The 57,054-nt window shown below is 52.7% G+C and carries 58 protein-coding genes, 1 tRNA gene and 1 pseudogene (1 of these 60 only partly in view); 20 read left to right on the top strand and 40 right to left on the bottom strand.

Going from position 1 to position 57,054, the window contains the following annotated elements:
- On the top strand, positions 1–260 hold a 260-nt coding region (locus tag ICT70_RS13175; protein ID WP_191157398.1), incomplete at its 5' end, for an ATP-binding protein.
- Positions 261–558: 298 nt separating this feature from the next.
- Here ICT70_RS13175 and ICT70_RS13180 read toward each other — a convergent pair.
- From ICT70_RS13180 to ICT70_RS13205, 5 genes are all read right to left on the bottom strand, one after another.
- Positions 559–1,494, bottom strand: a complete 936-nt coding sequence (locus ICT70_RS13180; RefSeq protein WP_191157400.1) for a transposase — start codon at positions 1,492–1,494, stop codon at positions 559–561.
- A 133-nt stretch (positions 1,495–1,627) separates the two neighbouring features.
- Positions 1,628–1,828: a hypothetical protein gene (locus ICT70_RS13185; protein ID WP_191157402.1), complete on the bottom strand. Its 201-nt coding sequence runs from the start codon at positions 1,826–1,828 to the stop codon at positions 1,628–1,630.
- Between the two features lie 342 nt (positions 1,829–2,170).
- On the bottom strand, positions 2,171–2,539 hold the full coding sequence (locus ICT70_RS15200; protein WP_337906864.1) for a type IV pilin protein: 369 nt from the start codon (positions 2,537–2,539) through the stop codon (positions 2,171–2,173).
- A 691-nt stretch (positions 2,540–3,230) separates the two neighbouring features.
- The gene (locus ICT70_RS13195; protein WP_224747055.1) at positions 3,231–3,446 is read right to left on the bottom strand and encodes a type II toxin-antitoxin system HicB family antitoxin; all 216 of its coding nucleotides are present in this window, start codon (positions 3,444–3,446) and stop codon (positions 3,231–3,233) included.
- Positions 3,447–3,871: 425 nt separating this feature from the next.
- Positions 3,872–4,075 (bottom strand): addiction module protein, encoded by a 204-nt coding sequence (locus ICT70_RS13205; RefSeq protein WP_191157406.1) that lies wholly within the window; start codon positions 4,073–4,075, stop codon positions 3,872–3,874.
- Between the two features lie 623 nt (positions 4,076–4,698).
- On the opposite strand from ICT70_RS13205, the gene ICT70_RS15315 reads away from it, so the two are divergent.
- A complete protein-coding gene (locus ICT70_RS15315) occupies positions 4,699–4,950 on the top strand; it encodes a DUF4258 domain-containing protein (RefSeq protein WP_224747062.1) in 252 nt (83 codons plus the stop codon).
- Positions 4,947–5,147: a DUF2283 domain-containing protein gene (locus ICT70_RS13215; RefSeq protein WP_191157410.1), complete on the top strand. Its 201-nt coding sequence runs from the start codon at positions 4,947–4,949 to the stop codon at positions 5,145–5,147. The genes ICT70_RS15315 and ICT70_RS13215 overlap by 4 nt, the downstream gene beginning before the upstream one ends.
- 311 nt (positions 5,148–5,458) lie before the next feature.
- Here the strand turns inward: ICT70_RS13215 and ICT70_RS13220 are convergent, their stop codons facing one another.
- Positions 5,459–5,845, bottom strand: a complete 387-nt coding sequence (locus ICT70_RS13220) for a type II toxin-antitoxin system VapC family toxin (protein WP_191157412.1) — start codon at positions 5,843–5,845, stop codon at positions 5,459–5,461.
- A complete protein-coding gene (locus tag ICT70_RS13225) occupies positions 5,845–6,078 on the bottom strand; it encodes a type II toxin-antitoxin system Phd/YefM family antitoxin (RefSeq protein WP_224747056.1) in 234 nt (77 codons plus the stop codon). Before ICT70_RS13225 ends, ICT70_RS13220 begins: the two co-directional genes overlap by 1 nt.
- Before the next feature lie 258 nt (positions 6,079–6,336).
- Between ICT70_RS13225 and ICT70_RS13230 the strand changes: the two genes are divergently transcribed.
- Genes ICT70_RS13230 through ICT70_RS13250 form a run of 5 tightly spaced genes read left to right on the top strand, consistent with a single transcriptional unit; the run spans position 6,337 to position 10,810 of the window.
- Positions 6,337–6,903: a manganese efflux pump MntP gene (locus ICT70_RS13230; RefSeq protein ID WP_191157416.1), complete on the top strand. Its 567-nt coding sequence runs from the start codon at positions 6,337–6,339 to the stop codon at positions 6,901–6,903.
- A gap of 8 nt (positions 6,904–6,911) precedes the next feature.
- The gene (locus ICT70_RS13235) at positions 6,912–7,940 is read left to right on the top strand and encodes an agmatine deiminase family protein (RefSeq protein WP_337906865.1); all 1,029 of its coding nucleotides are present in this window, start codon (positions 6,912–6,914) and stop codon (positions 7,938–7,940) included.
- The gene (locus ICT70_RS13240) at positions 7,937–8,821 is read left to right on the top strand and encodes a carbon-nitrogen hydrolase (protein WP_191157420.1); all 885 of its coding nucleotides are present in this window, start codon (positions 7,937–7,939) and stop codon (positions 8,819–8,821) included. The genes ICT70_RS13235 and ICT70_RS13240 overlap by 4 nt, the downstream gene beginning before the upstream one ends.
- A gap of 43 nt (positions 8,822–8,864) precedes the next feature.
- Positions 8,865–10,031, top strand: a complete 1,167-nt coding sequence (locus ICT70_RS13245) for an ATP-grasp domain-containing protein (protein WP_191157422.1) — start codon at positions 8,865–8,867, stop codon at positions 10,029–10,031.
- Positions 10,028–10,810, top strand: a complete 783-nt coding sequence (locus ICT70_RS13250; RefSeq protein WP_191157424.1) for an alpha/beta hydrolase — start codon at positions 10,028–10,030, stop codon at positions 10,808–10,810. Before ICT70_RS13245 ends, ICT70_RS13250 begins: the two co-directional genes overlap by 4 nt.
- A gap of 117 nt (positions 10,811–10,927) precedes the next feature.
- Here ICT70_RS13250 and metK read toward each other — a convergent pair whose 3' ends face one another.
- From metK to ICT70_RS13380, 26 genes and pseudogenes are all read right to left on the bottom strand, one after another.
- A complete protein-coding gene (gene metK, locus ICT70_RS13255; protein WP_191157426.1) occupies positions 10,928–12,097 on the bottom strand; it encodes a methionine adenosyltransferase in 1,170 nt (389 codons plus the stop codon).
- 99 nt (positions 12,098–12,196) lie between these two features.
- Positions 12,197–13,978, bottom strand: coding sequence for a phosphoenolpyruvate--protein phosphotransferase (gene ptsP / locus ICT70_RS13260; RefSeq protein ID WP_191157428.1), 1,782 nt, complete (start codon positions 13,976–13,978; stop codon positions 12,197–12,199).
- The gene (locus tag ICT70_RS13265) at positions 13,959–14,225 is read right to left on the bottom strand and encodes an HPr family phosphocarrier protein (protein ID WP_191157430.1); all 267 of its coding nucleotides are present in this window, start codon (positions 14,223–14,225) and stop codon (positions 13,959–13,961) included. Before ICT70_RS13265 ends, ptsP begins: the two co-directional genes overlap by 20 nt.
- A gap of 13 nt (positions 14,226–14,238) precedes the next feature.
- The gene (locus tag ICT70_RS13270; RefSeq protein WP_191157432.1) at positions 14,239–15,012 is read right to left on the bottom strand and encodes a PTS system mannose/fructose/sorbose family transporter subunit IID; all 774 of its coding nucleotides are present in this window, start codon (positions 15,010–15,012) and stop codon (positions 14,239–14,241) included.
- Positions 15,009–15,704 (bottom strand): PTS sugar transporter subunit IIC, encoded by a 696-nt coding sequence (locus ICT70_RS13275; protein WP_191157434.1) that lies wholly within the window; start codon positions 15,702–15,704, stop codon positions 15,009–15,011. The genes ICT70_RS13270 and ICT70_RS13275 overlap by 4 nt, the downstream gene beginning before the upstream one ends.
- Entirely contained in the window at positions 15,704–16,198 is a 495-nt protein-coding gene (locus ICT70_RS13280) for a PTS sugar transporter subunit IIB (RefSeq protein ID WP_191157436.1), read from the bottom strand. The genes ICT70_RS13275 and ICT70_RS13280 overlap by 1 nt, the downstream gene beginning before the upstream one ends.
- Before the next feature lie 27 nt (positions 16,199–16,225).
- Positions 16,226–16,624: a PTS sugar transporter subunit IIA gene (locus ICT70_RS13285; protein ID WP_191157438.1), complete on the bottom strand. Its 399-nt coding sequence runs from the start codon at positions 16,622–16,624 to the stop codon at positions 16,226–16,228.
- A gap of 3 nt (positions 16,625–16,627) precedes the next feature.
- On the bottom strand, positions 16,628–17,488 hold the full coding sequence (gene rapZ / locus ICT70_RS13290) for an RNase adapter RapZ (RefSeq protein WP_191157440.1): 861 nt from the start codon (positions 17,486–17,488) through the stop codon (positions 16,628–16,630).
- Positions 17,485–18,459 (bottom strand): HPr(Ser) kinase/phosphatase, encoded by a 975-nt coding sequence (gene hprK / locus ICT70_RS13295; protein WP_191157442.1) that lies wholly within the window; start codon positions 18,457–18,459, stop codon positions 17,485–17,487. The genes rapZ and hprK overlap by 4 nt, the downstream gene beginning before the upstream one ends.
- Positions 18,460–18,538: 79 nt before the next feature.
- Positions 18,539–19,003, bottom strand: coding sequence for a PTS sugar transporter subunit IIA (locus ICT70_RS13300; RefSeq protein ID WP_224747058.1), 465 nt, complete (start codon positions 19,001–19,003; stop codon positions 18,539–18,541).
- A 75-nt stretch (positions 19,004–19,078) separates the two neighbouring features.
- Positions 19,079–19,627: a ribosome hibernation-promoting factor, HPF/YfiA family gene (gene hpf / locus ICT70_RS13305; RefSeq protein WP_191157445.1), complete on the bottom strand. Its 549-nt coding sequence runs from the start codon at positions 19,625–19,627 to the stop codon at positions 19,079–19,081.
- Between the two features lie 113 nt (positions 19,628–19,740).
- Complete coding sequence (rpoN, locus tag ICT70_RS13310) at positions 19,741–21,204, bottom strand: RNA polymerase factor sigma-54 (RefSeq protein WP_191157447.1); 1,464 nt, start codon at positions 21,202–21,204, stop codon at positions 19,741–19,743.
- 61 nt (positions 21,205–21,265) lie between these two features.
- Positions 21,266–21,991 carry an LPS export ABC transporter ATP-binding protein gene (gene lptB, locus ICT70_RS13315; RefSeq protein ID WP_191157449.1) on the bottom strand — a complete coding sequence of 242 codons (726 nt, stop codon included), beginning with the start codon at positions 21,989–21,991 and terminating at the stop codon, positions 21,266–21,268.
- On the bottom strand, positions 21,988–22,488 hold the full coding sequence (gene lptA, locus ICT70_RS13320) for a lipopolysaccharide transport periplasmic protein LptA (protein WP_191157451.1): 501 nt from the start codon (positions 22,486–22,488) through the stop codon (positions 21,988–21,990). The genes lptB and lptA overlap by 4 nt, the downstream gene beginning before the upstream one ends.
- Positions 22,478–23,056 carry an LPS export ABC transporter periplasmic protein LptC gene (gene lptC, locus ICT70_RS13325; RefSeq protein ID WP_191157453.1) on the bottom strand — a complete coding sequence of 193 codons (579 nt, stop codon included), beginning with the start codon at positions 23,054–23,056 and terminating at the stop codon, positions 22,478–22,480. The genes lptA and lptC overlap by 11 nt, the downstream gene beginning before the upstream one ends.
- Before the next feature lie 37 nt (positions 23,057–23,093).
- Positions 23,094–23,612 carry a KdsC family phosphatase gene (locus ICT70_RS13330; protein WP_191157454.1) on the bottom strand — a complete coding sequence of 173 codons (519 nt, stop codon included), beginning with the start codon at positions 23,610–23,612 and terminating at the stop codon, positions 23,094–23,096.
- Positions 23,613–23,623: 11 nt separating this feature from the next.
- The gene (locus ICT70_RS13335; protein ID WP_191157457.1) at positions 23,624–24,586 is read right to left on the bottom strand and encodes a KpsF/GutQ family sugar-phosphate isomerase; all 963 of its coding nucleotides are present in this window, start codon (positions 24,584–24,586) and stop codon (positions 23,624–23,626) included.
- Positions 24,587–25,429: a 3-deoxy-8-phosphooctulonate synthase gene (gene kdsA / locus ICT70_RS13340; RefSeq protein ID WP_191157510.1), complete on the bottom strand. Its 843-nt coding sequence runs from the start codon at positions 25,427–25,429 to the stop codon at positions 24,587–24,589.
- A gap of 1 nt (position 25,430) precedes the next feature.
- Entirely contained in the window at positions 25,431–27,032 is a 1,602-nt protein-coding gene (locus tag ICT70_RS13345) for a CTP synthase (protein ID WP_191157458.1), read from the bottom strand.
- A gap of 307 nt (positions 27,033–27,339) precedes the next feature.
- Positions 27,340–28,086: pseudogene (gene kdsB / locus ICT70_RS13350) on the bottom strand (3-deoxy-manno-octulosonate cytidylyltransferase); the annotation flags it as partial.
- A 27-nt stretch (positions 28,087–28,113) separates the two neighbouring features.
- On the bottom strand, positions 28,114–29,874 hold the full coding sequence (locus ICT70_RS13355; protein ID WP_224747061.1) for a Na/Pi cotransporter family protein: 1,761 nt from the start codon (positions 29,872–29,874) through the stop codon (positions 28,114–28,116).
- A 256-nt stretch (positions 29,875–30,130) separates the two neighbouring features.
- On the bottom strand, positions 30,131–31,651 hold the full coding sequence (gene lnt, locus ICT70_RS13360) for an apolipoprotein N-acyltransferase (protein WP_191157460.1): 1,521 nt from the start codon (positions 31,649–31,651) through the stop codon (positions 30,131–30,133).
- Entirely contained in the window at positions 31,638–32,549 is a 912-nt protein-coding gene (locus tag ICT70_RS13365; protein WP_337906862.1) for a hemolysin family protein, read from the bottom strand. The genes lnt and ICT70_RS13365 overlap by 14 nt, the downstream gene beginning before the upstream one ends.
- A 10-nt stretch (positions 32,550–32,559) precedes the next feature.
- Positions 32,560–32,982 (bottom strand): rRNA maturation RNase YbeY, encoded by a 423-nt coding sequence (ybeY, locus tag ICT70_RS13370; protein ID WP_337906863.1) that lies wholly within the window; start codon positions 32,980–32,982, stop codon positions 32,560–32,562.
- A complete protein-coding gene (locus tag ICT70_RS13375) occupies positions 32,924–35,332 on the bottom strand; it encodes an HD family phosphohydrolase (RefSeq protein WP_191157462.1) in 2,409 nt (802 codons plus the stop codon). Before ICT70_RS13375 ends, ybeY begins: the two co-directional genes overlap by 59 nt.
- A gap of 11 nt (positions 35,333–35,343) precedes the next feature.
- Complete coding sequence (locus ICT70_RS13380) at positions 35,344–36,357, bottom strand: PhoH family protein (RefSeq protein ID WP_191157463.1); 1,014 nt, start codon at positions 36,355–36,357, stop codon at positions 35,344–35,346.
- 267 nt (positions 36,358–36,624) lie between these two features.
- On the opposite strand from ICT70_RS13380, the gene ettA reads away from it, so the two are divergent.
- Positions 36,625–38,301, top strand: a complete 1,677-nt coding sequence (gene ettA, locus ICT70_RS13385; RefSeq protein WP_191157465.1) for an energy-dependent translational throttle protein EttA — start codon at positions 36,625–36,627, stop codon at positions 38,299–38,301.
- A 10-nt stretch (positions 38,302–38,311) separates the two neighbouring features.
- Here ettA and ICT70_RS13390 read toward each other — a convergent pair whose 3' ends face one another.
- The 5 genes from ICT70_RS13390 to ICT70_RS13410 all read right to left on the bottom strand — a co-directional run bounded on the left by ICT70_RS13390 (position 38,312) and on the right by ICT70_RS13410 (position 46,676).
- Positions 38,312–38,749, bottom strand: a complete 438-nt coding sequence (locus ICT70_RS13390) for an HIT domain-containing protein (RefSeq protein WP_191157467.1) — start codon at positions 38,747–38,749, stop codon at positions 38,312–38,314.
- The gene (rlmKL, locus tag ICT70_RS13395) at positions 38,746–40,917 is read right to left on the bottom strand and encodes a bifunctional 23S rRNA (guanine(2069)-N(7))-methyltransferase RlmK/23S rRNA (guanine(2445)-N(2))-methyltransferase RlmL (RefSeq protein ID WP_191157469.1); all 2,172 of its coding nucleotides are present in this window, start codon (positions 40,915–40,917) and stop codon (positions 38,746–38,748) included. The genes ICT70_RS13390 and rlmKL overlap by 4 nt, the downstream gene beginning before the upstream one ends.
- Positions 40,918–40,920: 3 nt before the next feature.
- A complete protein-coding gene (locus ICT70_RS13400) occupies positions 40,921–43,869 on the bottom strand; it encodes an insulinase family protein (protein ID WP_191157472.1) in 2,949 nt (982 codons plus the stop codon).
- 287 nt (positions 43,870–44,156) lie between these two features.
- A complete protein-coding gene (locus tag ICT70_RS13405) occupies positions 44,157–45,701 on the bottom strand; it encodes an ATP-binding protein (RefSeq protein ID WP_191157473.1) in 1,545 nt (514 codons plus the stop codon).
- 597 nt (positions 45,702–46,298) lie between these two features.
- Entirely contained in the window at positions 46,299–46,676 is a 378-nt protein-coding gene (locus tag ICT70_RS13410; RefSeq protein ID WP_191157474.1) for a calcium-binding protein, read from the bottom strand.
- A 127-nt stretch (positions 46,677–46,803) separates the two neighbouring features.
- Here ICT70_RS13410 and ICT70_RS13415 point away from each other — a divergent pair, with 127 nt between their 5' ends.
- The 3 genes from ICT70_RS13415 to ICT70_RS13425 all read left to right on the top strand — a co-directional run bounded on the left by ICT70_RS13415 (position 46,804) and on the right by ICT70_RS13425 (position 49,611).
- Complete coding sequence (locus ICT70_RS13415) at positions 46,804–47,136, top strand: hypothetical protein (RefSeq protein ID WP_191157475.1); 333 nt, start codon at positions 46,804–46,806, stop codon at positions 47,134–47,136.
- Positions 47,137–47,285: 149 nt separating this feature from the next.
- Positions 47,286–48,458, top strand: a complete 1,173-nt coding sequence (locus ICT70_RS13420; RefSeq protein ID WP_191157476.1) for a tyrosine-type recombinase/integrase — start codon at positions 47,286–47,288, stop codon at positions 48,456–48,458.
- Positions 48,459–48,936: 478 nt separating this feature from the next.
- Positions 48,937–49,611, top strand: a complete 675-nt coding sequence (locus tag ICT70_RS13425) for a hypothetical protein (RefSeq protein WP_191157477.1) — start codon at positions 48,937–48,939, stop codon at positions 49,609–49,611.
- 107 nt (positions 49,612–49,718) lie between these two features.
- Here the strand turns inward: ICT70_RS13425 and ICT70_RS13430 are convergent, their stop codons facing one another.
- Positions 49,719–50,954: an ISL3 family transposase gene (locus ICT70_RS13430; protein WP_191157478.1), complete on the bottom strand. Its 1,236-nt coding sequence runs from the start codon at positions 50,952–50,954 to the stop codon at positions 49,719–49,721.
- 100 nt (positions 50,955–51,054) lie between these two features.
- On the opposite strand from ICT70_RS13430, the gene ICT70_RS13435 reads away from it, so the two are divergent.
- The 8 genes from ICT70_RS13435 (at position 51,055) to ICT70_RS13470 (ending at position 56,353) form a co-directional block, all read left to right on the top strand.
- Positions 51,055–51,381 (top strand): hypothetical protein, encoded by a 327-nt coding sequence (locus ICT70_RS13435; RefSeq protein WP_191157480.1) that lies wholly within the window; start codon positions 51,055–51,057, stop codon positions 51,379–51,381.
- A gap of 47 nt (positions 51,382–51,428) precedes the next feature.
- Positions 51,429–51,824 carry a hypothetical protein gene (locus tag ICT70_RS13440; protein ID WP_191157482.1) on the top strand — a complete coding sequence of 132 codons (396 nt, stop codon included), beginning with the start codon at positions 51,429–51,431 and terminating at the stop codon, positions 51,822–51,824.
- On the top strand, positions 51,790–52,254 hold the full coding sequence (locus tag ICT70_RS13445; protein WP_191157484.1) for a Clp protease/crotonase-like domain-containing protein: 465 nt from the start codon (positions 51,790–51,792) through the stop codon (positions 52,252–52,254). Before ICT70_RS13440 ends, ICT70_RS13445 begins: the two co-directional genes overlap by 35 nt.
- 603 nt (positions 52,255–52,857) lie before the next feature.
- Positions 52,858–53,070: a hypothetical protein gene (locus tag ICT70_RS13450; protein WP_191157486.1), complete on the top strand. Its 213-nt coding sequence runs from the start codon at positions 52,858–52,860 to the stop codon at positions 53,068–53,070.
- Positions 53,070–53,354 carry a hypothetical protein gene (locus ICT70_RS13455; protein ID WP_191157488.1) on the top strand — a complete coding sequence of 95 codons (285 nt, stop codon included), beginning with the start codon at positions 53,070–53,072 and terminating at the stop codon, positions 53,352–53,354. The genes ICT70_RS13450 and ICT70_RS13455 overlap by 1 nt, the downstream gene beginning before the upstream one ends.
- Positions 53,351–53,869, top strand: coding sequence for a DUF4230 domain-containing protein (locus ICT70_RS13460; RefSeq protein WP_191157490.1), 519 nt, complete (start codon positions 53,351–53,353; stop codon positions 53,867–53,869). The genes ICT70_RS13455 and ICT70_RS13460 overlap by 4 nt, the downstream gene beginning before the upstream one ends.
- A gap of 392 nt (positions 53,870–54,261) precedes the next feature.
- Positions 54,262–56,028 carry a hypothetical protein gene (locus ICT70_RS13465; RefSeq protein WP_191157492.1) on the top strand — a complete coding sequence of 589 codons (1,767 nt, stop codon included), beginning with the start codon at positions 54,262–54,264 and terminating at the stop codon, positions 56,026–56,028.
- A 248-nt stretch (positions 56,029–56,276) separates the two neighbouring features.
- Positions 56,277–56,353 (top strand) — tRNA-Pro (locus ICT70_RS13470).
- Between the two features lie 341 nt (positions 56,354–56,694).
- Here ICT70_RS13470 and ICT70_RS13475 read toward each other — a convergent pair.
- Positions 56,695–57,054, bottom strand: the 3' portion of a protein-coding gene (locus ICT70_RS13475) for an MlaC/ttg2D family ABC transporter substrate-binding protein (RefSeq protein ID WP_191157494.1). Its footprint extends 231 nt past the window's final position; only the last 360 of its 591 coding nucleotides appear in the window; the start codon falls outside the window, past its right edge; the stop codon is at positions 56,695–56,697.

Here is a 57,054-nt window from a genome sequence, read left to right on the forward strand (position 1 = left end):
ATCTGATCATCCTGGACGACTGGGGTCTTGCGCCAATGACCGATCTACACCGCCGGGATCTGCTCGAACTGCTGGAGGATCGATATGGCAAGCGATCGACCATCGTCACCAGCCAATTGCCGGTCACAGCCTGGCATGAGTCCATCGGTGATCCAACCCTGGCCGATGCCATTCTCGATCGGCTCGTACACAACGCTTATAAAATTGAATTGAAAGGAGAATCGATGAGAAAACACGCCATCAGCCTTGACCAAAACTGACAGTCGATTTACAAAAAGACTCCAGCGTCGCTTCGCTCCGACAGGTGGCCCACTTTGCTCCAGAAATGGTGGTCCAGTTTAAAACGGAATCACTGGCCCACTTTCACCGGAATACGCAGTTGTTGCCTTTGCTGTAGGCTGGCTGTTCTTCACGAACGTGATAGCCCCGCCCAACCCAAAGTGACAGAGTCAATCGTTAGGTGGTAGGCTTTTTCGATTTCGATTTCGATTTCGATTTCGATTTCGATTTCGATTGAACAACAAACATATTTTGCCTGTCCCCTTTTTTTTTCAATCCTCACCTGCCCAATGTCTCAGTCAATCGGCGCAAGGAAAAGACGTCTTCCAGCCCCCTCACCGCTACCGGATTCTTATCCGGGTTGTCTTCTTCAGAGCACCAGCGTCGCCAGTGGGTTCGGACAAAATCACGACTGCCGATAATCACGCTATCAGTAAAATAGCGCGAACGGGACAAAAATCGATCGACTGGTGGCTTGGTATAGTTGCGTGCCTGCTCTTGGGTGACAATCTGACCATCAATATGTGCCCCTTTATCCGTCGGTAATGCGCCGACCTCGTAGACAAACTGGCGATAACGCCGTAACTGCTCATCGACTGATAGCTTCTCCGCCCCCACCAGACCGAAATCCAGTGACAAAAATCGGCTCCTGTTGCCCATCTGGCTGTGATACCCCAGTGAACTCCAGCGATAATCGTCAGGACGTGCGACCAATCCGGCACGAATGGGGTTCAAGTCCACATAGGCCAGGCAGTTGATCAGGGTATCGCCATCCTCGACCAGCACACTCTTGAACCGCTCACCCCAGAAAAAACCACGGCGGTTATGGCGCTTATTGTAATAGCGCGAAAAGGATTGTTTGATCTCCTTCATCATTTCCGACAACTGCTGCCATTTATAGCGCAGCATGGCAATCTGACCTGGCAAGGGCGAATCTTTGGTCTCGTCATCCTGATAATACAGAGCGTAGCGGCGCTGGATTTCGGTATCGGAATACCCCTCATCCGGATGCATACGCACCACCAGATGAAAGTGATTGCCCATAATGCAAAAGCCCAAAACATCGGCAAAATAAATGGATGTAAAGTGGCGAATGACCTGCAGCAGATGGTCTTTTTCGGCATCACCCAGGACAAAACCATCCAATGCCGTGCGCGACATCAGATGATAAACCGCCGACTCACCCTCAACAACCAGACGCGGACTACGCGGCATAACTACTACCTCCAGAATATTCCCCACAAAGACCAGCAACCGAAAACTGACACATCACAAACTCAACACCAACCTAACCCGACACAAATCGCCACGTCAATCATATTTCGCCTGTCCCTTTTTTTTACGTCAATCATATTTCGCCTGTCCCCTTTTTTTCAATAATGCAAAAGCCCAAAACATCAGTGAAATAGATGGATGTAAAGTGGCGAATGACCTGCAGCAGATGGTCTTTTTCGGCATCACCCAGGACAAAACCATCTAATGCCGTGCGCGACATCAGATGATAAACCGCCGACTCACCCTCAACAACCAGACGCGGACTGCGCGGCATAAATACTACCTCCAGAATATTCCCCACAAAGACCAGCAACAGAAAACTTACACGTCACAAACGCACCACCAACCTAACCCGACACAAATCGCCACGTCAATCATATTTCGCCTGTCCCCTTTTTTTTACCTTCGCCTGTCCCCTTTTTTTTTTTTGCTTTTTTTCGGTTCATAACGTGGCATCAGCGCATTATGCGAACCGAAAGAATGCCGCTGTGGTTTGTCAAAGAACAGAACAGTTGAGTTGATCCCAGTTCCAGCTCAACAAAAATTTATTCAGGAAACCCTATATACAAAAAAACCCGCATAAGCGGGTTTTTTTGTATATTAAAACTTATAGAAATTAAGGTTTTCGAATTTCGATTTCACCTACTGTGCTATCAAAAAACACATCTGTGATGGTGGTAGCAGCAGCATTTGTTGCAGTGATCGTGAATGTAGTACCATCTCCACCCACAGCTATATCAACATCATTATTTCCTGATGTTTCAACAGTTAAAGCATCCTCCGCATCAGCACCAGTATAAGTATCGTTGTCAATCCAAAACATCTCCATCGCAGAAGCAGTATTTCTTACGTCAGCCTGCATTGATGAGATGTAAGCCCGCTCACGATAAGCCGCAAACTGCGGAATGGCAATCGCTGCCAGAATACCGATGATCGCAACAACGATCAGCAATTCAATCAGGGTGAAACCTTTTTGATTCTTAATCAATTTACGCTGGGGTTGGACAACTGTCATTTCTTGATTCATAACGTTTCTCCTTTTATGAAGAGTGAGATTTGTCACCGGCACTGCTGCCGGTGTGCATGTGCTTCTTATTTGTTAGACTTAGCAACACACGTGCCAAAGCCAGAACTAAAAATCCACAACCGCGATAAATCCTCCAATCGCTGGTTGCCTTGGCCTTTATAAGGCCGTAAAAACGTGGTTTTTAACTACAAAAAAAATTCAAAAAAATCCTAGGAGAGAAATTTATATAAGAGGGTAACGGTAAGGGAACCAGCTTTGTGAGTCTTAATTCATGATGAAGGGTCAATTTTTGTCAGTGGGAGATGACAAAAATTGTTAGTGGGGAGTGGGGAGTGGGGAAAAACAAAAACATTTTAACGCAGAGGCGCAAGAGGCGGAGAGGCGCAGGAGGAAAATCTTTCAGGCTTTTTCACGGTAAAATCTTTGAACCGCACGCGGTAGGGTCAACGGCTGAAACCAGGTAGTGGGGAATGGGGACTGGGAACTGGGCAAAGGCCTTTATTCTCCTACCCACTACCCACTACCCACTACCCACTACCCACTACCCACTACCCACTACCCACTACCCACTACCCACTACCCACTACCCACTACCCACTACCCACTACCCACTACCCACTACCCACTACCAGTTTATTTCATCAGCTCATCAAGCGAAGGCCAGGCGCCGCCCTTTAGGTTCGGGGATCGGGTCGTTATACTCACGCGCAGTTTCTATCCACAGTTCCATAGCCGACTGAATCTGGACGAGAGCTTCTTCATAGGTTGCTCCGTGGGCCATACAACCTGGCAGTTCCGGTACCTCAGCAACAAACGCCTGATCTTCCATGCTCCAGTAGATAATAATTTCGTATCTATTCATCATCGTCTGCTCCCAACTTGTAGAAGGTCAATACGCACCTGACTTGTTTTACCTCAGTTCTCTGCGCCTCTCCTTCTCAGCGCCTCTGCGTTAGAGCCTTTGACCTTGACAATAAAACCAGTAAAAACTTGGAATCGATGCTTTACCGATCAACCCAGTAATCTGGAAGTCGGTGCTGATGGGCTATCGCAAGAATGATCAGACTGCTACCTTCGACAGAAAAAAGCACCTTGTAAGGAAAAGCGCGAACAAACGCCTTACGAACTGAACCCCTAACCGCAGGAAAGGAATCAGGAAACTCCAAAATACGGGCAATAGCAGCACGTACTTCTTGTTTGAAACGAACACACCGAGACCAGGATGTTGTAACTCGTAGTAGGCAACAGAATCATCAAGTTCGCTTCTGGCATGAAAAGTAAAGTGAACCCTCATGCGCCGAACAGTTCCTCCATGGATATTGTCTTCATTTTACCTGCACGATAGGCTACAAGACGCCGCTGGGCTTCTTCAAGCCAGATATCATCAATTGTCGGATCAGGGCGATCAACACTCTCAAGCAGTAGATCAACCAGAACTAATCGGTCTTGGGGTTTTAGTTGCAGTGCATTTTCTAAAACTTCCTGAGTGCCCATAAAAACTCCTCTGTAACTCAACGTTAGAAATTAATCTTATCAGACTTTAGTCTAAATGGCATCAGCGTTCACAGATTCACGATCAAGCTGGGGGGGGACTACAGAATACAGAATACAGAATTCAGGAGAAAACCAGGCTAATTTTAACGCAGAGGCGCGAGAGTTGGATGGGCGGAGAGAATAGGAATGTGGCAACCTGGATTCTGCTCCCCCTTGGAGATCTTTGTGTCTTGGCGGCATTTTTTGATCATAGGGATAAATCAGCCACCAAGGCGCCAAGACCACCAAGAAATGCTTGGATAAAGACAGAAATTCGATGTTTATCTCAGCGCCTCTCCGTTAAAGCCTTTGACCGCGTCTTCTTTGACTTTACCGTGTCGAGAAGGTTTTGAATTTTTTTCAAAATGTTACATCCGATTTTATCAGATGTTGATCGCGGCTAAATTGCCTGTAAAAGTTTTTTTGCATCGAAAAATCATCGATTATCCCGGCAATTTGAGCTGCCCTGAAAACGATATTTCGATACGCTCTGTCACCATTTATGTTAAAATAGCAAATTCAATTATTTCGATTTTTAACAGCTGATCATGAATGGGGCTGATATATGCTCGACTTCTTTTACCATGGGTGAGTTTTTTCTGACAGCTCATGCTCAATTTGTCGCAACCGAGAGGAACATAAAACTTTCGTGGATAGAAGCAGTACTAACGCAGCCTGACGTTACCGAAACAGATCCAAAAGATCAGGAACTTATCCACTCCCTGGGAAAGATATCCGAAAACGATGGTCGCGTACTGCGCGTTATTCATTCACGAACCCAGCCCATGAGGGTTGTAACAGTTTATTTTGATCGAAGCATGCGAGGCAAACCATGAAAGTTCATTTTGACGAGAAAGCTGATGCCGTTTATTTGAAACTCACTGATTCCAATATTGTTGAATCTGAGGAGGTATCTCCCGGCATCATCCTGGATTTTGACGAAAACAATCAGGTCGTCGGCATTGAAATGCTGCGGATTCAGAGCAGAGTCCCCCTGGCTAATCTTAAACAGTTGCAATTTGAAGTCGCTTGAAGATACAGGGGCGGGGATAAAAACGGAATTCAGAATACAGAATTCAGGAGAAAACCAGGCTAATTTTTACGCGGTGACGCAGGGGTTGGAGAGGTGGAGAGGAAAATCTTTCAGGCTTTTGTCACGGTAAAATCTTTAAACCGCGCACGGTAGGGTCAACACCTAAGGTCGGGGACTGGGGACTGGGGACTGGGGACTGGGGACTGGGGACTGGGAACTGGGGGCTGGGTTAAAGCTTTTATTCTCATCCCCGCCTCTCCTCCTCTGCGCCTCTCCGTTAAAGCCTTTAATCGCGGCTAAACCTGCTCATCTTAATTTCGCGGATCCATCACCCTGAGCTGATATTTAGCGATGAGCTCGTCGGCGGTTACAAGGATCATCCCTTCTGCCTGCGCTTGCGCGATCAACATCCGGTCAAAAGGATCGCGGTGGATTGCTGGCAGACGTCCGGCAAGCTGGCCATGATAGAGACTGATTGGCAGCTTGCTGAAACCTTCATCTTCAACGACAGAATCCATATCCTCCGGAGCCTCTAGCTTGCCAAGAGACATTTTTACAGAAATCTCCCAGATTGTGGCTGCGCTGACAAACACCTGGTTACGTTCATCACTGATCATTTCACGGCAACGATCGCCAAGCTGTGTTGAATCAGCCAGCCACCAAAGAAGGGTGTGGGTGTCGAGTAAAAATCGCTGCATCAATCATTCCCCTCAAAAGCTTCAATAATATCTTCCGGGGTGTGATCAAAGTCATCTGCCATGTGTATCCGCCCCTTGAACCGACCGGGCTTACGCTGAATACGATTTTCGCGATGAGGAAGGAGATCGAGGTAGGGCTTGCCAGCCTTAGCAATAACCACCCTTTCCCCTCGCCAAACTTTTTCTGCCAATGCAGAAAGTTGGCTTTTTGCTTCATGCATATTCACTTGCATAGTAACCTCCATAATTAGTTAGCTAATTATGACTAATCTGTTAATTTCTGTCAATATCCCCGCGCGGCAAGGCGGGCAGATGTGGGCAAGCACACCAAGAGAAGCTTGGCTTGCCAGGTTCTATCCTAAATACCCTACCCTTAGTGCCACTTTCGGTTTGCTTCATTCTGCCCTCAATAGTCTTCTTCTCTATTTTGTCTGCTGATAAAACATGCTATAAAACCACCCAGTTTTCACCCTGAAGGACTGGTAACGCCAATGGATACCCTTACCCTGATCGGCATTGCTGTTGCCCTGGCGATGGATGCTTTTGCCGTGGCGCTGGCGGCGGGACTGACCCTGGCCACGGTAACCTACCGTCACCTGTTCCGTTTCGGCTTTCACTTCGGCTTATTCCAGGGGATGATGCCGGTGCTGGGGTGGATGGCCGGGGTAGGGCTGCGCCATTACATGGAAGCCTTCAGCCACTGGCTGGCATTTGTGCTATTATCCCTGATCGGCATCAAGATGCTGTACGATGCCCTGACGGACGATGATGAGGATGCTGAGCCTAAGGACCCGACCCGTGGTGTCTCGCTGGTCATGCTGTCGATCGCTACCAGTATTGATGCTCTGGCGGTCGGTTTCAGTCTGGCGCTGCTCGGGGTGTCGATCTGGATGCCGGCCCTGGTTATTGGCGTGACCGCTTCAGTTTTTACTTTGGGCGGCATGCTCCTTGGTCAACGGATCGGCACCTTGTGGAGCAGCAAGGTTGAATGTGCCGGCGGCTTGCTGCTGATTGCTATTGGTCTGAAAATATTACTGGAAAACACCCTGTTTAAGTGAGTCACATGATGACATCTTCACACCGCTTACCTGCCGAATGGGAAGCGCAGGATGCCGTGCTGCTGGCCTGGCCGCACCACAACAGCGACTGGGTCGATATCCTGGATGAGGTGCTGCCGGTCTACCTTGACCTGGCGCGCCAGATCAGCCGTTTTGAGCGGGTGATTATCATCACCCCGGAACCGGAGGTTGTGCGTGCACAACTGCGGGATGCCGGGATTGTCAGCGACCGGATACATCTAATCAATATCCTTACCAACGACACCTGGATACGCGACTTCGGTCCGATCACTGTTTTTACCAACGGGCACCCCTGCCTGCTCGATTTCGGCTTCAACGGCTGGGGGCTGAAGTTCGCCGCCGACATGGACAATCTGGTGACCCGGCAACTTGCCCGTACCCCGCTTTTTTCCGCGATACCAACAGAAATCATCGGTCTGATGCTCGAGGGGGGAAGTATTGAGTCGGACGGCAAGGGGACCTTGCTGACCACGTCCAACTGCCTGCTCAACCCGAACCGCAACCCGCACCTGACCAAGGGTCAGCTGGAAACTGAACTGCGTACCCGATTCGGCCTTCAGCAGATTCTCTGGCTTGACCACGGCTGGCTGGCCGGTGATGACACCGATGCCCACATCGACACCATCGCCCGGCTCTGCCCTGATGACAGGATCCTTTATGTCCGTTGTGACGATCCCCAGGATGAGCACTATGACACGTTCCAGCGGATGGAACAGCAACTGCGCAGCTTCACCACAACCACCGGCACCCCTTTCAGGCTTATTCCCCTGCCCTGGCCTCAAGCCCAATATGAGGGGGAGCAGCGTTTGCCGGCAACCTACGCCAATTTTCTGATCATCAATGGAGCGGTACTGGTGCCCTGCTACCAGGATGCCGCTGACCAAAAAGCCCTGGAAACGATAGGCGCCTGCTTTCCCGAGCGGGAAATCATCGGCATCGACTGCCGCCCCCTGATTAAACAGCATGGCTCACTGCACTGCGTTACCATGCAGTTGCCGACCGGAGTAGTATCATGAGCACGCTACACGTTGGCCTGGTACAGCACTCCTGTACGGCAGACCGCGACGAGAATATTGAACGCAGTATCAAAGGCATCCGCCAGGCCGCAGGGCAAGGAGCCGATCTGGTGGTGTTGCAGGAATTGCATACCGGCCTGTACTTCTGTCAGAGCGAAGACCCCGCTTCCTTTGATCTGGGCGAAACCATCCCCGGCCCCAGTACCGAAATCTTCGGTCAGCTGGCGCGGGAACTGGGGATTGTTGTGGTCCTCTCCCTGTTTGAAAAACGCGCGGCGGGACTCTACCACAATACCGCTGTCGTACTGGAAAAGGATGGCCGGATGACCGGATGCTATCGTAAAATGCACATCCCTGACGATCCCGGCTACTATGAAAAATTCTACTTCACCCCCGGCGATCTCGGCTTTACCCCGATTACAACGTCTGTTGGCACCCTCGGAGTGTTGGTCTGCTGGGATCAGTGGTATCCGGAAGCGGCACGTCTGATGGCCCTGGCCGGGGCGGACCTGCTGATTTACCCCACCGCCATCGGTTTCGACCCTGAGGATACGGCGGAGGAACAACAACGCCAGCGCGACGCCTGGATCACCATCCAGCGCAGCCACGCGATTGCCAATGGTCTGCCACTGGTGGCGGTCAATCGCAGCGGCTTTGAGGCTGATCCATCCGGGGCTACCTCCGGCGCGCAGTTCTGGGGAAGCAGTTTCGTTGCCGGCTGCCAGGGGGAAATCCTGGCCCAGGCTGCTGCCGAGAAGAACGAGGTCCTGTGTGTTTCACTGGATCTTACGCGCACCGAACAGGTACGGCGCATCTGGCCTTTCTTGCGCGACCGACGCATCGACGCTTACGCTGATCTGAGCAAAAGATTCATCCGTTAAGCGCACACTGATAACAACCCCTGCCCCTTTGCTGGAGCCTGTCATGAATTTTATCTGTATTTCCCCTCACTTCCCCCCGAACTTTGTCAGCTTCTGGACCCGTCTGGCGGCAGCCGGCATTCGGGTTCTGGGCATTGCCGAGGAACCTTATCACCTGCTCCCGCGCGAACTGCAGCAGGCGATGACTGAATACTACCGGGTCGAAAACCTGAATGATTACGGCGAAGTGATCCGTGCCTGCGGCTATTTTACCCACCGCTACGGTAAGATCGACCGGATTGAATCCCACAACGAGCACTGGCTTGAGCTTGATGCTGCCCTGCGTAGCGATTTCAATGTTTCCGGCATCAAAGATGATGAGATTATGGATATGAAACTGAAATCGCGCATGAAAAAGGCGTTTAAAAAGGCGCGAGTCACAGTGGTTGACGGCACTATCGTCAACGATAAGGCAAAGGCGCAGACCTTTATCGCCGACCACGGCTATCCGGTGATCGTCAAACCGGACAACGGCGTTGGGGCTGCCGACACCTGGCGCCTGAATAACGATGCCGATCTGGAGCATTTTTTGGCGCGCAAGCCTGGGGTCGATTATTTCATGGAACCCTTTGTCACCGGCGGCATTGAAACCTTTGATGGTCTGGTGGATGCCACCGGGCAGGTGGTTTTTTATTCCTCACTGGTCTATGGCAGCGGCGTCATGGAAAGCGTCAACAATGAGGTGGACCTCCACTACCACATCCCTCGGGTTCTGCCGAAAGACCTGGTGAAGGCCGGGCTGGCGACGGTTAAAGCGTTCGGGATTCGTGAACGATTTTTCCATGTCGAATATTTCCGCACCCCGGAAAATCAGCTGATCGGCCTGGAAATCAATATCCGTCCCCCCGGCGGGCTGACCGTTGACATGTTCAACTATGCCAATGACATCGATATTTTCAGTGAGTACCGCAACATTGTTCTGGGCCGCCCTTTCAGTGCTGATATTTCACGCAAATACGTCTGCCACTACGCCGGCCGTAAATACGGCAAGCCTTACAGCTACAGCGTTGACGAGATCCTCTCCCGCCACGGCGCGACGATCGCTCACCACCAGGCGATCGACTCTATCTTCAGTGCCGCTATCGGCAACTACGGCTTTATCATCCGTACGGCGACCATAGAAGAAGGACAGGCGGTAGTTACTGACATTCACCGGCTTGACCATCGATGAGCAGCAACCTGCTGACCATTGAGGACTTCCCCTCTCGTGCGCTGCAATCCAGCCGGAGGATTCGCATCCTGCTGCCTCACGATTATCGAGTAACGGCAGCCCGACGCTACCCGGTTCTCTATGCCCACGATGGCCAGAATCTGTTTGCAGACAGTGAGTCTTTTTCGGGACAGGGGTGGCACCTTGATCGCATCCTCGGTGATCTGATCGGCAGCGGGCAGATTGAACCGCTGATTCTGGTGGCCATCGATCACGCCGGCAGTGGCCGGCTAGCTGAATTTGCCCATCAGGATCGCATCCACGATGGTCAGTTCATCAGCGCCCGGGGCAGCCGGTACGAAGAATTTCTGGCGGCGGAACTCAAACCTCATATCGACCACCTCTTTCTCACCCGCCCCGAACCGCGGGCCAACGTCCTGATGGGCTCCTCCATGGGTGGGCTGGTCAGCCTGAATATCGGATTGCGCCGCAGCCACCTGTTTGGCGCGATTGCCGCCCTCTCCCCCTCATGCTGGTGGAATCCGGACAGCTTTAAAGCCGACCTGCGACAGTATCAAGCGGCCTTGTCCGGGTTAAAGATCTGGCTCGATATCGGGGGACGGGAAGGACGCTATGGTGATGATGTTGAGGAGATTGCCGCCTATATTGCGCAGCTCAGTGAACATGATGAGAAGATGCTTCGCTACGACCTTGATCCTGCTGCCGACCACTCGGAGAGGGCCTGGCGCAACCGTGTCCATTTGCCGCTGAAGTTTTTATTCGGAGTGAATAGGAAGTAATCAATCAGCCACCAAGGCTCCAAGGTCACCAAGATAAGCAGGGTATGGATTTTGTTGCAACCCGCCCTCAGGTTTTGCCTCTCTTGGTGTTCTTGGAGTCTTGGTGGCTAAAAGTTTTTACAGCCCGGCTCTGGATTTTAGCGATTCGACGCGATCCGTCCGCTCCCAGGTAAAGTCCGGCAATTCGCGGCCGAAGTGACCGTAAGCGGCTGTCTGTCGATAGATCGGGCGCAGCAGATCAAGATGTTTGATGATCGCTGCCGGACGCATGTCAAACTCAGTCTGGACAATTTCGGCGATCCGGTTGGAGGGGATCTTGCCGGTGCCGAAGGTATTGATCATGACCGAGACCGGATCGGCCACCCCGATGGCGTAGGCCAACTGGACTTCACACTTGCGCGCCAGCCCCGCAGCAACCAGGTTTTTTGCTACATAACGGGCCATATAGGAGGCACTGCGATCGACCTTGCTCGGGTCTTTACCGCTGAAAGCACCGCCGCCATGGGAACCATGACCACCATAGGTGTCAACAATGATTTTGCGCCCGGTCAAACCGCAATCACCCATGGGTCCGCCGATCACAAAGCGGCCGGTGGGGTTGATCAGGTAGCGGGTTTTACTGTCGATCAGCTCTGCCGGCAGATTGGGTTTTATCACCTCTTCCAGGATCGCTTCTTTGAGGTGATCATAGGTCACATCAGGCACATGTTGGGAGGAGAGCACCACCGTATCGATGCGCGTGGGTCGATCATCTACATACTGGATCGACACCTGAGATTTGCTGTCGGGGCGCAAAAAGGGTAACTTGCCGCTTTTGCGCGCGTCGGCAAGCTTGCGGGTCAGACGGTGGGCAAACATGATCGGCATCGGCATCAACTCGGGGGTTTCATCACAGGCAAAACCGAACATCAGCCCCTGATCACCGGCGCCCTGTTCCTTGAACAACCCCTCCCCCTCACTCACCCCCTGGGAAATATCCGGCGACTGCTGATCGATAGAGGTCAAGACCGCACAGGTTTCATAGTCAAACCCCATGGCGGAATCACTGTAACCGATGTCCTTGATGGTCTGACGCACAATGGTCGGCAGATCAGCATAGGCGGAGGTGGTGATTTCACCGGCAATCATCGCCATTCCGGTGGTCACCAGGGTTTCGCAGGCGACCCGGGCTTTGGGATCCTGAGCGAGGATCGCATCGAGCACGGCGTCGGAAATCTGATCAGCCACCTTATCCGGGTGCCCTTCACTCACAGATTCTGAAGTAAACATAAAATCAGTCATGGCCATTGGCTTTATTCCTCCTGAAAATAATGAACTTTTTTAAATTCGACAAAATAGGATAGTCGATTGTGCGCGTCAACTATAATTGTTGCATTTTTTTCGTATTTACAGCAATGGACGGGCAAACAAATCAGGCAACAGAACGCGCATTTGTTGATCAATGGTGGCCGACACCTCTTTGCTGGTTGGTAACTGTAGCAATTTCTCCACCAATGCCTCCCCCTGTTGTTTGGACACATGACGCAATACCCGCTTGACCCGCGGAACACAGGACGGGTTCATCGACAGACCATCAAGACCGAGGCCGATCAGCACCAGGGTGTACAAGGGCTCACCGGCCATCTCGCCGCAAATGCACACGCTGATGCCGGCCGCATGAGCAGCGTCGCAGGTCATTTTCAGCGCACGCAAAATGGCCGGATGGAAGGGGTCGTAGAGATAGGCGACATGCTGATTACCTCGATCTACAGCAAGAAAATACTGAATGAGGTCATTGGTGCCGATGGAGAAAAAATCAACCTCCTGTGCCAGAAATGGGGCAATCATCACCGCTGATGGGGTTTCGATCATAATACCGACGGGAATGTCAGGGTTACAGGCAAGCCCCTCCTGTTCTAATTCGGTTATTACCTCACGCAGAATCCGTTTACAGGCACGGATTTCTGCAACACCGCTGATCATGGGAAACATAATCCGCACCGGTCCCCGTCCGGATGCCCGCAGAATCGCCCGCAACTGAACCCGGAACAGGTTTTCCTCCTGCAATGAAAACCGGATAGCCCGCAACCCCATGGCAGGGTTTGCCTCATCATCCAGATTTAATCCGGCAACAAACTTGTCCCCTCCGATATCCAGGGTACGGATGGTAATCGGCTGACCACCTATCTTGTCCAGGGCACTGCAATAGGCTTCAAACTGCTCCTCTTCAGTCGGCGGCTGCTGGCGGCCCAGATAGAGAAACTCCGTGCGATACAAGCCAATGCCTTCAACCCCGTGCTTGTGTGCCAGCTTGAACTCACTCTCCATTTCAAGGTTGCCACACAATGAAATACGCACGCCATCGGTAGTTACAGCCTCCAGATTGCGATAATCTTCGAGTTCCTGGGCAAGTTGGGCTAAATGCTTTTTACGATCCTGGTATTCATTGATTGTTGCGGTAGAGGGATTAAGGATAACGATCCCGCTTTCACCATCGACAATAATCGTCTGGCGGTCCTCGACCTGTGAGGTAATGGTCTCCAAACCAACAACCGCCGGGATATCGAGGGAGCGGGCAAGAATCGCGGTATGGGAGGTCCGTCCGCCCTTGTCAGTGAGAAATCCGAGCACCCGCGAACGATCGACCTGCATGGTCTCTGCCGGCGACAGATCGTGAGCAACAATGATCGATTCCTTTTCTACCCGACTGGTCAGTTGCTCAGCGGCGCCACACAGGATTCGCAACAGGCGCTCACCCACGGCATCAACATCGCTGCGCCGTTCACGTAAATATTCATCCTCGATATTATCAAAAAGGCTGCGCAGATTTTTCAGCACCTGACGCAGGGCACTTTCGGCATTGCGCTGAGTACGAATGGCGGTCTCGGTCGCGCCCACCAGCATCTCGTCCTCAAGAATCAACTTATGGGTATCAAGAATATACAGATGCTCGCGCAGATGAACCTGCCCCGACACCCGCTCCTTGATGCGCTGGAGCTGGGTCGCAGCCTGCGCTACGGCGTGACGAAAACGCTCAATTTCCGCATCTATCTCATCCGCTTCGATAAAGAACTCGTAAACCGGATAACGATGATCGAGCAGATTGACCTGGCCGATGGCGATGCCGGGGGAAACGCCGATACCCACCAGATAAATATCTTCTGTTGATCTATTCTTCTCCAAAACCATCCTCAATCAGTTCGGCAAGTTGCTGCATCGCCAGTTCTTCGTCTGAGCCATCGGTCATCAGCAGGATGTCGCTCCCCTTGGGAGCGGCCAGCAATAGAATTCCCATAATACTTTTGCCGTTGACCTCCATGTCCTCCTTTTTAATGGTAATTTCAGAGGAAAAGCGGCTGGCCGTTTTGACCAGCAGTGCGGCGGCCCGGGCGTGCAGGCCGAGGCGGTTAATAATCGTGAAGTTGCGTGTCAGCATAATCAGAGCATCCCTACAATTTTAAAAAGATGGCCACATCGGCCCAAAAAATTCCTGCAACAAAAATCATGGTACAGGTAATGAAAATGAGCAGCAGGGTCGACATCCCGCGTCGTGCCCCCCAGCCCAACAGAATCATCGGTACCAGGGTCAACAGCCCCGGCCAGCTTGGCAGCTGATGATCATCCAGGTGAGAGAAAACCAGAAAGGCACAAAGACCACCAAGAATAACGACAGCGGCCTCCTTGGTACGGATTGCCCAGTCAGGCAGATTATGTTGCTGGATAAAATCGACCGACCCGATGCCTTGACGATAACCGTATTCGAAGAAAACAATCCTGAACCAGAAGGGAAGAAAATTGAACAATACCAGAAATATCAATGGCGCCCAGATAATCCCCTTGACGGCCACAAGCAGAGCAATCCCCGCCGCCAGTGGTCTTAATCCACCCCAGAACAGGGCGTCTCCGATGGCCGCATAAGGCGCCGCGACAATCTCTTTGAAATCATCGATATCGATACTGCGGTCCTCGCCGTTGACAGCGCGTTCTTCTTCAAGCTTTAACACCGCTCCAGCAACCAATGGCGCCAGATAAGGATGGGTATTGAAATAACCGGCGTGGCGCATTGCTACGTCGCGCCATTTTTCTTCGGGATAGATTTTGCGTAATCCGGGGATCAGGGCAAAGAGAAAACCAAGCCCCTGCATCCGCTGATAATTCCAGCTAGCCTGAAGCAACAGCAAACGACACCAGACATGCAATCGTGTCCGCCAACCGAGACTCATGACTGCACCAGCCACATCAGCAACAAGGCCATCCCGAAGGAAGCACAAAACAGGGTGATCGAACGGCTGACATTAATGGTCCCAAGAATGACGGCCACCCCGATGAGCGGCAGTGCCAGTTGCAGCAACCCGGCGGAATACGACAGGGAAATCTGCAACCGGGGCCAGACCGGCGGAATCAGCAACAGGCCGCAAAGAACAATGGTGAGATAGGTCAGCAACGATGAAGCGGCAAAGCTCAGCAGGCCGCGCAGATGCAGGAGCTGCACTTGACCAAAAAGGCCGTTTTGCAGAGCCCGATCAGTCTGGATGAGAAGAATACTATTGTAATTGCGGGCGCGGTGCTCGAAATACTGCCCTACTTTACCGATCGGCAGAGCAATCAACAGACACAGGAGCATCAACTCGACCGTCAGGGCATCCAGCTGGCGGCCCAGGGCAATGCTTAAAACGGTGGCCGCAATAGCCACCTGGGTATCATCGGGGGGCACTGAGGCACCGACCGGCAAGCGCGCCAGCCACAATAACTCCACCATCACCCCGATCTGCAGACCGATCAGGGGTTCGCCCAACAGCAGACCCGCCAGGGGAGCTGCGACGATCGGCCGTGAGATGAGAATCTGCAGAATGGCCACCCGATCGAGACCGCAGACCAGCGCAACCATCCCTCCGATGAACAGCTCAAGCGCCATCAGTCCGCCTCCCGCCGACCGGGAATGAGCTGGCGCCAGGAGCGCTCAGTATCAGCAGGAATGCAGCGGGCGGTGATACTGACCCCTGCCTCTTCCAGCGATTTCAGATCGTCGAGATCTTTCAGAGCGAGAAAAACCGTACAACTGAAACGCGCTTTGCCCGCATCAGCGTGAAGGTTACCGAGGTTCAGCTGCTGGTAGTTCAAGCCCAGACGATAGGCCTGCAATGCATCAGCCGGAGTGCCGAACAGCAGCAGCACCCGATAGGAATCAAGGGTGCTGGTCAAAAGCAGTTGAACAGCGTCGGCGACCGTGGCAATTTCAACCCGCATACGGCTTGGAACCGAGGCCTTCATCATCAGTTTTTTCAAGGGATTGGCAGCAAGCACATCATTGGCAACGACGATACAGTTCGCCTGCACATGGGGAACCCAGGACTCAAGAACCTGCCCGTGAATAAGGCGATTATCAATGCGGGTCAATACCAGATTCATAGTCCATCCACCGGTTCACCACGAAGGCTAACGCAATAGCTCGCTGGGTCGAATGATCGCTGTCCGGGCATATTCTGCAAGCTGGGCAGCCAGATCATTGATATTACAGGTTGAGCGCAGGCCTGCCCCCTTGATCAGCATCGGCAGGTTCACCCCGGTGAGAATTTCAACCTGATCTTCTTCGAGCAGTTCAACACTGATATTGGTCGGCGTGCCGCCAAAAATATCGGTCAATATCAATACCCCATCACCATCACGTCCCACCCGCCTGAAAGCCTCAAAGAGCTGATCCCGGGCCGTATCAACTGCCGTGTCAGGTTCAATGTTGATCGTAGCCACGGCACTCAGTGGACCTAAAATCATTTCTGCCGCCCGGCATAGCTCGGCGGCCATGCGAGAGTGGGTAACGACCAGGATACCAATCATTTGTCACCCCTTGGCAACATCGCGATGACTGTGCTGGACCATCACATCGGCAACGGGAAAATGGCGGTACAGATCTTCCACAATCGACACACTGCGGTGACGGCCCCCGGTGCAGCCGATACCGATGGTCAGATAGCTTTTTCCTTCCTTGCGATAGTGCGGCAGCAAAAACATCAACATCCGATCAAGGTGATAGCGAAAATTACGGGCTTCCGGCTGGGACAGGACATAATCACGCACCCGTTGATCCAAGCCGGTCAAGGGTTGTAACTCAGGGATATAATGCGGGTTCGGCAAAAAACGCACATCAAACACCAGATCGGCAGCCAGGGGCAACCCATAGCGGTAGCCGAAGGACTCAATGTTGATAATCAAGCGCGCCGACTGATCCGTGCCGACAAATTCCAGGACCAGATCACGCAACTGGCGAACATTCAGATTACTGCTGTCAATGACCCTGCTGGCAGCATCACGCAACAGTTTCAGTTGGCGACGTTCATTTTCGACCCCCTGCTGTACGGTGCCGGCCTGGGCCAGAGGATGGGTGCGGCGGGTTTCCGAATAACGCCGCAACAACTCATCATCGTTCGCTTCAAAGAAGAGGATCTCAACCTGATGCCCGGCAGTGCGCAACCGTTCGAAGGTGCCGGCATGATCGACCAGAAAGGTGCGATTGCGGACATCGATAACAACGGCGATATCTGTTTGCTGACACAGCTCCAGGCGCGCCCGCTCCATAAAATCAGGGAGCATCACCAGCGGCAGGTTGTCGACGACAAAGAAACCCTGATCTTCCAACGCCCGCGCTGCGGTAGATTTGCCGGATCCGGAGAGACCGGTGATGACAATCAGGCGATTGTTCATTCGAGGTTCTCGCCGATGATAGAGTGAGCATGAAGATGGGCAGCTTCTGCCATTCGCTTCTCCAGCAGACCCTGAAACTCGCGCGCGCTGTGATAACCCATCTCTTTAAGCAGCTGGTTGCGCGCCGCTACCTCTACAATCGTACCAATATTTCGACCCGGAGCCACCGGAATCCGGACATAGGGCAATTCTACCCCATGGAGCTGGTAGGTAGTTTCATCAAGTCCGTGGCGATCGCAATCTTTATCATCCCCCCATTTGACCAGTTCCACCACCAGATCAATTTTTTTGCGTTCCCGCACCGAAGATACCCCGAACAGGTGTTTGATATTCAGGATCCCCAGGCCGCGGATCTCCATGTGGTAATGAAGCAGGTCCATCCCTTCGCCAAAAATGACCGACGGCAGTTTGAAGCGTACACGGATGACATCATCAGCCACCAGCCGATAACCGCGCAGCACCAGTTCCAGCGCACACTCACTTTTACCAATACCACTCTTGCCCTGAATCAGCACACCAATACCGAGCACATCAACCAGAACGCCGTGCAGGGTTGAGGTTGGAAGCAAACGTTCTTCCAGAAACCGGGTCAACAACGAGATAAAATCGGAACTGAGCAGCCGGGTTCTAAGCAGCGGTGTGCCAAAGCTTTCGGCCTGTTCAACAAGAAATTTGGGGATCGGCTGGTTTTTCGTGACGATCAGACAACAGACACGTCGCTGACACAGTTCACGCATTCGCTTTTCAGCCTCATCAGCAGGCATGTTGGCCAGGAAACTCAGTTCCGTCGAACCCAGCACCTGGATGCGGTCAGGATGCAGGCTGTCGCCAAAACCAGCCAGTGCCAGGCCGGGCTTCTGGATGCGCGGCAAAGAAATCAGAGTCTCCAGACCTGGCGCACCGGCCAGCAACTCCAGATCAAGGCCGGCTTCCTTTTCTTCGAGGATATCCCTGATGCTTAATGTTTGCATGGCATCAACACCTGATCAGCTGCCCCTGCAGCAGCCGTCATCACCGGATCCGACATTGAGGTCCTGTCGATCCCAGAGGTTACGGGGAAGTTTCGTTGGCAAGAATAATCTGATAAATCGCTGCAGCGTCCTTGGCAGCGAGCAACTGCTTACGAATATTGACATCTTTTAACAGCTTGGAAATGCGCGCCAGGGTTTTAAGATGAACGCCAACGGCTCCTTCAGGGGCAATCAACAGAAAAAACAGTTGCGCCAACTGGCCATCCATCGACTCAAAATCAACCCCCTTGGTGCTACGGGCAAAGACCAGCTGCAGCTCTCCAAGTTTGGCAATTTTTCCGTGGGGAATAGCGACACCATCTCCGATACCGGTACTACCGAGCTTCTCGCGCTCATGCAGCACCTCAAGAACCCTGTTGCGGTCCAGTTCCGGAACCAGGGCTACCAGGGTATCAGTCAACTCAGCAAGTACCTCCTTTTTGTCGGTAGCGCTAAGTTCGCTGATGATGGCCTGTGGATTCAATAGTTCCGAAATTTTCATCATTCTTATCTTTATCGCTCAAAAAGAAGACCAACTGTCGGGGCCGACGCACGATCGTGCGCCAACCCCGCGATCATGCTATTTTCCGTGTGGAACAATCAGACCATAATTACCATCTTTACGCCGATAAACAACATTCATCTCTTCGGAACGGTCATCGGTGAAAACCAGAAACTCTTTGTCGAGCAGATCCATCTGCATCACTGCCTCTTCAACCGACATCGGCTTGATAAAAAATGAATTGCTGCGGATGATTTCGGGCTCATTGTGTCCTTCATCAAAACTAGGGGCAGAATAAACGGTTTTTTCAATGCGCCGTTGAACCCCTTCACTGCCCTTGTGGTTTTTCAGTTTTTCCTTGTAGCGTTTGAGCTGACGCTCAATCTTGTCTACCATCAGATCAATAGCTGCATACATATCATCTTTTTCTTCAGCACTCTTCATGGTCAGCCCTTTGGCAACCATTGTCACCTCAGCGCGCTGATTAATCTTTTTCTGCACCGAAAGCACCACCTGGGCATCAATCGGCTCATCAATGTACTTTTTGACCCGCGCCAGCTTTTCTTCCACGTAGTCACGCAGGGGATCACTGCTCTCCATGTGTCTAAAAGTTACCGCAATTTGCATAAAGAACCTCCTCATTGCCGAGGGCTCTTCCATAGAGCCTCGTTTGCACTAGATTATAGCGCAATTATAAAAATTGCGCTGAAAGAGTCTGCCCATCAGCACCCGGCGATACGTTAAAACAGACGTTTGCGTTCCGTTGACGAGCCGATACCGAGCATTTCCCGATACTTGGTGACTGTCCGTCGGGCAATATCGATTTCCTGTTGCTGGAGCAGATCGACGATTTTCTGATCAGACAGGGGTTTTTTCGGATTTTCAGCAGCGACGATGTCCCTGATCTTGCTTTTAACGCTTTCCGAGGCGACCGCATCACCATCGCTGGTGTTGATGCCGCTGTTAAAAAAGAATTTTAATTCGAACAGCCCCTGTGGGGTCTGGACATATTTATTGGTCGTCACCCGACTAACAGTGGACTCGTGCATCTGGATATCTTCAGCCACATCGCGCAATACCATGGGCTTGAGATACTCTATACCTTTATCGAAAAAATCGCGCTGGAATTTGACGATACTCTGAGTCACCTTGTAAATCGTGCGCTGACGCTGATGGATGCTCTTGATCAGCCACACGGCACTGCGCATTTTATCCTGGATATAGTCGCCGGTCTGTTTATCAATTCCCTTCGATTCCATCAGGGCATTGCGATAAAAAGCGCTGATACGCAGGTTCGGCAGTCCTTCATCGTTCTGGGTAACGACATAATCATCACCAAGCTTGTGGATATAGATGTCAGGCACAATATAGTGTGCTTCTTCGTCGTTATAAGCACTGCCGGGACGCGGGTCAAGCTCAGATATCAGCTTGGTTGCAGCAAAAACTTCCTCAACCGGAAGTTTTAACGCCTTGGCAATCTGGGGGTACTTACGTGCTCCAAGCTCATCGATAAAATCACGTAATAACACTGCGGCCAGGGAGTCAGACAGCTCCAGGCGATCAAGTTGCAACAGCAGGCACTCCTGCAGATTGCGGCAGGCAACTCCTGGCGGGTCATAGGCCTGCACCCGTTGCAGGGCCGCTTGATAAACGGCAAGGTCAACCCCGGCTTGCTCGGCAAGCTCTTCCAGCGGGGTTTGCAGGTACCCGGCATCATCGAGGTTGCCGATAATATCTACGGCGGCATGATGTTCCGGCGCGGGGAGGGTTGAGAGGCCGAGCTGCCACAACAGATGGTCACTGAGGCGACGTGGCTGGGTCATGAGGCTTTCAAACGAAGGACGATCTTCCTGTTCTTCGTAGTTATCACGGGCATCATTGCTGCTACTGTTGAGGCTGTAACCCTCCAGATAGGTCTGCCAGTCGATGTCACCGACCCCATCCATTTCCCCGGAGAGCTCTTGTTCCGGCGACGACTCCGGCGTTGGCGTGACTTCATCCTCGACCCCGGTGCGGAGCGCTTCTTCCTTCTCCTCCTGGTGATCAATCCCCTCTTCCAGAACCGGATTTTCCGCAAGTTCCTCAGAAATTGCATCCACCAATTCCAGTCGTGACAGCTGCAGCAACTTGATCGCCTGCTGCAGCTGGGGGGTCATCACCAGTTGCTGGCTGAGTTTTACCTGAAGTCGAAGATCGAGTGCCATGGTTCCTTTTTAGTCCAAAGCTGATGGTTTTGCAAATCGGATCCGGCAACGCCGGAACAGATCATAAGGTAAACTTTTCTCCCAGATAGATCGCACGAGCTTCCGGGCTCGCCGCAATCTGTTCGGGTGTTCCGTACTCCAGCACCCGCCCCTGATTAAGGATATAACCGCGATCGCATACGCCGAGGGTTTCGCGCACATTATGGTCCGAAATAAGAATACCGATACCCCGACTTTTAAGATCAGAAATAATATGTTGAATGTCGATTACCGCGATCGGGTCAATACCGGCAAAAGGCTCATCCAGAAGCAAGAAGGCCGGTTTCAGGACCAGCGACCGGGCAATTTCCACCCGTCGGCGTTCGCCACCGGAGAGAGCGTAACCTTTCGAATCGCGGATATGGGCAATATTCAGATCGGCCAGTAACTGCTCTAACCGCTGTTGCTGCTCGGACTTATTCAACGGCAGGGTTTCTATAATTGCCAGCAGGTTTTCAGCAACCGTCAGCTTGCGAAAGACGGAAGGTTCCTGTGGCAGATAAGAGATCCCCGCCCGGGCTCGTTGATACATGGGCATCGCCGTCAACTCGGTCTGATCGAGAAAAATCTGTCCCTGATCCGGCGTTGCCAGCCCGACCACCATATAAAAGCTGGTGGTTTTACCGGCGCCATTGGGCCCAAGCAGGCCGATCACTTCACCAGAACTGACGGCCAGGTCGACCCCGGCTACCACTTCACGACCAGCGTAGGATTTATGCAAGTCAGTGGCGCGCAGCGTTCGTTTCACGGTGACTCCGGTTTCTTTTCCGGCAGGATGACGGCCCGCACTCGCCCGCTGTCCGTACTTCGGACAAGGCTACGATTTTGACCGATAAACAGGGTAATTTCATCGCCGGCAATGCGATTCTCACCCTGCACCACCTCGGCATTGCCGGATAAAATCAAGGTGTCCGCCGCCCGATCAAAAACGGCTTGGTTACCACGGGCATGACGCAATGGCTCTTCAATGCGCACACGACCTATGGCTTCAACGCGGCTGACGTCATTCTGGCCGTCAAAAATCACCGTCAGTTGATCGGTATAGAGGGTCATTTCCCCCTGCTGGGCAACAACATCGCCGCTGAATACCGATTTCTGCTCTTGCTGAAAAACTTCAAGCTGGTTTGAGGTGATCTCCAGCGGCTGACCAGAGTCCGCCGCAGCAAAAAAATCAACGGCCCCGGCGGTTAATGTCCAGGCAAAGACCAATAGCAGCAGACAATGAAGGATCAGATCAATTCTCACCTGAGTTCTCCTGTGGTTCCGGCAACAGCAGCATTCTGACATCTTTTTTTACCAGCATGGTGTTTTTTTGAAGATCAATCACCAGACCAACGCCGGTTAATTCCATCCTTGGTGCCTGATAATGGATCGGCGCTGCGGTTGACAATAGTCGCTGCTGATCCTGATAGCGCAGCGTTTCGGTCTGCAACCGTTCGCCACCTTCGCCGACAATGACAACGCCCCCCCAGACATCCACCTGACGGGTATCTTCCTGCAACTCGCCATGGTCAGCAGTCAGGCCCAGATCGCCAAAAGCTCCGGCCTCATAAAAAGTCAGCTGGACCGGCGTCAACCGGACCAGATTGCCGGCGCGCAGATACTCAGCACGATCGGCTACCAGGGTCCAGCGTTTACGTCCATCCTGGGTTTCTGTGTAGTTGAGATGATCTAACGCCAGATCAATCTCCGGAGACAGGGCTTCAAGGACCTCCTGCAGCGGCGCCTGTTGCAGGTGACGCCACACCACCAGGCCGAGCAGAATAACCGCCAGCAGAATCAGCAATGCCAGAATTCGGCGCACAGTCAACATGACTGCGCCACCTGCTGATTATGGCACACCGAGTGACTCACGGGGAAAAATAACGCGTCGTCTGCTCGGTCCACTGACCGCTGCCCTGCAGCAGCAGATCGCAGATTTCCCTGACCGCACCGCGACCTCCGCAGCGCCGGGTGACATAATCAACCTGCTCGGCCATTTGCGGAACGGCATCGGCAACGGTTGCGCTGAAACCAACACGACGGAGGATCGGCAGATCAATCAGGTCATCGCCGACATAGGCAACCTGATGATCCGCCAAGCCGGTCTGCTTGAGAATATCCAGATAGGGTTCGAGCTTAACCTTCGCTCCCTGATACAGAATAGTAATTCCCAATTCCTGGGCGCGGCGGCTGACAATGGCGGAGGTACGGCCGGTGATAATTCCAACCTGAAACCCGGCCCGCTGCAACATCTTCAAGCCGTGACCATCCTTGACATCAAAGGCTTTCAGCTCATTTCCCTGCTGATCATAAATAATGCGCCCATCGGTCATGACTCCATCGACATCCAGTAATAAAAGGTTGATGGCGGCAAGCTTTTCCTTCATCTCGACCTCCATCATACCACCCCGGCGCGCAGCAGATCGTGGAGATGAATGATACCAATCGGCACCTGACTCTGTTCGTCTTCAAAAACAAAGAGGGAGGTGATGGCATGTTGCTCCATGATCTGAAGCGCTTTGGCTGCCAGATTGCGGCGTAGAATCCGTTTGGGGGAAGTCGACATGGCAGCAGCAATAGGCAACTGCAGGGTCTCCAGCCCGCGCTCCATCATCCGCCGCAGATCGCCGTCGGTAAATACTCCGAGCAGTAAACCAGCAGCATCGATAACCCCGGTCACTCCGAGCTTTTTGCTGGTAATCTCAAACAGGGCGTCACGCAACAAGGTGTCCGGTGACACCAGGGGGATGTCACCGCCCTTGTGCATCAGATCCTCCACCCGCAGCAGCAGCTTTTTACCCAGCGCCCCACCGGGGTGGAACATGGCAAAATCTTCCGCCCTGAATCCCCGCTCATTGAGCAGGACCACCGCCAGGGCATCCCCCATAGCCAGCGTGGCGGTAGTACTTGCGGTCGGAGCCAACCCCAAGGGGCAGGCTTCTTCAGCAACACTGACATCAAGATGAACATCACCGGCAATCCCCAAGGTGCTGGTCGGCCTGCCCGACATGGCAATCAGGGGCAGCCCCATGCGCTTGATCACCGGCAGGATGCGACAGATCTCCTCGGTTTCACCGGAATAGGAGACGGCAATCACTACATCGCCACGCGATAACATCCCCAGATCACCATGAATTCCCTCGGCCGGGTGAAGAAAAAAGGTCGGTGTGCCGGTCGAGGCCATGGTGGCAGCGATCTTGTGACAGATCAGCCCGGACTTGCCCATGCCGGTTACGACAACCTTGCCCTCGCAGGCCAGAAGGATCTTGATCGCCTTGACAAAGTCTTCGTTCAACCGTTCTTTTAAGGCATGGACGGCATCGGCCTCAATCTGCAACACCTGACGGGCTATTTCCAGCATCTATTTATCACCTTGAGTTAGAGAGTCCTTGACCACGTCATCGATGGCCAACATCTGTTTTAACATTGTTTCGACCTGTGCCAACGGCAGAGAATTGGCGCCATCACACAGGGCCTGGTCGGGATTTTCATGTACCTCCCAGAACAGTCCGTCGATGCCGGTCGCTACCGCTGCCCGCGATAAGGCCCCAACAAACTGTCGCTGACCACCGGAGGAACCACCGGCACCACCAGGCAGTTGCACCGAGTGGGTCGCGTCAAAAATTACCGGGTAGCCCAACTGGCGCATGATCACCAGGGCGCGCATATCGCTGACCAGATTGTTGTAGCCGAAGGTCGCACCCCGCTCGGTCAGCAGAATCTGCCGATTCCCGGTTGAGACAACCTTGTTGACACCATGTTCCATGTCCCAGGGTGCAAGGAACTGCCCCTTTTTGATATTGATCGGTTTGCCCGTCTTCCCTGCTGCCACCAGCAAGTCGGTCTGGCGGCATAAAAAGGCCGGAATTTGTAACACATCGAGCACTTCTGCCGCCGCGTCAATCTGGCTGATATCATGGATATCTGAGAGGATCGGCAGCTCAAACTCCCGTTTGACCCGCGCCAGGATCCGCAATCCATGATCCATGCCCAAACCACGAAAGGAGGTCACCGCGGTGCGGTTGGCCTTGTCGTAAGAGGCCTTGAACACCAGTTCGCACCCAAGCCGGGTGGTGATGTCTTTCAGGCCCGAGGCAATACGTAAGGTCAGATCTTCGTTTTCAATGGCACAGGGGCCGGCAATAAGAACAAAAGGCTTATTACCGCCAAAACGTGTGCCGCCTACTGCAACCTGCTCCATTATGTTACTCCTGGCGCTCCTTTAAGCAGGCGCCGATAAAAGATTCAAACAAGGGGTGCGGCGCCATGGGGCGCGACTTGAACTCAGGGTGAAACTGACACCCCAGAAACCAGGGATGATCTTTAAGTTCGATAATCTCAACCAGATTGGAATCCGGATTGATTCCCGAACAGACCAGCCCACACCCTTTGAGTTGTTCCCGATAGCTATTATTAAATTCAAAACGGTGGCGATGGCGTTCAGAAATCTGCTCGAGGCCATAGATCCGCCGCGCCAGGGTGTCTTTTTCAAGGGCGCAGGGATACGCCCCGAGGCGCATGGTTCCCCCTTTACCCTTGACCTTTTTCTGTTCTTCCATGATATGGATAACCGGGTTTGCCGCCTGTTCATGAAATTCGGATGAGTGAGCATCGTCGATCACGCAAACATGGCGGGAAAACTCGACAACGGCCATCTGCATCCCCAGGCAGATCCCGAAAAAAGGCACTTTATTGGTCCGCGCATAGTGAATAGCTGAGATCTTTCCCTCACTGCCACGTTCACCAAAACCTCCGGGCACCAGAATACCGTCGACATCGTTGAACATGCCGTCAATGCCATGGCGCTCCAGGGCCTCAGAATCAACATACTTCAAATTGACGCGACAGTCGTTGGCAATACCGCCATGAATCAGGGCTTCAGCTAGCGATTTGTAACTTTCGGTCAGATCGACATACTTGCCGACGATGGCAATGGTAATACTCTCTGAAGGGTGTTTGACCCGCTCAACAATCCGTTCCCAATCAGACAGATCAGGTGACTTGGTCCAGATATTCAGATAATTGATGATCCGCTCGTCCAGCCCTTGATCATGAAAAGCGGTCGGCACCTCGTAGATGGTTTCCACGTCGCGGGCAGTGATAACCGCCTCTTCAGGCACATTACAGAACAGGGCAATCTTGGCCTTCATATCACGGGGAATTTCTCGGTCACAGCGACACAGCAGAATATCAGGCTGAATACCGATCTCACGCAGATCCTTGACACTGTGCTGGGTCGGCTTGGTTTTCAGTTCACCGGCGGTAGCAATGTAAGGCACCAGGGTCAGGTGGATATAGAGAACATTGTCCCGCCCGCGATCAACGCGGAACTGGCGAATGGCCTCAAGAAAAGGCAAGGATTCGATATCGCCAACCGTGCCCCCGACCTCAACAATGGCCAGATCGACACCTTTGACATTGTCGAGAATTTTCTGTTTGATCTCGTTGGTGATGTGCGGAATAACCTGCACCGTTCCACCCAGATAATCGCCACGGCGTTCCTTGCGGATGACGGAGTCGTAGATCTGGCCGGTGGTAAAATTGGACTTGCGTGACAAGGTGGCGGTGGTATAACGCTCATAGTGCCCGAGGTCGAGATCGGTTTCGGCACCATCGTCAGTGACAAACACCTCACCGTGTTGAAACGGGCTCATGGTGCCGGGGTCTACATTAATATAAGGATCCATCTTCTGCATCGAAACCTTTAAGCCCCGCGCCTCCATCAATGCGCCAATCGAAGCGGCGGACAACCCCTTGCCAAGAGAAGAAACAACCCCGCCGGTCACGAATATAAATTTTGTCTTCATGTGGAACCTTTTATCCCCAATAACTAGTAGTATCCTGTTTTACACCAAAGGCGTGATTCTACACACAAACAGAACCGAAAGAAACCCTGAACTGTAAAAATGAATCAGCCCTGGTATAAAAAGTAACCAGCTGTTTTAATTCTTTTTTTGTAACCATTCAGCTATGGCCTTGCGCAGGGTCGGGGGTCCTGTGGCAAGGGTGTTTGTCGCCATGGATGGCGACAACAAGCGGTCATGGATGACGAACAGCGCCCCTTGACATAGGATCCCCGATCCGGTGCTGAACAGATACGTTTTTTTTATTAGACATCAACTTTTCTACGCGCTCCAGATCAGCCGGCGTATCCACTCCGTGGCTATCCCACTCCGTCTCGGCAACATACAGGCGTACTCCCCGTTCCAGCGCTCGCAACTGCTCCAGTCGCTCCAATTGTTCCAGCGGAGTTTCGGGCCAGCGCGGATAATCAAGCAGCAGGGTGCGACGATAGACATAAAGACCGATATGACGCCACACCGCAAGCTGGGGCAGCTGATCTGCCAACTCTTCTTTTTTCAGATCCCGCGGCCAGGGGATCGGTGCACGGGAAAAATACAGGGCATAGCCGGCCAGATCCCTGACCACCTTGACCACGTTGGGGCTGAAAAAATCTTCCGGGCAGGTCAGGCGCGCTGCCAGTGTTCCCATCTCGATATCATCATGATCGAGTAGCGGCCGTATCGCCTGATCAATCATCTGCGACTGAATCAGGGGCTCATCCCCCTGCACATTAACGATCAGGCCACTGTCCAGGGTCTCGGCAACCTCCGCCAGACGATCGGTGCCGGTCGGATGATCCTCACGGGTCAACATCGCCTCACCACCGAACCCTTGTACGCACTCCAGGATCCGCTGATCGTCGGTGGCGACAACAACCCGATCAACCAGTTCAGCTGCAGCAACCTGCCGATAAACATGCTGAATCATCGGCAGCCCCTGCAGCAGAGCCAGCGGTTTGCCGGGAAAGCGGGTAGAAGAAAAACGAGCGGGAATGATTGCTGTGACATTATTGGTCATCAGTAGGCTATCCTTCATATGAGAGGACTAGTCGCTATAAGGCTGATAAAGTCGTGCGATGCGCTTGGCCAGAGAAAAGATCTGTTTAAACTTATCCGTTATCTCAAATTCCAACTGTAAAAGCTTCAGACGTTCGGTATCGCTGGCAGCCATACTCGCTACCTGGCGGCGAAAAGCACCCTCAACCGCCTCATTGACTTCGCGCCGCATTCCCAGAAGCTCCTGCGCCGGGGCGCTGTCATTGTCGTTGACAGCGCGCACCGCCAATTCCACAGCCGTGTAGACATAGGCATGCAGCCGTCCCAGCAGGTCTCTGATCTGAGCCCCCGGGCGCAACGGAAGTTGGGCTATTTTAAAACCCGTCTCAACCAGCTCCGACTCGATAACATCACCAATCCGCTCGAGGGTATCAGCAGCCTGGCTCAGCAGATAATAGTCATGGGCCTGGTCCTCGGTCAGTTCCTTTTTCCCCAGCATGGAGAGATAATTGATAATTTCAGTGTGGAGCAGATCAATGACATCATCGCGCCGTTGGACCTCCCGGAACAGCTGATTATCGTTCTTTTGCAACGCCGGCCAGATGGTTTCAGTCATCTGTACCACTTCCTGCCCCAACCGGCCGATCTCCATGCGCACCAGATTCAGGGCCGCCGCCGGGGTATCCAGCAGACGCTCATCGAGATATTTAGGGACCACAACCGGGGTCTTGTCCAGGTCCTTCCGTTCCGGCACCAGAACCATCGCCAACCTGGCAAAAAAAGGCGCCAGGGCAATAAAAATAAAGGTATTTAGAACGTTGAAGAGGGTGTTGGCGTTAGCAATCTGGCGCGGGGCTTCTGCCGCCAGCCGATCCATCCCCTGCAGTTCACCATACTGGGGTGACAAGGCCACCGTCAGGGCCGCCAACTGGTCAACAAAACCGAGCCACAACAGCACCCCCGCGACATTGAACAGCACATGGATGGTAGCAGCGCGCAGGGCAACCAGGGGTTTACCGATGGTCGCCAGCATCGCAGTCACACAGGTGCCGATATTGGCCCCCAACGCCAGGGTGATACCGGCCGGCAGTGATATAAACCCCTGACTGGCCATAATGATGACCAGACCTGTGGTCGCCGCTGACGACTGAATCAGAGCCGTGAAAAGCGCGCCGACCAACAAGCCAATGAACGGGCTTTCCATTCCCACCATCCATTCAAGAAACGGCGGATAGGCACGCAACGGTACCATGGCATCAGTCATGATCCCCATACCGAAAAAAATCAACCCCAAACCCAGCAACATTCCACCGTAATGACGAAACTGCTCACGCCGGGCAAAGGTCAACATGGCAAAACCGGCAGCCACCAACGACAAGGCATAGGTTGAAACATTAAAGGCAATAATCTGTGCGGTGACCGTCGAACCGATGTTGGCACCCATAATGACACCAACCGACTGACTCAGGGACATCACCCCGGCACTGACAAAGCCCACGACCAGAACGGTCGTCACCGAAGAGGACTGGAGCATGGCCGTTGTCAGCGCTCCGACCAGGGCACCACTGAAACGGTTATTGGTTAAGCGCTCCAGGCATGACTGTAAACGTGATCCTGCCGCGGCCTTGAGGGATTCAGTCAACCGATCAAGCCCGAGCAAAAACAGCGCCAACCCACCAAAAAGACCCATCAACATAGCCCCCCATGAGAATCCTTGCGCTTCTGCCACACCAAGACTTGCAGCTGCCGGGGCGGCAGCGAGTATCAGCATAAGCAGACAGGCGATGGAGGGGGCTCGGGCTATCATCATTTACTCTGGAAGAAAAGTTCTCCACGGAAACGACCGAATCCACAGACCAAATCAGAAAGACAAGACACGTTCATCGGGTCGTCTCTTTGATTGAGGGCGGCTTTGCTGCAATAAATACCCTTCCGTCTGTTTCCGTGATTTCTGTGGCTCGGGAAGCCGTTTTTAGGTTTTTGAGTTTAAGCTGTTTGTTGTTACTCAATCAACATGAGAATGATAACAGAGAAGCGGGATGCAACGATAAATGATTGTGAATCACTCAAGCTGATTTATTGCTCAGGCGGGGAGCAACAGCCTGGGCGATAACCAGCAGAGCGGTGAGCAACAGACAGACATGGGCAAACAGATCACCAAAGCGCGTATAAAAGGTCGGCGCTGCGCCAAGCCCGACCTTGCCGGAGAGCTGCAAGGTCTCAAAAATCGGCCCGGACAGAACCACCTCACCGCTGGGAGCGATCAGGGCGGAGATCCCGGTGTTGGCGGAGCGGGCCAGCCAGATGCGGTTTTCGATCGCGCGAAAACGCGCCATGGCAAGATGCTGATAAGGGGCAGACGAGCGGCCAAACCAGGCATCATTGGTGATATTGACCAGCAAATCCACGCCCTGATGTAGATGCTGACGCGCCAGATAGGGGAAAATAACTTCATAGCACACCAGCACGCCGACATGATGTTCGCCTAGCGGTAATGGAACTATTGTGCCGGGGACAAAATCGCCTACCCCTACCACCAGCTTGTCGACAAAGGAAAGCAAACGGCCTAATGGCACGTATTCACCAAAAGGGACCAGATGAACCTTGTCAGAGCGCCCCTGCCGCAACCCATCACTGCCAATCAAAAAAGCGCTGTTCAGATACTGGTATTCGCCATGGGGCGCTCGTTGATAAGCCGGAGTACCCACCAGCAGCGGCACCCCGCTATGCTTGGGCAGATCATGAACCTGGGCCGCCAATGGCGAGGGATCCTGCAGATAAAAGGGGGTGGCTGCTTCCGGCCAGATCAACAGATCAGGGTGCTCCGCCAGGGCCTGCCTTGACAGGGACAGGTAACGAGTAATCGTCTCCTGCTGCAACGCCGGATCCCACTTTTGTGACTGTTCAACGTTCCCCTGTATCAGCGCAACGGTTAACTGCTCGGGGCGTTCATCGGATAACTGTCCCGAACGCCAGACGCCATAGCCGAAATGACTGATCAGCAACAACGCCACTCCGCCCGCCGCCCAGCGGCTAAACAACTGTGTGGGCTGCGCAACAAGTTGGGCGATCAACGCATTAACCGTGATCAGCATCAGCCCCACCCCATAAACGCCTGTGACATCGGCACTCTGGATCGCCAGGCTGAAATTCTGCTGGGAATAGCCGATCAAGGCCCAGGGAAAACCGGTCAACAGCCAGCCGCGTAAAAACTCAAGGGCCACCCAGATGACCGGCAGACTGAGCAGAACAGGAAGGCCCAGGCGCTGATGAGTGCGCCAGGCAAGCCAGGTGGCAGAACCGAAAAACAGCGCCAGGTAGGCAACAAGCAACAGATAGGCACCCAACGAGGAGAACGGATCAAGACCACCGAAGGTGGTCATAACGATGTTCAACCAGTAAAGAACAACAGCAAAAAATGTCGCCCCGGCCGCAAAACCACTGGCAAACGGTCGTTTTTCCATGACCAGCAGCAGGGGCACCAGGGCCACCCAGGCAAGTGGATAAAGATCGGGACGGGGAAAGGACAGAGCCAGCAATCCGCCGGACAAGGCTGCGACCAGCAGGGTCTTATCAATCTGCATCATCACCCGGTTCTGACGACAACGGAAAAATTCGGATCTGCTGAATCGAGCGCTGATCTCCTTTTTCGATCAGCATATCGAACTGGCCAACGCGAATTTTTTTACCCACCACCGGTACCTGGCCAAATTGCTCAATAACGTAGCCGCTGATCGTATCGAATTTTTCTCGCTCTACCTCAACGTCAAAATATTCTTCGAACTCTTCAATATTGAGGCGGCCATTGACGACTACGGTACCATCGGGATCTGCGATCAACCACTCTTCCTCCAGATCGTATTCGTCCTGGATATCTCCAACGATCTCTTCGATCAGATCCTCAATCGTAATCAAGCCGGCGGTACCGCCGTACTCATCGATAACAATGGCAATATGCACCCGCGTTTCACGAAACTCCCGCAGCAACACACTCACCTGTTTCGACTCGGGAACCAGAAATGGCTGGCGCAGAACCGTTTCCAACGGGATGTTATCGAGGGACTGACCCCAATAGGGCAGAAGGTCTTTGGCATAAACCAGACCGATGATGTTGTCGATATTGCCTTTGAAGATCGGGATACGAGAGTGTCCGGACTGCAGAATAGCCTCAAGCACCTGGGTCAGGGGTGCGGCGGCATCAACGCAGACCATGTCGGTGCGTGGCACCATGATTTCACGCAGATAGGTTTCATCAAGCTCCAGGATCGACTGAAGCATATCCCCCTCTTCTTCATCAATGATGCCACGTTGTTCTGATTCATCAATCAGTTGCTGCAACTCCTCTTCGCTCCCTGCCGAAGCGCGCCTGTTTAACCGGCCCAGAAGGCGTTGCAGCAGCCCTTGTCGTCCTTTTCCATCGCCCGTGTCCACCTTGTATTCATTCTCCTTGTGTTGTGTTGTGTAGAGGTCCAATTTACCTGTCACCTGTCACCTGTCACCTGTCACCTGTCAGCGGAAATTGTTCAATCAGTTGGGCAAAAATTTCCCGTTCACGCTGTTCCATTTCCTGCGCCTGTTGGACGCTGCCGCGTTCGTGGTCGTAACCCAGCAGATGCAAGATTCCATGCACCAGCAGAAACCACAGTTCATGCTCAAAAGGAATCCCGGCGGCAGCGGCGTCCCCGGCAGCACGTTCCGCAGAAATAACCACATCGCCGAGCAACTGCGGCTGCACCCCCGCTCCCAATCCTTCCTGCATGGCAAAGGAGATGACGTTGGTCGGACGATCGCGCTGGAGAAAATCGCGATTGATCTGCTGAATCCCGGCATTGTCGACAATCAGAATCGACAGCTCAGCGTCAGGCTTCGCGCAGATATTTAAGGTCTGCTGTGCTATCTTGCGTAGCGACCGCTTCAAAATCCGATACCGGCGCTGGCGATTTTCGATCTGAATTCGCATGATTCCCCTTATTGCTTTTATCCCGCGCGGCAGGGCTGTCATTGCCATCCGTTTTGACTTTGACAATGTGAACCGGCTCCGGATAATCAACCCGGTGATGGAAAGAACTCGACAAGACCCGGGTAAAACTCTTGGCAATTTCGTTGAGGTCGCGCAGGGTCAGATCGCACTCGTTAAGCTGACCATCAATAAAGATGTTGTTGATCAACTTCTTAACCATGCCCTGAATCCGTGCCGGGGTCGGATCGGCGAGGGTACGGCTGGCGGCTTCCACTGCATCGGCGAGCATAATCAGGGCGGCTTCCCGGGTTTGGGGTTTGGGGCCATGATAGCGGTAATCGCGCTCGTCGACTTGCTGAACTCCGGGATCGGCAAGGGATTTGGCCCGGTCGTAGAAGAATTTGATCAGCGCCGTACCATGATGCTGCTTGATAATGTCGATCAACTCGGAGCCTAATTTGTTCTCCCGCGCCAGATCGACGCCGTCTTTGACGTGGGAGGTCAGGATCAAGGCACTCATAGAGGGCGCCAGTTTGTCGTGCTTATTGCGTTGACCGCCGGTATTTTCAATAAAATAAAGGGGCTTACGGATCTTGCCGATATCGTGGTAGTAGGCCGCCACGCGCGCCAACAGCGGATTGGCACGAATTGCTTCGGCCGCGGATTCGGCCAGATTCCCCACCAGAATCGAATGGTGATAGGTACCCGGCGCCTGAATCATCAACTGGCGAAGAACCGGCGCATTCATATTAGCCAACTCCAGCAACTTGATATCTGTCGTATATTTGAACAGCGATTCGACCAGCGGGATGGTGCCGTTGACAATGACCGCACTGATCATCCCCCCGGCAAAACCGAATCCGATCCGATACAGGAGTTGCAGATCGGCCGCCCGCCCGGTAAGCAAATGCAGACCGATCAACATAGCCATATTGGTCAGACCGATCCACAAGCCGGCCCGATAAAGAGTGGTTCGTTGCTGACAATGCCGCACCCCATGAGCACCGACAATGCTACCGACCAGCGCATAAAACGCCACCAGCAAGCTATTACCGAACAGCACCCCGGCCAGCACAGCAGAACAGATAGCCACGATAAAAGCGGTTTCCGAGTTAAGCACAATCCGCACCAGCATGGCCGCCAGAGCAAAAGGAATAGCATAGTAGTAGGTAATGGCATCGATCGAAGACAACACCGTTCCCATACCGGCAGAAACAAAAATCGACACCTTGATAAGAACAAAGTGAGCAATCAGCACCGTCCCCAGAAACAGCAGGTCGCGGCGGTCCGGATTAAATTTACTGATGTTTCCTTGCGCAAAAACAAAACCGACAAAAATCAGCAGCATGATACAGATCAGTAAACCGACGGCACTCTGGAGGGTATGGCTGCTGCGTCCTGATTCACGCAACGATTGCAGCTTGAGAATCTGGTCGGCACTTATGCGCTCCCCTTCACGCACCACCATCTCCCCCTTTTTTATCTGGAAGAGTACCGGCGTCACCTGACTGGATGCGTGCAGGCGGCGCTGCCGGGTTTCCTCTTGGTCCAGTACCAGGTTGGGCCGCAACTGTTGCTGTACCAACTTGAGCAGCACCTGCTGTTGGGCACTGCTCAGTGCATCAAGACCGGCCAAATGGCCTTCTGCTTGCTGAAGAACAATGTTGAGGCCAACCACCCGCTCAGACCATTGGGGGGACGGCAAACGCTCCTGATCGCGCTCAAGCAAAACAATCCCTGCCTGCCAATCATCCAGAAAGCTCTGCAGACTGGCGCTAATCGGACGTTCGAACAACGGTTTCAGCAGAGTAATGATCCGTCCGACCAGTTCCCGGTCGAGGGGAAGATCAAGCAACGGCCCATAATCATCACTGGTAAGGGGAATGCCAAAATCAGCTTCAAGGCGCGGCAACAGATCCTGGGCAGGATCCAGATCGACTTCTTCCTGACGCTGGGACAAAAACACCAGCCCGCGTTCCAGCCGCTCAATGGCCTGTCCAGCGACACTCGCATCGTAACGATAGACCAGGGGCACAGCGCGTGCCGCAGCATCACGTTTGGCCCGCGTCAATTCGACATCTTCGACCAGCATATCCCGGGGCGATTTGATATCCCGCGGGGCCACATCCCCGGGTGAAAAAGAGGCGGGGATCAAGCCGCCCTTGGGGACAATGATAACAGCCAGCAATAGTGCTACTGCGAGCAGTACCCACTTGCGCAACTGTACCGGACTGCTCCAGAACCGCCATTCCTGCCAGGAGCTGGAACGACTACGCCCCCCGGTTTTGGTTTTCTTATCTTTAGTCATGAATCCTCGGATCAGTCAGGCGCGTTGATTCCGGCAGGGCGAGGCGGTAGCTCCTCGGTTTTTGCAGAGGTTTTTTGCTCAGCGCGCTGATAAGCCTGGACGATCGCCTGAACAATGGGATGACGAACAACATCAAGGTCACTGAAGTAGGTAAAAGCAATGTCGGGAACATTGCGTAACACGTCGGTGGCATGTAACAGTCCCGAACCGGTCCCACGCGGCAGGTCAATCTGGGTGACATCGCCGGTAATCACCGCGCGACTGCCAAACCCGATGCGCGTCAAAAACATTTTCATCTGCTCCGCCGTGGTATTCTGTGCTTCATCAAGAATAACAAAAGCATCATTGAGGGTCCGCCCGCGCATAAAGGCCAGCGGCGCTACCTCAACCACGCCGGTATCAACCAAAGCACGCGCCTTATCCAGCTCAAGCATATCATATAAAGCATCGTACAGCGGTCGCAGGTAAGGATTGACCTTCTCAGCCAGATCCCCGGGGAGAAAACCCAGCTTCTCCCCCGCTTCAACTGCCGGGCGCACCAGCATAATGCGGCTCACTTCCTTGCGCATGAGGGCAGCCACCCCCATGGCCATGGCGAGATAGGTTTTGCCGGTGCCCGCCGGTCCAATGCCGAAAACCACAGTCTTGCTGCGTATCTGGTCGATATAACTTTTTTGCGCCAGACTTTTCGGGGCAATCAGCTTGTTGCGCGCCGAAACAAAAACCGTGTCATAAAAAATATCACGCAGGTTGGTTGAAGAATCGGTCGACAGGATGCGAATGGCATAGTCGATATCGGTGGGATACAGAGGCATATCATCGCGCAACAACGCACAGAGTTCTTCGAGCAGGCGGTAGCCGACTTGTACCTGTTCCGGGTTGCCGGACAACTGCAGTACCGTCCCCTGGCTCCCGAGGCGAATCCCGAGTTTCTTCTCTATCAGCCTGAGGTTCTGATTCTGCTGGCCGAACAACTGGGCTGCCAACGCAGCATTGCCGACATCAAAGGATTGGCGAGGGGTCATATGTGGTATGTGGGTGCATCAATTATTTGAATAATCACGACGGAAATTTAGCATCAAATGAAACCTTAATGCAAGGGGCGGAAAAATTCAGGATGGTCATGCCAAAGGGGGGGGTGTTCATCCCGCTTTTTTTGCTGACTGCCCGCGCGTCGCCCCTTGCGAGGGGCAGATATCTGCTATATAGTCCCTGCTTTGGACAAACAACCATAATACAGCGGCAGACGCTTGCTGCCTGTTTCATTTTATATTCATTCAAAGGGCCAAAATATGAGCGAAGACACAAAAAAAATCATCTACTCGATGATGCGCGTCAGCAAAAACTACAACAAGCAGCCAATCATCAAGGACATTTCCCTGTCCTATTATTATGGTGCCAAAATCGGGGTGCTCGGTCTGAACGGTTCGGGTAAATCGACCCTGTTACGGATCATGGCCGGGGTCGACACGGAATTTAACGGTGAGGTTGCCCTGTCTGCCGGCTATACGGTCGGCTATCTGGAACAAGAGCCGCAGCTCGATGAGAGTAAGACCGTGCGTGAAATTGTCCAGGAAGGGGTGCAAGAAGTCGTTGATCTGCTGGCGGAATTTGAAGCCATCAATAACGCTTTTGCTGATCCTGACTGCGACATGGACAAACTGCTGGAACGCCAGGCCAAGGTGCAGGATCAACTCGATGCCGCTGATGCCTGGGAACTTGATTCACGTCTGGAGTTAGCAGAGGAAGCCTTACGTTGTCCCCCCCCGGAGACCTCGATCAAGGTGCTTTCCGGTGGGGAAAAGCGCCGCGTCGCCCTGTGCCGCTTGCTGTTGCAAAAACCAGACATTCTGCTGCTGGATGAACCGACCAACCACCTTGATGCCGAAACCGTCAACTGGCTCGAGCAGCACCTGCAACGCTACCAGGGCACCGTCATCGCTGTCACTCACGACCGCTATTTTCTTGACAATGTCGCCGGCTGGATCCTCGAGCTCGACCGCGGCCACGGCATTCCGTGGAAAGGCAACTACTCAAGCTGGCTGGAGCAGAAGCAGGAACGCCTGCGGCGCGAGGAAAAATCCGAAAGCAAGCGTCAGCAGACCCTGCAACGCGAGCTCGAGTGGATCCGCATGTCGCCCAAAGGGCGTCAGGCCAAATCCAAGGCGCGCATCACCTCCTACGAAAAACTCCTCGGCAACGCTGCCCAGGAAAAGGAAAAACAGCTGGAACTCTATATTCCGTCAGGGCCACGGCTGGGAGACCTGGTGGTTGAAGCGCAGCAGATCAGCAAGGGGTTCGACGAACGCCTGCTCATCGACAAGCTAAGCTTCCGCTTACCTCCCGGTGGCATCGTTGGTGTCATTGGCCCCAACGGCGCCGGCAAATCAACCCTGTTCAAGATGATTATCGGCGAAGAACAGCCCGACAGCGGCAGCTTCAAGGTCGGCGAATCAGTACGTCTGGGCTATGTCGACCAGAGCCGGAAACTCAACCCTGACAAAACCATCTGGGAAGAGATCTGCGATGGTCAGGATATTATCCAGATGGGTGGCGTTTCCGTCAATTCCCGCGCTTATGTCGCCCGCTTCAACTTCTCCGGCTCCGATCAGCAGAAAAAGGTCGGCGTACTCTCCGGTGGCGAGCGCAACCGTGTTCATCTGGCCAAGATGCTGCGCGAAGAGGCCAACGTTCTGCTGCTGGACGAACCAACCAACGATCTCGATGTTAACACCCTGCGGGCGCTGGAGGAAGGACTGGAAAACTTTGCCGGTTGCGCAGTCATTATCAGCCACGATCGCTGGTTTTTAGACCGCATCGCCACCCATATTCTCGCATTTGAAGGGGATTCACAGGTGGTGTGGTTTGAGGGGAACTATTCCGATTACGAAGCCGACCGCAAACGTCGCCTCGGCAAGGAGGCCGATCAGCCCCATCGGATCAGGTATCGCAACTTGACTCGGCAGTAAACAAACACATTCAGGCGGAAAAACACAGCTGTCCAGGGAAAGCGCGCTTTATTTTTTCAACCTGATCCGAGCCGTAACCGATTGACGCGCCATGCCCCCACACCGGTCCCGGCCAGGCCGGATCGTTCTGCCTGCGACCAACATGGTGCAGGTGTAACTGGCTGACCACATTGCCCAATGCGCCGATATTCAGCTTGTCAAACTGGAAGTGGTTCGCCATCCACACGGATACCTGATGACTCTCGCGCCATAACTGGTCACGATCAGCCGGCTCAAGCTGATAAATTTCAGTGATACCCTCACGTCTGGGGACCAGAATCAACCAGGGGTAATGGGCGTTGTTCGACAGCAGCAGTTCACACAAGGTCAGGCTTGCAACCGGAAAGGTATCGCGCTGCAAACGCTCATCGAGCCTGAATACAGGCTTGGTTCCAAGCGAATTTCTCATATTTTTCTTATCAACCAGCACTGATGTATACGCGGATTACGGGCGAAATCTGCAGGCAAGGTCGATGCCGTGATGTTTTCCAGGGAAAGGTCATCAAAAGCCTCGACCGCCATCTGGAAGGTGCGCAGGTTGGTGGAAAAAATCAGTTGTCCACCATCGGCCAGCAACCGCAAGGTGTGACGCAGCAGCTCAACATGGTCACGTTGCACATCAAAGGTGGTTGCCATCGATTTGGAGTTGGAGAAGGACGGTGGATCAAGAAAGATCAGGTCAAAGACCCCGGCACGGTGCGTCTGCGCCTGTTCCAGCCAGGCCAGGCAATCAGCCTGAACAAATTCCTGGCGGTTGCCGGGGAAACCATTTAGTTCGATATTCCTGCGCGCCCAGTCAAGATAGGTACGCGACATATCGACCGTTGTCGTCGCCGAGGCTCCCCCTTTAAGGGCATGAACCGTTGCTGCTCCGGTATAGCCAAAGAGGTTGAGAAAACGCTTGCCGGCCGCCATGGACTGAATCTTCCGGCGCGTCATACGGTGATCAAGAAACAGGCCGGTATCGAGGTAATCGGTCAAGTTCACCAGAAACCGGCAATTACCTTCATGGACCTCTTTCAATATTCCGCGACGGGCCTGCTTTTCGTACTGATCGGTGCCCTTTTGCTGCCGGCGAACTTTCAGATGAATCTGATCCGGGGTAATGTCCAGTACCCGTGGCAACGCAGCAAGAACGTCGCGGATGCGCTCGGCGGCCTTGTCCGGATCGATGCTGCTCGGCGCACGATATTCCTGCAGATGCACCTCGTCACCATAAAGATCCACTGCCACTGCGTATTCCGGCAGGTCAGCATCGTACAGACGGTAGCAATCAACCCCTTCACGCTGCGCCCACTTGCCAAGTTTCTTCAGATTTTTGCGCAAGCGGTTGGCAAACATTTCTGCTCCCGCCGACAGAGGCTTCCGGGCCACCCGTTGCGCCTTCTCGCTCAGGGATTGCCAGTGATTATCGGCGTTTAAAACAAACTGCAGGAGCTGACATTTCAACGCGCCGTTATAAAGCACATTGATCTTGTCAGCGCGCAGGCCGATGGCCCGGCCCAACTCCTGCTCACTGGTAATCACCCCAGCGTGCCACCCCGGGCATTGCTGCGCCATCACCTGACCCAGCTGGTTATACAGGGGCGCCAGCTCATCGCTGTTGCCAAGGCGCTCGCCGTAGGGCGGATTGGCAATCAACAGACCGCTGCGTACGCCGGAAGGAGGAACAAACTCGTCCAGGCGGCGGCGCTCAAAATGAATCAGTTTATCCATCCCCGCCTGACGGGCGTGATCCCAGGCCGCACGAATCGCCCGCGGATCGGCATCATAACCAATAATCGGCACCTTCAGCACGGCGATGCCAACCTGGTGTTTCTCATCGGCAGCCTGCCGTACCTCCTGCCAGATGGCATCCTGGTGCTGTTTCCATCCCAGAAAGCCGTAATAGGTACGCAACAATCCCGGAGCCGTGTTGGTTGCCATCAGCGCCGCTTCCAGCGGCAACGTGCCGGAACCACAGAGGGGATCAACCAGGGCGCCCCCGGCCGCACTAATCTGCGGCCAACCGCAACGCAACAACATCCCGGCGGCGAGGTTTTCTTTCAGCGGAGCATGGACACCGTCAACACGGTAACCACGGCGGTGCAAACTTTCACCGGACAGATCAAGGCTCAAACTTGCCTGATCCTGATAGAGATAGAGATTCAGGCGAACGTCAGGGCGCTCGAGGCTCACAGATGGACGTGCCCCGGTGCGGACCCGGAATTGATCGACGATAGCGTCCTTGGTTTTCTGTTCGGCATAGCGCGAGTGGGTTATCTGCGATTTGCTGGTGGCACAGTCGATCGCCAGGGTTGAATCTGCATCCATGTGTTCCGACCAATCGACACCCTGCACCCCGGCATAGAGCTGATCAGGATCCGCGGCGGCAAACTGTGTCAGCGGCAACAAGACCCGACTGGCCAGACGCGACCACATACAGATCCGATAGGCATCGGCCAGACTGCCGTGACAACGGACCCCGGCCCGCTCCTGCTTAACCTCATCCAAACCAAGGCCGAGCAACTCCTCAACCAGCAGTGGTTCCAGTCCGAGGGCGGCGGTGACAAATAATGATTGTTTGTTGTTTTTCATCGTTTAAATCCGGCGGATGTCCAGCCCCATCTCCCCTAAATTCTCATTCGCCCGCTTCAATGCCGACTCGCCGGCCAATACCGCCACGGCGCTCTCGCCATCCTGCAGGTAGCGTTTGGCAACCCGGATCAGGGCAGCAGCGTCAACCTTGAGCAATTGCCGGCGGAAGTCGTTGCGCATTTCCAGGGTAATCCCCCGGCGTAAACAGGCAAATTCGTGAGCAGCCAGACCAGACGGTGACAGGGGCTTATCGAGATCGCTGAAGACCGCCAGAATCGCCTCTTCGACCGAGACATCTTCGAATTGACCACTGACGATCCAGTCAATGGCCTCATCAAAAACCTTGAGAGTACGCTCCAGCTGTGGATCACGATAGGACAGCATACTGAACAGGCCGGCGCCACTGTTGTGACCGGCCATACCACCATAAGCTCCCCCCTTCTCACGGATCTCCCGATGAAGAAACTCCGCCCGCAGCAAACGCGCCAGCACCGTCAAGGGCGCACTGTCAGGGTCACGGTAGGGCACGGTTTTAAACACACGGGTAACATATTGAACCGGCAGGGACCAGACCAGGCCGTGGCGCTTCACTTGACCACTGAATGGCTGCAGTGCTGCAGGAGCAACCGGGGTGGAGCAATTCAAGCTTTCCAGCAGCGTCGCCAAGGCCCCTTCGAAAGAAGGGAAATGCTGCTCTTCGACGGCAACGGCAACCTGCAGTCGGGCCGGAGAAAACAAGGATTGGGCAATCGACGTCAGCATGGCCGCCAACGTATCCAGGGCATCAACTGATTTGGCCGCCAACTCCCGGACCAGGGCAATCTGCGACAGTCCCGACCACTGTTCGCGCAGTTTCGCGGCAGGGGACAGTCCAGCCGCGGCCATGCGGGCAGCATAGGTATGCCCGGATTGCGGCACTGAGTTTTCCATCGAGACCTGCATCTGACCAAGCACCTTATGCAGACGATTCAGGTCAGAAAAATCCGGCGTCAGGATAAAGTCCTGTAACAACTCCATCAGCGCAACGCTATTGCGCACCAGGGCTTTACCTTTAAGCTCAAATCCGGCGTCAAATTGATCAAGATCGGCAGGGTCATCCAGCAGTGAGGTGCGCGCGGAGATGCCGCCGGTAACCGCCTCCATCGCTTCAGCCATCTCCAGATAAGTGCGTCCTCCAGCACCAACCTGCGGGAGCAGGCTGCTAAAAACCGGCAGATAGTTCAGTTGCTCTGAGGTCAGTCCCGCAATGGAAAAATTCAGGGTTATATAACCAATGCCGTTGGTTGGCTGATCGAACCAGTAGGTAGCAACTTGCTCCTGGTCATCTTTGCTGACGATAACCGGCGCTTCTTCCGCCGGGATATCGGCAAGGGTCAGGGTTGGCAGGCAGGACAGATCCTCCGGCGCTTCCTGCGCAAGTTTCAACTGTTTTGCCTCTTCCACCAGATGCTGCCGTTGGGATTCGTCCAGTTGCTGTTGTCTGGCGTCAAGGGTGGCCCGAATCGCCGCTTCCTGGCGGGCTCCCATCTGTGCATCCGGCTGCAACAGCAAGGTGACACGGTGGGGATTAGCGAGCAGCCAGGTGCGAATCAGCCCCTGGAAAAAACCACCCCGTTCAACATCCTTGCGCAGCCGCCCCAGTTGCTCGGAAAAATTCAGTACATCCAGCGGATCGCCGCCATGCAACCAGGGTCCAAACAGACGCATCAACAGCAACAGGGCATAGGGGTAGGAGTCGCCGCTTACCTCACGGGTAGCAAACTCAAGACGGTGGATCGCCGCCTCTATCCGCTCGCCGGAAAAACCGGTCCGCGCCACCTCCTCCAGGGTATCGATCACCAGTTTTTCTATCGCCTGACAATGCTCGGGATCAGTTCCCTGCAAGCCAACCGAGAAGAAGGTGTTGCGGTAATCATCATGATAACCGGTTGCCGGGGTCAGGTTGGCACCCAGACCGGAATCAAGCAACGCTTTGTACAGCGGTGCCGCCGGGGTTCCGAGCAACAGTGACGATAACAGGTTCAAGGCCAGACGCTCATAGCTGTCATTGATGTCGACCGTCAGCCAGGCTAGCTGCACCATTGAACGCTTCTCCAGGGGCTCGCCCGGATCAAGGGGATAAAACTCCTGCACCTGAAGAGGCTCGGACAGGGGGTGCTCCAGGGGCACGTCGCTGTCGGGATCAATCCGTTCAAAACGTTGCAGCACCCGGTCTTCGACAATGCCGAGCAATTCGGCCAGATCCAGGTTGCCGTAGCTGAAAAACCAGGAATTACTCGGGTGATAATAACGGGCATGAAAATCGCGCAACTGCTGCCAGGTCAGGTTCGGGATGTCCTCCGGCTCACCGCCGGAATTGTGACGATAGGTGATAGTTGGGTAGAGATGGCGGGTCAGGCGCCGTCCCAACAAGGACGAGGGATCAGACATGGCCCCTTTCATCTCGTTGTACACCACCCCCTTGTATTCCAGCGCTGATGTGGGATCCTCCATTTCAGCGAATTCCAGACGATGTCCTTCCTGGCGGAAATCACGTTCAAGCAACCGCGGGAAAAAGGCCGCATCAAGGTAAATGTCCAACAAATTATGAAAATCCTTGTGATTCATGCTGGAGAACGGGTAGAGGGTCCAGTCACTGGCGGTCATGGCGTTCATGAAACTGTTGAGACTGCGCTTGAGCATGGAGAAGAACGGATCGCGCACCGGAAAACGCTCGGAACCGCACAACACCGTATGTTCAAGGATATGGGCCACGCCGGTCGAATCATCCGGCGGCGTCCTGAAACCGACACCAAAAAGCTTGTTGTCATCATCCCGCACCAGATGCATAAAACGCGCGCCGGTTTTCTCATGGTTTAAGCGCACCATGGTTGCGTTAATATCCGGCAAGGCATCGACCCGGTTGACGACAAAACCATGAAACTTCTGACCGGAAAAAAATTGCTGCTGCATAAAATATTTCCTTTTTCGTAAAAATTATCGGACCAGGGATAGCAAACTACTCTGCGCACCCTTGTTTATCTACCATAAAATTACCGGTTCTCAATTCTGTGCTGCTATGAAAAATAATGCTTTCGCAAAAAGCATGACGATACGCTGGCTAAGCAAAAAACGCCGTATCTGTTCAGCAGCGGGTCGGGAATCCTATGTCAAGGGACGATTTTCGTCATCCATGGCGGCAAAAACACTATGTGACAGGGGTGCCGCTCTTGTTCAATGAGCTCAGCAAGTGACAGCTGTTACTTGACCGCTTCCCAGGCAAAGTCAGTCACGTTGCGGCTGCTGGAATCAAAGTCGATGCCAATCAGTATGATCTTTTTCCCGTCAGCCAGATACTTCTGCTGGTAGTTGCGTTCTCTGATCTGCTTCAGGGCGTCACCGCTGCCGTCAACCTTGAATTCCAGGATATAGATGACATCATCCAGGCGGATGGTCAGGTCAATACGCCCCAGGCTGGTGACGTCTTCAGCGGTGATGTCGAGACCAAGGCTGGCCAGGTAGGCGTAGATGACGCTGGCGTAGTAGCCCTCGAAGTTGCTGATGGTGTTGTTGACGTAGTTGTTGTAAGGGATGGCGGCGAACAGGCTTTTCAGGGTTTGCTCGAAGCCGTCCAGATCAGCGGCCATCAGGGTTTGGAGGATCTTTGTCTGGTAGCGTGCGGATGCGTCTCTCTGACCAACCAGATAGTCCAGAATATGCTCATTAAATGCGGAGCGGGTCTCCAGATTCGGGAAGCCCAGATCAAACATGGTGAGGGCACCGACCTGGGTTTGTTTTTTAATAGTCAGATAACCAGCCTGAAACAGGATTGGTTCCAGCTGAATGTTTTCAATGTCGGAACTATCGATAAGGCTTTTGCTGACCTTCAGATTATCCAGCTGGGGAATATAGTAATTGTTCTGCTGGATCAGAGTGATCAGAAAGTTCGGAGTACCTGAGGCAAACCAATAGTTATCGAACTGCTGGCCATTCTTAAGAAACAGCAGGACATCGAAAGGGTTATAAACCGGTTCGCCGAGAAAATTATAGCCGTTGTACCAACGCCGTACATCATCCCGATCGGCTCCCTCTAAATGTGCAGCGAAAGTCGTATCCAGATCCTTTTCAGTATAGCCGCAGATGGTGGCATAGTCCGGGCTTAAACTAATATCCTCCAGGTTGTTCAGGCCACTAAAGACCGACATTTTGCTGAATTTACTGACGCCAGTGAGAAAGGCAAACTTGATGTAAGCATCGCTGTCTTTGATGATCGAGTAGATGTCACGCAGGACATCCCTGCCCTGCCTGGCGACGTCAAGTTGATCGAGATTATCAACGATAAACTTGTCGTACTCGTCGACCAGGATAACGACCTTCTGCCCACACTGCTGATAAGCGTCCCAGATCAATTGCTTGAAGCAGCCGCCGATATCGTCTGGCTTGTTACAGGTGACCCCCAGGCGTCGCTGGTTTTCATCAAGGACATTAGTCACATCTTGCTTCATGTCGACCAGACTGCGGGCGACTCCACCGAAGCTGATCTTGATGACCGGGTGAGTCGTCTCCCAGTCCCACTTATCTTCGATATCGAGCCCTTTGAAAAGCTCCCTGCGCCCTTCAAATAAATCCTGCAGAGTTGAGACCAATAGGCTCTTACCGAAGCGTCGGGGACGGGAGAGGAAGTAATAGCTCCCCTCTGTGACCAAACGATGAATCAGGGGGGTTTTATCAACGTAGGCATAATCCCCTTCTCGAATTTTGGAGAAGGTTTGAATCCCGATGGGGAGCTTGGCAAGTTGTGTCATGGATGGCCTCCTGATGATCGTCATACCGGAACCAATTTGATACCGGCATGGCAGTGCTGTGAGTATCATACCTGTTTGTTCAATCAGGTCAAACGACTATTGGCCGCCTAACCTGTCACACCACTAAAAGCATGCCGAGAGACTGGGGGCCCGTTGGCGCTTCTTTACTGCTGGCAACACCATAAAAAATCTTCACCCACTCTCGCCCACCTCAGGATTAATATTGTCCTACCGCCAAAAAAAAGATTGAATATTTATTTCCACCGTGTTACCTGTATCGCCCTCGGAGCGTAGCGCAGTCTGGTAGCGCGCCTGGTTTGGGACTTCTTCAACAATGAATTCAGTAATTTAGCCCCTATCTTCGGGGCTATTTTTGTTTATGCCTCTCCCTATGTAATACCTATCCGCACCACATATTCTTCACCCCGGAGACCGCTATCTTCTGCTCCGGTCCAACTCCGGTCACCACACCTAAAGTACCTCCAAATATCTGTCGCCATTGACGTTGCAACCGTCAGTCATATCCAGCAAGTCCGCTTCTCCGGTCCGGGGATAGGACTCCGGTACCCGTCCGGTCATGGGACGAACATTGACGCGTCAGCGATTGGCGAACCAGACCACGTATTCACGCACCGGCCAGTAATTGACGTCGTCTTTGGATGTCACTTCCAGATCGCACAGCGGCACGAACCCTGTCTTCTTACCCTCTTTTGCCTTAACGATTATTCCGTGCAAGTCATCCTCGCCCTCTATGCTAACGACCTTCATCTTGTGACCGAGTCGGAACGGTTCCGTTTTGGCTATGTCGGTGAAATAAGCATCATCATCATCTTCCACCCGCTCCAGCTCAAAAGGAAAGGCCAGGTTCTTACTTAGCCAGTTCTCCCAGGATCGCTGCTGCCATTCCAGATACTTCTTTTCAAAAGCGTCATGATCATCGGCGTCATCCCATGAAGCATCATATTCGTCGACCATTTCTTCCTCCCTGATCAGATAAAATTCGACCCACACAGTTTATACCATTAAACATCCCGTTTCCCAATTTTGGAAGCGGGCATTTTTATGTCTGGAGAACAATCTAACACAAGAAAGGAGCCCATTTATGATCCACATCCACCAACTGGACGATACCCACCTGTTGACCCACCACCCTGAACTGTGCCGGGAAGTCACCGCCTATCTGCTGTACTGCCGCCATGAGCTGCTTAAATACAGCGATGCAGACGAGCTGGAAGATCAGGGCTTTAACTTTCTGGTGCTATCGGAAGATGACGTCTCTGTGCTGTCGGAACTGGACACGCCCGAAGAGATCGTCCGCACAGACGTCCATGTGTGTGATGAACATTTTGGCTATTACCGGATCATCTATACCGATGCCGTCTATTTTCTGCCCGTCTCCCTGGCGCATCACCTCCCCTTCCTGACCACTGTCTGAACCCTATCCTCACAGAAAAAGTTTCTCGCCGACCCAGAGGAGGACCAGCAAAGGGGCACTCCTTTCGCTCAGGCCTTGCTACGTCTGCTTTTGCCGTTCCAGCGCACAAGACTCAAAAATCGTCGCACCAACAGAAAAGGAGAATAGATATGCGCCGTTTTCCCTTTACCAAGAAAGCCCTTGAGGCATTACCTCCACAAGACCCGGACAGTGTCAGTCGCGAAGCCGAATACTCAGATAGTGACTGCATCGGGTTGAAGTTAAGGGTGTCCAAAGGAGGAAGAAAATTCTTTCAACATCGGTACCGTTATCTGGGCCGCAAAAAATGTCTGACATTGGGAGAATTCCCGCATGTGTCTTTGCAGGAAGCCCGCAAGATGGTAAGTGAGCACAAAGCCCTGCTGGCCAGAACCATCGACCCATCGGAAGAGCGACAACAGAAACAACTGCATCTGACCTTTGCTCAATTTACCGACCAGATGTATCTGCCTCACGCCATGTCCCATAAACGTACCTGGAAGAACGATCAATACGCCCTGAATGCTCGTATACTTCCGGCCTTGGGGAAATACCGCCTGTCATCCATCACGGCCAGAGACATCACCCTGTTTCACAGTCAGGTGAAGGAGAAGACTTCGGCCACCAGTGCCAACCATTATCTGATTCTGGTCAAGAGAATGTTCAATCTGTCCGTCATGTGGGGATTGCTGGAAAAAAGCCCTGCCACCGGTCTGGAGAAGTTCAAGCAACCACCGTTACGGGAACGCTATCTGGAGCCGGAGGAGTTACCCCGCTTCCTCAAAGCCTTGGAGGAGCAGGATGAGGATCAACTGTCGGTGGCGGCGATCAAGTTGTTGCTGTTCACCGGTTGTCGCAAGAATGAGATCCTCTCCCTGCAATGGCATCAGGTACGCCTGGAGGAAGGGATGGTGTTTCTTCCGCTCACCAAGAACGGTCGTTCCCGTACCGTCATCCTCAATACCAAAGCCATGGAGGTGATGAGGGAATTGGCCCGCAACAATAGCAGTGATTATGTGTTTCCTTCACGGGCGGGTACCCGTAAGGGCTACATCTATGATCTGCGTAAACCCTTCGAAAAAGTGTGTGATGCGGCAGGCATCAGTGGCTTGCGGGTTCACGATCTACGCCATTCCTTTGCCAGTATTGCCATCGCCAGCGGAGCCAGTCTCTATGATGTGCAAAAGCTGCTGGGCCATTCCGACCCCTCCATGACCCAGAGATATGCGCACCTCTCCAAGGATTCCCTGCAAAAAGCCACCGAAAAAGTCTCCCAAATGCTGGAGATGGCGGGTGGGTTGTGAAACAGTGGGTGATGATGGTGGGGGCGAATACACGATCAACAACAACTCTCTCCTCATTGGAAGAGGCGTTTTCTGTTTGGAGTTGAATTTGGAGTTGGCCTGCTAAGGAAGCCCGAAAAAAATTATACACTCTACGACTCGGCAATATCATCAATCATTCCAAGGATAAACGCGTTTGCCCCGTTTCCATCTTCAGTATTATCTCGTATCTCATTGAAAAATAAGCTTGACATGTCAAAAAAATAACACCCATAATTCAAAATTATTTCTTACCTTTTTAAAACACTGTTCCTTTAAATCCACCTGATTTTTCACAGGGGAGGGGCTGTGAAAACAGAGATCAAACCATCAAACCACCACCGCCGTCGGCCCATGTGCTGACCGGCGGTTTTTTATTCTGGGCGCCCATTTAAGCGCTCAATTTGTAATCATGGGTCTGCCACAGTCATCGCCCGCGGATAGACAACCAAAGGAGAAAATGATGAGAGGGAAATGGAAACGGTGGATATGGTGTGTCATTGCATTGGGCAGTCTTGTCTTGGGTGCCTGCGGAGGCGGGGGCGGAGGTGATAAGATTGAGATGAAATTGGCTTCCGTTGCTGACATAATTGTAGATGGGGACGGGAGTGACTGGGATAACATCGAGCCTTTGGTCGTCGATAAATCTGGAGATGGCAGTTCAGAATTTACTGGCACTGATGCCAAAAGTATCTCCATGGCAATCAGTCCGGACAGAAGCACTTTGTATATAATGATGGATTTCTATGATGGAATTCCCAACCCCATTTTTGCTTCCGGTGATACACCTGATGTTGATCCTATCGTTGGGCTGCCAGTTCAGCAAGGCTATCAGATTCATTTCGATAAGGATTCAGATGGCAGCGTTTACTTCTTCACAATAATGGTAAGGTGGGACGACGAAGAGGGATGGATCATATGGAAAATCCATTCACCAATGGAGCGCCCTGACGTCCAAGATATGGCAACTATAGCCGTGAATGAAATAATTGAAATATCTATCCCTTTTACAGCGATCGGGAGCCCGAAAGAACTATTTTTCAAAGGTGAAGTTACTACTAGTGCAGTCTTAAGAAAGAAAGAAATGATCCCTGATTTTGGACCAAAGTACTGGCCTAAAGTCGTATTTCCTTAGCCCTTACTAAACAAAATACAAGGCGGAGTCAGCAATGGCTCCGCTTTTTTCTTTGCCCCATCGGGAATTATTCCTGGTGGGGCTTTTTTATTGGGCTCTTCGTCGTTTCAAGTGGGTAGAGGATAAAGCCTGTCGAACTTGAGCTTACCCGCAATGAGGTAGGCCATTGAAATCATGTTGCGAGGATTACGATAGCCACGTGCCCTTGCTTTGGCTGCCTGGATCAAACTATTGATCCCTTCCAGATAGCCAGTGGTTAACCCGCTGTCAAAATGACTCAGGATGCCAGCCCAGTGCTCTTTTACTGTTTTGGCCATCTTCTGGATAAGACCGATGCAGCTCTTGCTGGTTTTTTTGCACCATTGGTTCAGTAATATTTCCGCTTCTTGGCGGTTTTCGGCGAAGTAGACATTTTGCAGGTTCAGTTTGTGGGTGTAGGCCTCGATACTTTTGTGGCATTGATTGGCGACCATGGTGTCGATTCGATCTTGCTCTTCAAGAGTCAGGTTTTCATGGTTTTTCAGAAAGAGGAAGCGGGTTTTCTTTAAGAATTCCGGGAACTGCCTGGCCTCTTCTGCTCTGATTTTTCCCAGCGCTTCATTCATCAGCTTGATGAGATGAAACTTGTCGAAGGTTGTGACAGCGTTGGGTAATTGCTCCTTGACCCCTTTGATGAAGGCTTTTGACATGTCGATGGCTGCATCTGTTATCAGTTCCGGATCACCGCCATGCTCCTTAAGGTCGGCGACAAACTCCTTCACGGTTTCGTTATCTTTGCCTTCGGTGCCGAACATGAGCTTTCTCTGGTCAAGATCGAAGAAAAAAGTGACGTAATTGTGGCCCTTTTTAACGGATGTTTCATCGATGCCGATACGCTTAACGTCGGAAAAACCCTCCTTAGCTCTGGCGCGTTCCACATAGGCGTTGATGATTCTCCACAAACGGGTATCGGTCACCGAGAACAGCCTGGCCATGACATTTACCGGCATGTCACGAGCCATGGTCATCACCAGGGCTTCAAACAACAAGGTAAAGCCGGAACCTGGACGTGCCCATGGAACCTGAATCTGCTTCACACCGCAGCCGTCATTGGGACATTTAACCCGGGGCACACGAGCATGAAGATATGCTTCATACTGGAAGAAGTTCAGATGTCGCCATTGCTTCTCCGTGGTGTCGTACGCTGGCGCAGGGGCACCACAAACCGGACAAGCAAACGCTGCTCCACTCTGGAAATCGATGGTTATATCAAGTCGATTTGATTCCGTGGAAAAGTCGACCTTCGTGACTTCCCAAGGAGGAACAATGCCAAGGGCCAGACCAAAAAGAGCTTCAGGTTGCATGAATCAGTAAACCTCCGGATAGTGAAATTAGTGACTCACTATACCACTACCCACTCAAAGTGACGAAGAGCCTTTTATTGCCCACACAAAGGAGGCCACCATGCTGATCTTCAAGAACAAGTATGACCTTGATCGACTCACCCCCGATCATTCCTTCAATCGGTTCATCCGCGAGCACTTCGGCAAGACCGGACATCTTCAAGGCTATCTGGTGCTGATCGAAGAAGGAGACACCCATATCCATCTACCGGAATTGAAGGGACGCTTGGCCGAGATCCCCTGGGAGGGGGTTTCCAGGCTTGGTAGCTGGTTCCACGCCGTTTATCTGACCAACAACGAGTTCGCTATTGAATTCCTCATACCGGACAGACCGTGGTTGTCATCGGCTATAAGGGCCAACTTGGAAGCTCATCTTTCGGAGCTTTGACCATCTTATATGAAGGAAACCCTCAAACCATCTAAAGGAGAATGATCATGACCGAGAAACAAACATCAGACACCACCCCTCACCGTATCCTCAAAGAAGCCAAATGTTCGTCCCTCTCAGGTAATTCCACCCTGCTCTACCAGATCGGCTGCGACGATGAGAAAAATCTTTATATCCGTATCAAGGGGAACATAGATGGCGGCGGCTTCTTCAACAAGGAGTATGTCCCGCTTCAAAGTCTGCTGGAAACCATCAGTGATAAGCAAGTTCCCTTCACCTCATCTGTCTTCAAAAAGCTGTTCATCGGCAAATCCAACAACACCCAATGTTTTGTGCTGGCGGCACTCTTGGCGGAGGGATTAATCACTCAGGTCGAGAATAAGTATTTGGCCGGCGAAAAAAGGAGATATGGCGTACTGGAATGCCCTGCATCACGAGATTGAAAGCGGCGGTGTTGAGGCGCTGGTGCATGATTTGCTCAATTTGGATCTGTCCGCGTTCAACATCCGCGACAAACCGGTCACGGCAGAGCTGATGGAGCAGAAGCTGCTGAGTCTGGGAGCCTTTGAGGGGTGGTGGTACCAGTGCTTGCAGGAGGGCAGAATCGGCTGCAATGGTTGGCCAGAATTTGTGGCCACCAACGGCATCATCGAGGGTGTCATCGAGAGTGCTGACCGCAAGTTGTTCCGCAAGCCCAACGCTCACACCATTGCCAGAGACTTGTTGCGGCTGTGTCCCGGTGCGGAAAGGACTCAGAAGCAGGCACAACACGAGCGCACCAGAGGGTATAGGTTGCCATCTCTTGAGCAAGCGCGTGCCGAGTTCGAGCTGTATTTCGGCGGAGCGGTGCAGTGGGAGGATGATGGCAAGTGACAGGCTGATGGCGCACGGATCACTCGGTGACGCACGGAGCGAAACTGGGTCACCGTGCGCCGAAAGTTGAGGTTTTTCGAGGGGTTAGTCGGAACTGCACGGACTACTCGGACTTTTTCAAAAAAATACTGTTGAGGAGACAAAAAATGACCCGAACGACGACCCCGCTGCTGGCCCACGGACATCCCCAAAAAGTTTTTCCCCCGCGATCCGAGTATCCGTGCGCCGTCGGAAAAATCGATACGCTTCGAGGGGTTGCGCCGAACGGATGGCAAATCGATCCGTGCGCCGATCCGTGCGCCGGCAGCCGGTCAGCCCTCAGACGCACACTCCCTCAGGGGCACAGAAACTTTTCGCAACCTCGGCACCAGACCGGGCGACGCTGCACCGAGGCCAGTTCCGCCCTGACCGACCCCATGCCGGGAGTTCCGCCGTCCATACACAGGCACTGGGGTGTGCGATTTTACATGCCGCCAGTACCGCACAAATTTTGCCGTAACTCGATGAAAAATAACCAAAGAGGGGCTCAAGTCGGATCAAATTTGAGGGTTTCTGCACCGCCCCACTGCGTCCGCATTACTCCTGCCAAAGAAAGGTTAATCCATGAAAAAGATCATTGTCGTTTGTATCATCCTCTTGCTTGCCTCGCTGTTGCTGAACGCGGAGTTGTTCCCGCTGAGCACAAAAAATTACCAATGCAGCTATCGACCCGTGGATGCCTTGTTCACGGCTTTTGTCTATACCCCTCTGGTGCGATACAAAGAAGGCATCGGAAGCGAGATCGACTGGTACCGTTCAAAGAAGCATCGGCGGTGATGGGTTACTGCTTACGTCACTACGAGATCGGCCTGGGCTACGATCTGACCGAGAAAGACTACTGCGGACTGTCAGTCCTGCCGCCGCCCAAGATCCTGACCATCCAGGCGGTATCATCCACGGCCATGGGTAAGTATTTTCGCAAAGAGTGTGATACCTGGGACATGGGCGCGATCGATAAACGTGACAGTCGGCGATTCATCAAGGATCATCTCGATCATAGCTCCAGCCAGAAGACCTTGGCCAGCTTCCTGCGTGTTCTGTGTCCACCGGAGGCGTCATGAAGATCCTCTTTGTGTTACTGCTGTTGCTGACCGGTCGCCGGATGGCGGAACAAAGCGACGTCTTGCTGCTGGCCACAATCATCGAGGATGTCCCTCAGGTTGCCCATCTGGAGGTGAGCTACGGCTTGGTCTTCACTCACCATCAGCCGAACCGGATCATCAGTGATGATTACTATGTCCGGGAAGATGTGGCCAGAGTCTACTACGGCTTTTTGCTGGATGAGGTGAAAATCGATGTCCGCCACGGCCATCTCTATGTCCGGCTGCCCAAGCCGCAAAAGATCTCGGTGGATCGCCAAATCAAGACGGTTCGGGTCACGCATCCTTCCTATCAACCGCTGGATCAAAACGGCAACCCCATTGACATAGACGCCGTGATGGTGTCGCGGCTGAACGAAATCGAAGCCCACTACGAACACCGCACCGTCGCCATGACCAGAAACCTGTCCCGGCAGTACTTCACGGCGTTGGCCCACCGGCACGGCTTGAAGCTGAAGTTGACCTTCGCCGACTGACCCACCGGCTCTATACCGACACAGAGGCAACGTTATGTGCCTTGTCGTGAGCGTGCATTGTTCAATGGTCAGCTTCAAAGGCTCAATTTTGGGGATAATTCAACCGGGAGATGAAATATTATTTTTCACAAACGATTACGTTTTTTCTCATTTAGGCCTCTCCAGTCAGAAATTTTTCAGATGGGATGTGTATAGTTCAAAAAAGACGATTGGACGACAAAATGAAAACTACACCACACAAGAATATCTAACCGTCGATCTCGGCTTTGTGCTGACCGGCGGTTTTTGTTTTCATCAAACAACACAGGCCCCATCTACAAACTGCCACCGTGGCAAGTGTAACATTGTTATTTACTGCATTGAAAAGCAACACCATACACAAGGAGGTAAAAATGAAGAACAAGTGGACAAGGCTATTATTGGTCGGAATTGCGATGGTCAGTTTAATTCTGGGCGCCTGCGGTGGAGGTGGTGGAGGTGGTGGTAGCAACGAGAGCCTTGCCTCTACGAGTTACACCGGTGAGCGATCCCAAGCCTACCTCAACGCAGAAAATGCCGAAACTTTGGTTTTGGGTGCTTACGAGGGTCTAAACTCCGAAAGCATTGTCCCTTTAGCCTTGGAAACATCTACAACCACCGAAATTGGCATTGAGGATCCCTATCACCTGAAGACCTTAATGACGCGAACCCTTCTTTTGGCACAAACAGATAACCAAATCACCATGCTGAATGTGTTTGAACCTTGGGAGTTCTGCAATAACTATCCGGCAGGATACACAACGGACACTATCAAAGAAACAAATACCGGCCTACAGGGAGACATCAACTTCTTCAACTGTAACGCTGAGGACGGGGGCGACGTCATCATCATTGACGGCAAGATGACCCTCTCTTTGGTCGAAGAGGGGAACTTGATCAAGGTATCAATGACGATGAATCCCCTTTACATGGTCAGTGGCGTCGATAGGTACGCTCTATACGGAAAAATTGGTGGCACAACCAATAAAAACGACATGACCAGCATCGTCTTGACAACTGACATCACCATGCAAGAAACGTCCGGACGAACTTACTGGCTCAATAACTACAGGATGGATTCCGCCGAAAAATATGATGTTACCGGTACACACTGGGGAACGGAACTAACTATCAGTGGAAGATACTATAGCAATGATCATGGATATGTCGACTTCGCAACCGAGGAGGTCATTTTTATGCCTTTCAATGATCTTGCTCCTGCCCACGATGGTCTCATCAAATTCACCGGTAGCAACGGATCTCATGCCTATCTCTGGCTGGGGGAAAACCAGGATGACTACTGTATCAAAGTGTTCAATGATTCAGGCGTGGTCGATATCGGCACCTGTACCTCCGAGAATGATGGTGGAGATACCGTTACTGAAAAAGGTCAGCTTGCCATTAACGAGACACACAACCTTCAAATAGAGGCCTACGCAACTGATAGGTATTCTTTCATACCTTCCGTAACTGGTACATATACAATCGCAATCACCAATGCCCAATCTGATTTATCATGGATGCTCTCGAAATCGCCAAATTGGGACGATGAGGAAATTTATTTTTGTGATAGTTCCCTTAATACCTCAGATGAAATCTGTACTCCGGACGAAGTTCTCATAGCAGGTCAAGAATATTATTTGTTCATTGATGAGTGGGACAATGTTAGTGGGACTTATAATCTTTTCATCAGTCCAACGCAAAACGGTGGAGATACCGGTGGCGAAAATGATCTCAATTTTTTGGGGACCACTACCCCATTATCATATCTTTATTTTGATAACTATGGTGCATTGAATGATGGGTATAATATCGACTTATTCCTGACGTCCTTCCAAGTTAATCCGGGCGGAACAACAACTTGGAATGGTCGCGGTGTTTATCTCGAAATGTTTTTCCCCACAAACTCTGTCAATCCTGGAACCTATACGTGGTCGACGTCAGAAGCGGCTGGGACATTTTCAGGATTCTCTGACATATCTGTCTTCGGAGGAGGTAGTATCCTCACTGAATATTCGATAACCGGCGGGACCGTCACAATTTCAAGAAACGGCCCAAATTACATTATTAACGGCACTGTCACAACTTCTGCCGGGGCGGCCACATTCTCCTACAATGGCCCACTGTCTGGCAATTGGTAGGATTCACTCCTTCTTCAATAGTATGTCATTATGCTTGATGGAATATAAGTAAAACTAAGGGCGGAGTCAGCAATGGCTCCGCTGTATCTTTGCTCCTTTGGGAATCCACCCCGGTGGTACTCACCACAAGAAATTCATCCGGCAATCCACCGGCAGCTCCCTTGGCTCCAGAGGGGCAGGATTAATATTGTCCTACCGCCAAAAAAAAGATTGAATATTTGTTTCCACCGTGTTACCTGTATCGCCCTCGGAGCGTAGCGCAGTCTGGTAGCGCGCCTGGTTTGGGACCAGGATGTCGGAGGTTCGAATCCTCTCGCTCCGACCATTAAAAAATACGTCGACCATCTGGTCGGCGTTTTTTTTATAGCATGAGAGAGGATTCGAAGCGTAGCGAGCGCTGACTTAATGTCAGAAAAGCGGCCATGGAGGGCCGCGTCAGCGAGCGCAGGGGAGCCTACGCAGGAACCCGCCGGATGCGGGTGACGTAGTAGGCGAATCCTCTCGCTCCGACCATTAAAAAATACGTCGACCATCTGGTCGGCGTTTTTTTATAGCATGAGAGAGGATTCGAAGCGTAGCGAGCACCAATAAAAAAGCAGAAGGCACAACCCAAAAACTGGATTGTGCCTTCCGTTGAGCAGGTATAAGCGTGGAGCATCCTTAAGATCAGCTTGTCGACATACCTGTGACCCGCTCTTCCATCAAGCGGAAAAGGCCGTTATAACCCTGACTGCGAATGATCTCAGCGTAGCTGGCTCGGTAGTTCATGATCAGGCTGACGCCGTCAATCACAATATCAAACACCCGCCAACTCTGCTGTTCGTACACCATGCGATACTGTACCGGCAGCTGCAGCTCATCGGCAATAATCAAGGTATCGACGATGGCGCGATCATCCTTGACGCGCTGCTGCAGATACCTGACCGTTCCGCCGCTATAATCATCAATACGGTTCAAATAGGTTTCTTCAAGTATCCGGGTAAACAGATAGGTAAAATGATCGCGCTGTTCCTGGGTGGCACTGCT

Source organism: Pelovirga terrestris, assembly GCF_014773365.1.
GTDB classification, from domain to species: Bacteria; Desulfobacterota; Desulfuromonadia; order Desulfuromonadales; family Geopsychrobacteraceae; genus Pelovirga; species Pelovirga terrestris.

What these genes read in the sequence shown, in the direction of transcription:
- ICT70_RS13180 (WP_191157400.1), bottom strand. Translation starts at nt 1,494, where the DNA reads ATGCCGCGTAGTCCGCGTCTGGTTGTTGAGGGTGAGTCGGCGGTTTAT.
- ICT70_RS13185 (WP_191157402.1), bottom strand. Translation starts at nt 1,828, where the DNA reads ATGCCGCGCAGTCCGCGTCTGGTTGTTGAGGGTGAGTCGGCGGTTTAT.
- ICT70_RS13195 (WP_224747055.1), bottom strand. Translation starts at nt 3,446, where the DNA reads ATGATGAATAGATACGAAATTATTATCTACTGGAGCATGGAAGATCAG.
- ICT70_RS13205 (WP_191157406.1), bottom strand. Translation starts at nt 4,075, where the DNA reads ATGGGCACTCAGGAAGTTTTAGAAAATGCACTGCAACTAAAACCCCAA.
- ICT70_RS15315 (WP_224747062.1), top strand. Translation starts at nt 4,699, where the DNA reads ATGGGTGAGTTTTTTCTGACAGCTCATGCTCAATTTGTCGCAACCGAG.
- ICT70_RS13215 (WP_191157410.1), top strand. Translation starts at nt 4,947, where the DNA reads ATGAAAGTTCATTTTGACGAGAAAGCTGATGCCGTTTATTTGAAACTC.
- ICT70_RS13220 (WP_191157412.1), bottom strand. Translation starts at nt 5,845, where the DNA reads ATGCAGCGATTTTTACTCGACACCCACACCCTTCTTTGGTGGCTGGCT.
- ICT70_RS13225 (WP_224747056.1), bottom strand. Translation starts at nt 6,078, where the DNA reads ATGCAAGTGAATATGCATGAAGCAAAAAGCCAACTTTCTGCATTGGCA.
- ICT70_RS13230 (WP_191157416.1), top strand. Translation starts at nt 6,337, where the DNA reads ATGGATACCCTTACCCTGATCGGCATTGCTGTTGCCCTGGCGATGGAT.
- ICT70_RS13235 (WP_337906865.1), top strand. Translation starts at nt 6,912, where the DNA reads ATGACATCTTCACACCGCTTACCTGCCGAATGGGAAGCGCAGGATGCC.
- ICT70_RS13240 (WP_191157420.1), top strand. Translation starts at nt 7,937, where the DNA reads ATGAGCACGCTACACGTTGGCCTGGTACAGCACTCCTGTACGGCAGAC.
- ICT70_RS13245 (WP_191157422.1), top strand. Translation starts at nt 8,865, where the DNA reads ATGAATTTTATCTGTATTTCCCCTCACTTCCCCCCGAACTTTGTCAGC.
- ICT70_RS13250 (WP_191157424.1), top strand. Translation starts at nt 10,028, where the DNA reads ATGAGCAGCAACCTGCTGACCATTGAGGACTTCCCCTCTCGTGCGCTG.
- metK (WP_191157426.1), bottom strand. Translation starts at nt 12,097, where the DNA reads ATGGCCATGACTGATTTTATGTTTACTTCAGAATCTGTGAGTGAAGGG.
- ptsP (WP_191157428.1), bottom strand. Translation starts at nt 13,978, where the DNA reads ATGGTTTTGGAGAAGAATAGATCAACAGAAGATATTTATCTGGTGGGT.
- ICT70_RS13265 (WP_191157430.1), bottom strand. Translation starts at nt 14,225, where the DNA reads ATGCTGACACGCAACTTCACGATTATTAACCGCCTCGGCCTGCACGCC.
- ICT70_RS13270 (WP_191157432.1), bottom strand. Translation starts at nt 15,012, where the DNA reads ATGAGTCTCGGTTGGCGGACACGATTGCATGTCTGGTGTCGTTTGCTG.
- ICT70_RS13275 (WP_191157434.1), bottom strand. Translation starts at nt 15,704, where the DNA reads ATGGCGCTTGAGCTGTTCATCGGAGGGATGGTTGCGCTGGTCTGCGGT.
- ICT70_RS13280 (WP_191157436.1), bottom strand. Translation starts at nt 16,198, where the DNA reads ATGAATCTGGTATTGACCCGCATTGATAATCGCCTTATTCACGGGCAG.
- ICT70_RS13285 (WP_191157438.1), bottom strand. Translation starts at nt 16,624, where the DNA reads ATGATTGGTATCCTGGTCGTTACCCACTCTCGCATGGCCGCCGAGCTA.
- rapZ (WP_191157440.1), bottom strand. Translation starts at nt 17,488, where the DNA reads ATGAACAATCGCCTGATTGTCATCACCGGTCTCTCCGGATCCGGCAAA.
- hprK (WP_191157442.1), bottom strand. Translation starts at nt 18,459, where the DNA reads ATGCAAACATTAAGCATCAGGGATATCCTCGAAGAAAAGGAAGCCGGC.
- ICT70_RS13300 (WP_224747058.1), bottom strand. Translation starts at nt 19,003, where the DNA reads ATGATGAAAATTTCGGAACTATTGAATCCACAGGCCATCATCAGCGAA.
- hpf (WP_191157445.1), bottom strand. Translation starts at nt 19,627, where the DNA reads ATGCAAATTGCGGTAACTTTTAGACACATGGAGAGCAGTGATCCCCTG.
- rpoN (WP_191157447.1), bottom strand. Translation starts at nt 21,204, where the DNA reads ATGGCACTCGATCTTCGACTTCAGGTAAAACTCAGCCAGCAACTGGTG.
- lptC (WP_191157453.1), bottom strand. Translation starts at nt 23,056, where the DNA reads ATGTTGACTGTGCGCCGAATTCTGGCATTGCTGATTCTGCTGGCGGTT.
- ICT70_RS13330 (WP_191157454.1), bottom strand. Translation starts at nt 23,612, where the DNA reads ATGAAGGAAAAGCTTGCCGCCATCAACCTTTTATTACTGGATGTCGAT.
- ICT70_RS13335 (WP_191157457.1), bottom strand. Translation starts at nt 24,586, where the DNA reads ATGCTGGAAATAGCCCGTCAGGTGTTGCAGATTGAGGCCGATGCCGTC.
- ICT70_RS13345 (WP_191157458.1), bottom strand. Translation starts at nt 27,032, where the DNA reads ATGAAGACAAAATTTATATTCGTGACCGGCGGGGTTGTTTCTTCTCTT.
- ICT70_RS13355 (WP_224747061.1), bottom strand. Translation starts at nt 29,874, where the DNA reads ATGATGATAGCCCGAGCCCCCTCCATCGCCTGTCTGCTTATGCTGATA.
- lnt (WP_191157460.1), bottom strand. Translation starts at nt 31,651, where the DNA reads ATGATGCAGATTGATAAGACCCTGCTGGTCGCAGCCTTGTCCGGCGGA.
- ICT70_RS13375 (WP_191157462.1), bottom strand. Translation starts at nt 35,332, where the DNA reads ATGACTAAAGATAAGAAAACCAAAACCGGGGGGCGTAGTCGTTCCAGC.
- ICT70_RS13380 (WP_191157463.1), bottom strand. Translation starts at nt 36,357, where the DNA reads ATGACCCCTCGCCAATCCTTTGATGTCGGCAATGCTGCGTTGGCAGCC.
- ettA (WP_191157465.1), top strand. Translation starts at nt 36,625, where the DNA reads ATGAGCGAAGACACAAAAAAAATCATCTACTCGATGATGCGCGTCAGC.
- ICT70_RS13390 (WP_191157467.1), bottom strand. Translation starts at nt 38,749, where the DNA reads ATGAGAAATTCGCTTGGAACCAAGCCTGTATTCAGGCTCGATGAGCGT.
- rlmKL (WP_191157469.1), bottom strand. Translation starts at nt 40,917, where the DNA reads ATGAAAAACAACAAACAATCATTATTTGTCACCGCCGCCCTCGGACTG.
- ICT70_RS13400 (WP_191157472.1), bottom strand. Translation starts at nt 43,869, where the DNA reads ATGCAGCAGCAATTTTTTTCCGGTCAGAAGTTTCATGGTTTTGTCGTC.
- ICT70_RS13405 (WP_191157473.1), bottom strand. Translation starts at nt 45,701, where the DNA reads ATGACACAACTTGCCAAGCTCCCCATCGGGATTCAAACCTTCTCCAAA.
- ICT70_RS13410 (WP_191157474.1), bottom strand. Translation starts at nt 46,676, where the DNA reads ATGGTCGACGAATATGATGCTTCATGGGATGACGCCGATGATCATGAC.
- ICT70_RS13415 (WP_191157475.1), top strand. Translation starts at nt 46,804, where the DNA reads ATGATCCACATCCACCAACTGGACGATACCCACCTGTTGACCCACCAC.
- ICT70_RS13420 (WP_191157476.1), top strand. Translation starts at nt 47,286, where the DNA reads ATGCGCCGTTTTCCCTTTACCAAGAAAGCCCTTGAGGCATTACCTCCA.
- ICT70_RS13425 (WP_191157477.1), top strand. Translation starts at nt 48,937, where the DNA reads ATGATGAGAGGGAAATGGAAACGGTGGATATGGTGTGTCATTGCATTG.
- ICT70_RS13430 (WP_191157478.1), bottom strand. Translation starts at nt 50,954, where the DNA reads ATGCAACCTGAAGCTCTTTTTGGTCTGGCCCTTGGCATTGTTCCTCCT.
- ICT70_RS13435 (WP_191157480.1), top strand. Translation starts at nt 51,055, where the DNA reads ATGCTGATCTTCAAGAACAAGTATGACCTTGATCGACTCACCCCCGAT.
- ICT70_RS13440 (WP_191157482.1), top strand. Translation starts at nt 51,429, where the DNA reads ATGACCGAGAAACAAACATCAGACACCACCCCTCACCGTATCCTCAAA.
- ICT70_RS13445 (WP_191157484.1), top strand. Translation starts at nt 51,790, where the DNA reads ATGGCGTACTGGAATGCCCTGCATCACGAGATTGAAAGCGGCGGTGTT.
- ICT70_RS13450 (WP_191157486.1), top strand. Translation starts at nt 52,858, where the DNA reads ATGAAAAAGATCATTGTCGTTTGTATCATCCTCTTGCTTGCCTCGCTG.
- ICT70_RS13455 (WP_191157488.1), top strand. Translation starts at nt 53,070, where the DNA reads ATGGGTTACTGCTTACGTCACTACGAGATCGGCCTGGGCTACGATCTG.
- ICT70_RS13460 (WP_191157490.1), top strand. Translation starts at nt 53,351, where the DNA reads ATGAAGATCCTCTTTGTGTTACTGCTGTTGCTGACCGGTCGCCGGATG.
- ICT70_RS13465 (WP_191157492.1), top strand. Translation starts at nt 54,262, where the DNA reads ATGAAGAACAAGTGGACAAGGCTATTATTGGTCGGAATTGCGATGGTC.